The sequence below is a fragment of the Rhodococcus sp. PSBB066 genome (genome assembly GCF_017068255.1).
Classification (GTDB): domain Bacteria; phylum Actinomycetota; class Actinomycetes; order Mycobacteriales; family Mycobacteriaceae; genus Rhodococcus; species Rhodococcus aetherivorans.
In genome coordinates this window covers 3419783-3477453 of sequence record NZ_CP070859.1, presented here as the reverse complement: position 1 = coordinate 3477453, position 57671 = coordinate 3419783, and the positions used below count along the sequence as shown (strand labels likewise).

The following is a 57671-nucleotide window of genomic DNA, read 5'->3' as shown; positions in this document are numbered from 1 at the left end:
CGGCCCGCCTTCCGCGGCGTTGCACTTGTAGAGCCAGAACCCCATCTCTACCTCTCCCGGTGACCGCAACAGACCGAAGCTGGGCCTTCCCAGTCCGGGGTAACCTCGCGAACTCCGCCTACCCGTTTCTGTGCCTTTCAAAAGCGGCGGGTCCTCGATTGGGAGAATCGGCCGCCGGTGGCTGGTGCCGCCCGCACAATCGCAACCACGGAGCTGGACGGTAATGACCTCGGAAGGCTGCGCCGAGTCGCGGACCCACTCAGTGTCCCGACGTCAGAAGCAGGTGATTTCACGCCCTGGCTTGCCGAGAACATCGACCTCCCGGCTGAGTAGCTCGAGAGGCCGTTGACGGTCGTGTCCACACAGGTCGCTGTCGGCGAATTCTGCTTCGACATCCAGGCGGAGGACGACAACGGCCGCACCGTCGTCATCGAGAAACCAACTCGAGCGAACCGATCACGGGCACCTGGGCAGAGCCTGATGTACGCAGCCGGCTTCGACGCCGCGGCCATCGTTTGGGTATCGACACGGTCGGTGAAGATCACCGAAGCGCGCTCGACTGGCTCAACGAACGCACTGACAGCTCGGTCGGCTGTTCGACGACGACCTCGAGGCGGTCGCGAGCGCCCCCTCGGAGGCGCGAGCTCGGGCGAATGTGGGCAAAAGCCCTTCCGGCGGTGAGGTACCGGACCCTGAACAGGCTGCTGGGCAGCGTGGGTTGCAGCAGCTGCTCGACGGCACCTATGACATCCCCGGCGTCGTGCGTACGCGCTACGGGGATACCCGTCACCATCCTCCAGGTCGGCCTCACCCAGGTGAGTGCGCTCCTTCCACCCAGGGCAGCGGTTCATGAATGCCACAACCGGCGACCGCGAGACCGTGACGGGTGTACCACGCCGTCCCGTGTTCCCTCGTCGATCCGGCACACAGTGAGGGCAGAGACGGCGCATCCTGAGTGGGTGGCGCGAGCCGTCGGGTCGGCGGCGGAGAATCTCGGCAAGGGCTATCGACACAGGAGGACGCGATGACCTCACATGCGAACAGCACCCCGATTCCGCCCGGCATCGAGATGCCGGACGAGGTCCGCACCCGGTTGGGCACGCTGCGGTCCTTCGACGGAGTCCCGGACGACGAGACGACCCGGACACTGTTCGACAACCTGGACTTCCAGCGGGCGGTGCAGGCGTACCTGCTGGCGCAGCATCCGGTGTCGTGGGCGGCGTGGCGCCGGGGGCTGCTGCGCTGGGGCCCGGCGAACACCACGATGGCGCTCTGGGAGGACCTGTGCCACCCGTGCACCGTCGGACCGGCGATGCACACGACCGTTGTGTACTTCTACATGTGGATCGACCTCCACGACGGACCCCTCGTCCTGGACGCCCCGCCCGACGTGTACGGCCTGATCGACGACTCGTGGGGGCGCTGGGTCGTCGACATCGGCGCGACCGGACCCGACAAGGGCCAGGGTGGCAAGTACCTGTTCCTGCCGCCTGCATACGACGGCGAGGTCCCGGACGGCTACTTCGTGGTGCGGTCCCGTAGCTACGGGATGTGCCTCGTCTCGCGCGGTTTCCGCGACGAGCACGGCGACCCGCATCCGGCCGCCGACATGATCAAGGCGAAGACCCGGGCTTACCCGCTGGCTCAGGCCGACGACCCGCCGCCGATGCGATTCGTGAACGTCTCCTTCGAGCCGTGGGTCACCATCCCGGCCGCCGACTACCAGTACTGGGAGCTGCTCAACGAGGTGGTGCAGTCCGAGCTGCCGGAGTCATCCGACCCGGTCACGCTGGGGATGTTCGCCGCCGTCGGCATCCAGCACGGCAAACCGTTCGACCCCGACGAGCGGATGCGGGCAATCCTGACCGAGGCAGCCGCGGTCGGCGACGCGACCGCCCGCGCGCTCCTTTACCGGGTCCGCCAGCCCGAGGCACGCTACTACCCGGACGGCGCCTGGCGGGTCTTCCTCTTCGCCGGTTACCAGTTCCAGGACAATGGCGCCGCGATGCTCGACACCGCCGCCGCGCTCGGCTTCATAGGGAGCGGATCGAGTCCGGCGTACCTGACGGAGATGGTCGGCGCCGGATCGCAGTATGTCACGGCGTTCGTCGACGCCACCGACGCGCACTTCGACGGCGGCAGGACCTACCGGCTGCACGTCCCGCCGAACGTGCCGGTCAACACCTTCTGGTCGATCGTCGTCTACGACACCCAGACCCGGTCGATGCTGCAGACCGACCAGGAATGGCCCACCGTTGCCAGCGACCGCGACATGATCTCGAACGCGGACGGCTCCGTCGACGTCCACTTCGGTCCCGAACGGCCGGAGGGCAGCCGCAACTGGATCCAGACCCTGCCCGGCAAGAGCTGGTTCGCGATAGTCCGGCTCTACGGTCCGCTGGAACCGTGGTTCGACAAGACATGGAGACTGCCCGACATCGAACCGCTCGCGTAGCAACCGGGAATGGTCCGCCCTGACGGCCGGTGCCTCTCCACCGGCCGTCAGGGAGGTCACGCCGACTTCTGGTCGGTGTCCGGCGGGTGGTCGAGGTTGCGACGGGCCGCGGTGACGGCCGCGTCGACGGTCGGGTGTGCGTCTGTAACGACACTGGCGATGCCGGTCGCGCTGAGCAGGTCGCGCACCTGGCCGATCTCGCCGGCGAAGAGCAGCCGAATGTGGTGGTGTTCGAGGTCGGCATACAGCCGGTCCAGCATCTCGACGGCGGTGATGTCGATTCCCGGCACAGCTGCGGTGTCGAGGACGACGGCCCGCGTGTCGTCATGGACATGGCCGCGTACGGCCGCTGCCACGTTGTCGGCGTTGGCGTAGATCAAGCCGGACTCGGGCCGCAGCACCACGATTCCGGGCTCAGTGAGCGCGTCGGGATGGCGCTGCAGGTCGACCCAGCGGCTTTTGTCCGGTGTGCGGCCCAGCTCGGCGACGTGGGGCCGAGAGGCCCGGAACAGCAGGAGCAGGACCGACACCGCGACACCGAGGAAGAGCCCGGGAAGGATGTCGAAGACCAGCACACCCACCATGGCGCTCGCCGCGGCGAGGAAGTCCGCGTACGCCGCGACGCCGTAGATCCGCCGCAGGCTCGGGGTCGCCAGGCGCGCGTACTTGCGCAGCGTCCGGAAGTCGACGAGCTTCGTGACGGCCGCGATCACCACGGCGGCGAGGGTGGCCTCCGGCAGGTTCGCGAACAGACCGGTCAGGAACAGCAGCGTCATCACCGTCAGCGCCGCCACGACGATGCCAGAGATCTGCGACACCGCCCCGGCCGAGACGTTGACCGCGGTCTTCGACAGGGACCCGTTGACGATCATCCCGGAGGACAGTCCCGCGCCGATGTTCGCTGTGCCCACCCCGAGCAGCTCCTGGTTCGGATCGATCTCGTAGTGTTCCTTGGCGGCGTAGTTCTTGGCTGCTCCGACGCCCTCGGCGAACGCCACCAGCAGGATCCCTGCCGCCGACGCGAGCAGCGTGACGTAGTCGGATCCAGGGAGGCCGGGGAGCCCGAGCGGAGGTAGCCCGCCTTCGATCCGCCCGACGATCTCCACTCCCTTGGCGTCGAGGCCGAGGACCGAGACGGCGACGATTCCCAGGACGACCGCGACCAGCGGTGCGGGCAGCCGGGGCGACACCCTGTGCAGGACCAGTACGACCGCAAGGGAGCCGGCGCCAACGGCCAACGTCCAGCCGTTCGTCCCACCCAGCGACGTGACCAGGTGCCAGGCTTTTTCGAAGAAGTCCCCCTCTCCCCTCGGGACTCCGAAGAGCTTCGGGAGCTGGCCGACGATGATCGTCAGCGCCAAGCCGACGATGAACCCCTTCAGCACCGGCTCGGAGATGAAGGAAGCCAGAAACCCCAGACGCAACAGCCCCGCGAGAATCCCGAGCGCACCAACCAGCAGCGCCAGACCGGCCGTCAGCGCTGCCGAATCGGCGTCACCGGAAATGCCGGCAACAGCAGCACCCGAAAGCGCCGCGGTGGCCGCCATCGGCCCCACCACCAGGTGCCGGGAGCTGCCGAACAGCGCGTAGAGGAGCAGCGCCGCGGGCGCGGCATACAGGCCGATCACCGGGGACACCCCGGCGATCGTGGCGTACGCGAGGGCCTCGGGCACCAGAACCGCCCACACCGTCAGGCCGGCCAGCAGGTCACGTCCCATCTGGTTGGCCCGATAGCCCTCGAACGACGTGAGCAGCGGCACCTTCACAACACGAGCACAGCAAACCCGGCCCGGCCACGACAGAGCCCAAAGACCCCGGGTGACGCCGCACGATCCCCGGCACACCGCGGCCCCGGCCTGGCCGTGTCCGCGGGTGTCAACGTAAAGGCCCTGCAGTGGATGTCGGGTGGGCAGAAGCCCCCTCGAGCGGTGAGGGACCGGCCGCTGACCAGGTCTTTCACCGCCACTCCCCTGGTGGGCGCGGAGGGTTTCGAACCCCCGACCGCTGGTGTGTAAAACCAGAGCTCTACCACTGAGCTACACGCCCGCAAATCCGACGGCTCGCGCCGCCGGACTGTGCCTCAGGACTTTAGCGCGGCCAGCGCTCGCACCCAAGCGCCCTGGTCACGGGGTTCGCCGGGCTGATTCTCCTCGGCGAACCGGATGATGCCGTCCTTGTCCACGACGAACGTGCCGCGGTTGGCGAAACCGAACTTGTCGTTGAACACGCCGTAGGCCTGGGCGACGGCGCCGTGGGGCCAGAAATCGGACAGCAGCGGGAACGTGTAGCCCTGCTCGGCGGCCCAGATCTTGTGCGTGGGCGAGGCCCCCACCGAGACGGCGATGATCGCGGTGTCGTCGTTCTCGTACGTCGGCAGGTCGTCCCGCACGGCGCACAGCTCGCCCTGGCAGACCCCGGTGAACGCCAGCGGGTAGAACACGAGCAGCACGTTCTTGTGCCCGCGGAAGCTCGACAGGGTCACTTCCTGGTTGTTCTGGTCCTTGAGTGTGAAATCGGGCGCCTCGGCACCCACCTCGATCGCCATCGCGTCGGTCGTCCTTACTTCGGTGGAGGTGAACTGAGCGGTGCGCTCAGCGCTTGGTGCGGGCGGCCTTCGGCTGCACCAGCCGGCTGCCCACCCAGTCGCCGAGGTTGGCGGTCGAGGTCTGGGTCAGGCCGGCGGTCGTGGCCGATTCGGCGATCTCGCTGGGCTCGACGTGATCCGCGCGGCCGGTCTTCGGGGTCAGCACCCAGACGACGCCCTCGTCTGCGAGCGGGCCGATCGCATCCATGAGCGCGTCGACGAGGTCCCCGTCGCTGTCGCGCCACCAGAGGAGCACCACGTCGACGACCTCGTCGGAGTCCTCGTCGAGCAGGTCCGATCCGATGGTGTCCTCGACGGCGGCCCGCAGGTCGTCGTCCGTGTCCTCATCCCAACCGAGTTCCTGAACCACCTGGTCGTGGGTGATACCGAGCTTCTGAACGTAGTTCTGGGCGTCCGCCGCGGCGACCACGGTGGTGTCCTCCTTCGGTTGGGCCGCGGGCCTGCCGCGTACCGGATGTCACGAGCGATTTTTCAAAGCGAACATCCTCGGGGGGCTCAACGCAAGCCGAATCGCAAGGAAAGTCACAACATTCTTCCGGGGACGTTACCGCGAGGAGCTCCGCACCGCCGATTCTGCCGCGCGGAGTCGAACGGTCCGGATACCCGCCTCGCGGCCGCTTCACACCCGGGGGGATGCCTCCCACCGCGCGATGGGGGAAGATGAGCAGTGCATCTCGTTCAGATGTCGATGAGTCGGCTCCCACAAGAGCCGGCCTACGGAGCGGGCGCCACACCTGCGCGCCCCACCACGATGAGGAGCAGACGTTGACAGACCTGATCCACGAGCCCGATTCCTCGACGAGCGCCGCCACACAAGGCGCCTCGGAAGCGGGATCCTCGCCGAACACCAGCGGGGCCTCCGACGGCCGCGTGCGGGTCATCCGCGAGGGCGTGGCCTCCTACCTGCCGGACATAGACCCGGCCGAGACCACGGAGTGGCTCGAGTCCTTCGACGGGCTGCTCGAGTCCGCCGGTCCTGCGCGTGCCCGGTACCTGATGCTGCGCCTGCTCGAGCGTGCCGGCGAGCGGCACGTCTCGATCCCGGCACTGACCTCGACCGACTACGTGAACACCATCCCGACCGAGAACGAGCCGTGGTTCCCCGGCGACGAGGAGGTCGAGCGTCGCTACCGTGCCTTCATCCGGTGGAACGCCGCGATCATGGTGCACCGCGCGCAGCGCCCCGGCATCGGCGTCGGCGGCCACATCTCCACCTACGCCTCCTCCGCGGCGCTGTACGAGGTGGGCTTCAACCACTTCTTCCGCGGCAAGGACCACCCCGGCGGCGGCGACCAGATCTTCATCCAGGGTCACGCCTCCCCCGGCGTCTATGCCCGCGCCTACCTCGAGGGGCGCATCCCGGCCGAGCAGCTCGACGGGTTCCGCCAGGAGGCCAGCCACGCCGACCAGGGCGGCGGCCTGCCGTCCTACCCGCATCCGCGGTTGCTGCCCGACTTCTGGGAGTTCCCGACGGTGTCGATGGGCCTGGGCCCGATGAACGCGATCTACCAGGCGCGGTTCAACCACTACCTGAACGACCGCGGCCTGAAGGACACCTCCGACCAGCATGTGTGGGCGTTCCTCGGCGACGGCGAGATGGACGAGCCGGAGTCGCGGGGTCTCGCGCACGTCGCGGCGACCGAGGGTCTGGACAACCTCACGTTCGTGGTGAACTGCAACCTGCAGCGCCTCGACGGTCCGGTCCGCGGCAACGGCAAGATCATCCAGGAACTGGAATCGTTCTTCCGCGGCGCCGGCTGGAACGTCATCAAGGTGGTGTGGGGTCGCGAGTGGGACGCCCTGCTGCACGCCGACAAGGACGGCGCGCTGGTCAACCTGATGAACGCGACGCCGGACGGCGACTACCAGACCTACAAGGCCAACGACGGCGCCTTCGTCCGCGAGCACTTCTTCGGCCGCGACCCGCGCACCAAGGAACTGGTCAAGAACCTCAGCGACCAGGAGATCTGGAACCTCAAGCGTGGCGGCCACGACTACCGCAAGATCTACGCGGCGTACGCGGCGGCGATGGCGCACAAGGGCCAGCCGACGGTGATCCTCGCGCACACGATCAAGGGGTACACCCTCGGCAAGCACTTCGAGGGCCGCAACGCCACGCACCAGATGAAGAAGCTCACGCTCGAGGACCTCAAGTACTTCCGCGACCTGCAGCGCATCCCGATCTCGGACGCCGAGCTCGAGGCGAACCCGAAGATGCCGCCGTACTACCACCCGGGCAACGACTCCCCGGAGATCCAGTACATGCTCGAGCGGCGGCGCGCGCTCGGCGGGTTCCTGCCCGAGCGCCGTACCGCCAAGGCCCCGCTGACGCTGCCCGACGACAAGGCCTACGAGGTGATCCGCAAGGGCTCCGGCAAGCAGCAGGTGGCCACCACCATGGCGCTGGTGCGCATCATGAAGGAGCTGCTGCGCGACAAGGAGATCGGTCCGCGCATCGTGCCGATCATCCCGGACGAGGCCCGCACCTTCGGTATGGACTCGTGGTTCCCGTCGCTGAAGATCTACAACCGCAACGGCCAGCTGTACACATCGGTCGACGCGGAACTGATGCTCGCCTACAAGGAGAGCGTCGTCGGGCAGATCCTGCACGAGGGCATCAACGAGGCCGGTTCCACCGCATCGTTCACCGCCGTCGGCACCTCGTACGCCACGCACGGGTTGCCGATGATCCCGCTGTACATCTTCTACTCGATGTTCGGCTTCCAGCGCACCGGCGACGGGCTGTGGGCGGCGGCCGACCAGATGGCCCGCGGTTTCGTGCTCGGCGCGACGGCCGGCCGCACCACCCTCACCGGTGAGGGCCTGCAGCACGCCGACGGGCACTCGTTGCTGCTGGCGTCCACCAACCCGGCGGTGGTGTCGTACGATCCTGCGTTCTCCTACGAGCTCGCGCACATCGTCAAGGACGGTCTGCGCCGCATGTACGGCGGCACGGAGGGTGTCGACGGGTTCGGCGGCGAGAACATCTTCTACTACATCACCCTCTACAACGAGCCGTACGTGCAGCCGGCCGAGCCGGAGAACCTCGACGTCGAGGGCCTGCTCAAGGGCATCTACCTGTACCGCCGCGGCGAGGGCTCCGGGCCGAAGGCGCAGATCCTCGCCTCCGGTGTGCTCATGCCCGAGGCGCTGCGGGCGCAGGAGATGCTCGCCGACGAATGGGGCGTGGCCGCGGACGTGTGGTCGGTGACCTCGTGGGGCGAGCTGCGCCGTGACGGCGTCGAGTGCGAGCGGCAGGCGCTGCTCGACCCGGGTGCCGACGCTCCGACGCCGTACGTGGCCAAGGTCCTCGCCGACGCCGCCGGTCCGTTCGTGGCGGTCTCGGACTGGATGCGCGCGGTACCGGACCAGATCCGGCAGTGGGTGCCGGGCGACTACACGACGCTCGGCGCCGACGGGTTCGGGTTCTCCGACACCCGCCCGGCCGCGCGCCGGTTCTTCAACATCGACGCGGAGTCGACGGTGGTCGCGGTGCTCGCCGCCCTCGGCCGGGACGGCGCGATCGATCGCTCGCAGGCGGTCGAGGCGGCCCGGCGGTACCGCATCGACGACGTGGCGGCGGCTCCGGAGCAGACCTCGGATCCCGGCGTGGCCTGATCCGACCCGCTCCGCCGCGGGCGACGGGCGTAGTTTCGTCCCATGGTCGCAGAACCCGCAGAGCCGCGTCCGAGGCGGGCACCGGGCGTCCCTACCGGGCGTCCGGTGCCGCCGGCGCGGCCGGAGCGTGATCCCCTGCCCGACGCGCTCCTGCGCCGGGTCAAGCAGTTCTCCGGGCGGCTGTCCACCGAGGCCGTCCACGCCATGCAGGAGCAGTTGCCGTTCTTCGCGGATCTCGACGCGTCGCAGCGGTCCAACGTGCAGCTGATCATCCAGACGGCGGTCGTCGACTTCCTCGAATGGGTGCGCAACCCCGACAGTGATCTGCGGTTCAGCCTGGACGCGTTCCAGGTGATCCCGCAGGATCTGGCACGCCGGCTGACGCTGCGCCAGACCGTGGACATGGTCCGCGCCGCCATGGAGTTCTTCGAGCAGTGGCTGCCCGCGCTGGCGCGCAACGAGCAACAGCTCGTCGCACTGACCGAGGCGACGCTGCGCTACGGCCGGGAACTGGGCTTCGCCGCAGCCTCGGTCTACGCCAGCGCGGCCGAGTCCCGCGGCGCCTGGGACACCCGCCTCGAGGCGCTGGTCGTCGACGCGGTGGTCCGCGGCGACACCGGTTCGGACATGCTCTCGCGCGCCGCGACGCTGAACTGGGATGCGACGGCGCCGGCCACCGTGATCATCGGCACTCCCCCGCCGAACGAGGGTGTGTCGGTCGTGACGACCGTGCACTCGATCGCGCAGCAGCACGGCCGCGCCGCGCTGGCAGTGGTGCAGGGCGAGCGGCTCGTGATGGTGGTCAGCGGGGAGCTGCACGGCAGCATCGAGGCGATGACGTTCCGCTCCGAGCTGATGCGCAGCTTTTCCGACGACCCGGTGGTGATCGGTCCCACCACGCCCACCCTCGCGTCGGCGCACGCGTCCGCGGTCGAGGCGATGGCCGGCATGGAGGCGGTGGCCGGGTGGCGAGGAGCGCCGCGGCCGGTGCATGCGGCGGAACTGCTGCCGGAGCGGGCGCTGCTCGGCGACGCGGGGGCGATCGCCGCGCTCGAGGACGACGTGGTGGCTCCGCTCACCGAGGCGGGTCCGGCGCTGGCCGACACCCTCGACGCATACCTCGACTGTGGGGGTGCTGTCGAGACCTGTGCCCGACAGCTGTTTGTTCATCCAAATACCGTCCGGTACCGGCTCAAGCGGATCACAGAAGTCACCGGCCGCGACCCCACGAATCCCCGTGATGCTTACGTGTTGCGGATAGCCGCCACCGTGGGAAGGCTGGCTCGAAGTCATAACGAATTACGAACTCCAGTCCCACCAGTCTCCCGTTTCACACTGCGCGAACCGGGCACGTAACGGGAGGCGGCGTTCCGTCGATGGTGGACGCCGACGTGCTGTTTTGTGGGAACCCTACAAAACAGCAAGCGAGAGTTCATCCCTACCGACATCTCGCAAGGCCCTGTCCAGGGTGTTCTCTGATCATCGTGATTTCGCTGCTCGCCCCCGGTCAGGGCTCCCAGACACCCGGCATGCTCGCCTCCTGGTTGGAGCAGCCCGGCGCCCGCGATCGCATCCAGCTGTGGTCGAAGGCCTCGGGCCTCGACCTCGAACGCCTCGGCACCACCGCGACGGCCGAGGAGATCACCGACACGGCGGTGACCCAGCCGCTGGTCGTCGCGACGGCACTGCTGGCCTACGAGGAACTCGAGGCCCGCAACCTCGTCCCGGACGACACGATCGTCGCCGGCCATTCGGTCGGCGAGCTCGCGGCCGCGGCAATCGCCGGGGTCATCAGCGCGGACGAGGCGGTCATGCTCGCCGCCGTCCGCGGTGCCGAGATGGCCCGGGCGTGCGCGATCGAGCCGACCGGGATGTCGGCCGTGCTCGGCGGCAACGAAGAGGACGTGCTCGCCCGGCTGGCCGAACTCGACCTGACGCCGGCCAACATCAACGCGGCCGGCCAGATCGTCGCCGCCGGTCGCCTCACGGCACTCGAGGAGCTCGCGGCGAACGCTCCGGAGAAGGCCCGGATCCGGCCCCTGCCGGTCGCCGGCGCCTTCCACACCGTATTCATGGCCCCGGCCCAGGAAGCCGTCGCCGAGGCCGCGGCGAAGATCGTGCCCAGCGATCCGACCCGCACGCTGCTGTCCAACTCCGACGGGGCACCTGTCACATCCGGAGCGGACGCGCTGACCAAGCTTGCCGCGCAGGTCACCCGACCGGTGCGCTGGGACCTGTGCACCGCGACCCTGCGCGCGGCCGAGGTCTCGGCGGTCGTGGAGCTTCCCCCGGCCGGCACCCTGGTCGGCATCGCCAAGCGGGAGATGCGCGGCACGCCGACCACGGCACTCAAGACCCCTGAGGAGATCTCAGCGCTGGCCGAATCGCTCCGCGTCGGCTAGTTTGCTGCGCGCGCGTCGCGCAGTACGGGACCTGCCCTCGACGGGCACCCGGAATCCGGGCGGAATCCGCCACCCGGTCCGATCAGCAAGACGAAACGAAGAAGGGAGCCACAACGTGGCCGCCACCCAGGAAGAAATCATCGCCGGTCTCGCGGAGATCATCGAAGAGGTCACCGGCATCGAGCCCTCCGAGGTGACCGTCGAGAAGTCCTTCGTCGACGACCTCGACATCGACTCCCTGTCCATGGTCGAGATCGCCGTGCAGACCGAGGACAAGTACGGCGTGAAGATCCCCGACGAGGACCTCGCCGGCCTCCGCACCGTCGGTGACGCCGTCGCCTACATCCAGAAGCTCGAGGCCGAGGGCGTCCAGGCCACGAACGACAACGAGTGAGCTCAACCGTGACTTCCGCCTCTCCCCGCACCGGGACATTCCCCAACGTCGTCGTCACCAGCCTCGCGGCCACGACATCGATCGCTGGTGACGTGGATGCCACGTGGAAGGGCCTGCTCGCCGGTGAGAGCGGCATCGACACGCTGACCGGCTTCGTCGACGAGTTCGACCTGCCGGTTCGCATCGGCGGCAAGCTCAAGACCAGCCCCGACGAAACCCTCTCGCGCGTCGAGATCCGCCGGATGAGCTTCGTCGAGCGGCTCGCGCTGGGCCTCGGCCGCACCGTGTGGGAGAACGCGGGCAGCCCGGAGGTCGACCGCGAGCGCCTCGGTGTCGTCATCGGCACCGGTCTCGGTGGCGGCGAAGCGCTCATCGACGCCGTCGACAAGCTGCGCAACGACGGCTACCGCAAGGTGTCCCCGTTCGCCGTGCAGATGGTCATGCCGAACGGCCCGTCGGCGACGGTGGGCCTCGAGCTCGGCGCGAAGGCCGGCGTGCTGACGCCGGTGTCCGCCTGCTCGTCCGGCAACGAGGCCATCGCCCACGCCTACCGGATGATCGCGATGGGCGATGCCGACATCGTCGTCGCCGGTGGCGTCGAGGGCCAGCTCGACGCGGTCGCCACCGCCAGCTTCGCCATGATGCGGGCGCTGAGCACCCGCAACGACGACCCGAGCAGGGCGTCGCGTCCGTTCGACAAGGACCGCGACGGCTTCGTCTTCGGCGAGGCCGGCGCGCTGATGGTGCTCGAGACCGAGGAGCACGCCAAGGCGCGCGGCGCCACCATCCACGCCCGCCTGCTCGGTGCGGGCATCACCTCGGACGGATTCCACATCGTGGCACCCGATCCCGAGGGGACGGGCGCGGCGCGTGCCATGACGAAGGCCATCAGTGGCGCCGGCCTGTCGCCGTCCGACATCGGCTTCGTCAACGCGCATGCCACGGCCACACCCATCGGCGACATCGCCGAGGCGAAGGCGATCAATTCCGCGGTCGGCAACCATGCCGCGGTGTATGCACCGAAGGGAGCCCTGGGGCATTCGATCGGTGCGGTCGGCGCGCTCGAAGCGGTCCTGACGGTCCTGAGCCTGCGGGACGGGGTCATCCCGCCCACGCTCAACGTGGACAACCAGGATCCAGAGATCGATCTCGACGTCGTGAAGGGCGAAGCCCGTTACGGCCGGATCGATTTCGCGCTGAACAACTCGTTCGGTTTCGGTGGGCACAACGTTGCGCTCGCGTTCGGCCGGGCCTGACCCGACCGGACTTCGCTCGCCGTCGGGGTGGGGGTCTCGTCACGGGACCCCCACCCCCGGCGCCCATCCCCCGCTCTTGCCTTGCCCGAGGAGAACGCGATGACCGTCCTGGAACCTGCTCAGACGCGCGACGCCGCCGTCGACCCCCGCGATCCGCTCCGGCGGCTCGAGCGGCTGTTCGACGCGGGCACCCTGAGCCTGCTGCACCCCCGGGACAAGTCCGGCATGCTCGCCGCGATCGGTTCCATCGACGGCGTCCGGACCGTCGCGTACTGCTCGGACGCCACCGTGATGGGTGGCGCCATGGGCGTGGACGGCTGCAAGCACATCGTCGACGCCATCGACACGGCCCTCGAACAGGACGTCCCGATCGTCGGGCTGTGGCACTCGGGCGGCGCTCGGCTCGCGGAGGGCGTCGACTCCCTCCATGCCGTCGGCCTGATCTTCGAGGCCATGGTCCGCGCTTCCGGCCGGATCCCCCAGATCTCCGTGGTTCTCGGCTTCGCGGCGGGCGGCGCCGCCTACGGCCCCGCACTCACCGACATCGTCATCATGGCGCCCGAGGCCCGCATCTTCGTCACCGGCCCCGACGTGGTGCGCAGCGTCACCGGCGAGCAGGTCGACATGGAATCCCTCGGTGGGCCGGACACCCACACCAAGAAGTCCGGCGTCGCCCACATCGCCGCCCACGACGAGGACGACGCCCTGCACCGGGCCCGTCGCCTCGTGTCGATGCTCGCCGAGCAGGGCGAGTTCGACCTCGACGCCGCCCGTCGCGGCGACACCGACCTGCGGGCGCTGCTGCCCGAATCCCCCCGCCGCGCCTACGATGTCCGCCCGATCGTGCACGAGCTGCTCGACAACGTCGAGGGCGAGTCCACCTTCGAGGAACTGCAGGCCGGATGGGCCCGGAGCGTCGTCACCGGCTTCGGCCGGCTCGGCGGACGCACGGTCGGCGTCATCGCGAACAATCCGCTGCGTCTCGGCGGCTGCCTGGACTCCGTCAGCGCGGAGAAGTCCGCGCGTTTCGTGCGCCTGTGCAACGCCTTCGGCGTTCCCCTCGTCGTCATCGTCGACGTGCCCGGCTACCTGCCCGGCGTGAGCCAGGAGTGGGAGGGCGTGGTCCGTCGCGGAGCCAAGCTGCTGCACGCATTCGCCGAGTGCGAGGTGCCCCGCGTGACGCTGGTGACCCGGAAGATCTACGGCGGCGCCTACATCGCGATGAACTCGCGGGCACTGGGCGCGACCGCCGTGTTCGCCTGGCCGGACGCCGAGGTCGCCGTGATGGGCGCCAAGGCGGCGGTGGGCATCCTGCACAAGCGTGCCCTGGCCGCGGCGCCGGAGGAGGAGCGGGAGGCACTGCACGACCGTCTCGCCGCCGAGCACGAGGCCATCGCCGGCGGCGTGGGCCGGGCGATGTCGATCGGCGTCGTCGACGAACTGATCGACCCGGCGACGACCCGCAGCACCCTCGCCCAGGCGCTGGCCGCGGCTCCCGCGCGCCGCGGCCGCCACAAGAACATCCCGCTGTAGGCGGCTGCGCCGCCGGTGCGTCTTTCGGGTTGCCCCAGCAGCCCGAAGGACGCACCGGCCGCGCAGCGGCCTACCCCACGTTCCGGCGCAACCAGGTCACCTCGGCACCCTCGCCGCCGCTGCGGTAGGGCTCGAGCGCCTCGTCCCAGGCCGTTCCCAGCACCCGGGTCAGTTCCTCCTCGATGTTGCCGCCGGCGAGCAGCGCCCGCAGCCGCATCTCTCCGACCACGACGTCCCCGTTCGCGCTCGTGTTGCCGCGCCACAGCCCCAGTCCCGGCACGTGGCTGTAGCGCTCGCCGTCGACGCCGTCGCTGGGGTCCTCGGTGATCTCGAAGCGGATCATCGGCCACACCCGGAGGGCGTCGACGAGGCGTGCGGCGGTCCCCACGGGACCCGCCCAGTTCACAGTCGTGCGCAGTTGTCCGACGTCGACCGGTTGACCGATCCAGGTGAGATCCGGACGGCAATCGAGGGTGGCGGCCAGTGCCCATTCGATATGCGGGCAGACCGCAGCAGGCGACGAGTGGATGTAGACCACCCCGGTCGTCGCATCCGCGAACTGGTTCGACGCGCGCACTACACACCTCCACTTCGACGAGGGACGTCTTCCCCAACGGCCTGACATCGAAGCGGTCGCGCATGGCGACAGGGGACAGTCTGCCTGTGTTACTCCTGTTTCGCTAGGGAACGGATGAGGAATTTGAGAATTCGGTGAGTACGTCGTCCGCGAGGGCCGGCCACCGCGGCTTGGCCCAGTCGCCGAAAGCCCTGTCGGTCAGCGCGACACACGCGATCTCCGCGCGGGGATCGACCCACAGGAATGTACCGGATTGGCCGAAGTGCCCGTACGTTTCGGGCGAATTGGCCGAACCGGTCCAGTGCGGGTTCTTCAGGCCGCGGATCTCGAACCCGAGCCCCCAGTCGTTGGGCTTGTGCATGCCGTATCCGGGCACGATCCCGTCGAGCCCCGGGAACTGCACCCGGGTGGCCTCCGCGAGAGTCTGCGCGGACACCAGGCGGGGCGCGAGCAGCTCCGCGGCGAAGTGCGTCAGGTCGGCGAGCGACGACTGTCCCCCGTGCCCGGCGGGTCCCGGCAGCGACGATTCCCGCATGCCGAGCGGATCGAAGACGGCCTGGGTGAGGTATTCGGGGAACGGGATGCCGGTCTCACCCGCGACGAGCTCCGCGAGGATCTCGAAGCCCGCGCTCGAGTAGATCCGTTTGCGCCCGGGCTCGGCCTGCGCCCGGCGTTCGTCGAAGGCGAGTCCCGACGCGTGTGCCAGCAGATGGCGGACGGTGGATCCCTCCGGACCGGCGGGCTGATCGAGCTCGACCGCACCCTCCTCCACGGCGACGAGGACCGCGTAGGCGACGAGCGGCTTGGTGACCGACGCGAGACGGTAGAGCCGCAACTGGTCGCCGTGCCCGGCGACGACACCGCCGCCGCGGGTGAGAACCGCGGCGGCGGCGTGGTCGACGGGCCAGTCGGAGATCGCGTCGAGGCTGTTCACGTACCCAGCCTAGAAGACGGCGCAGGCTACCGCGCGATCACCGATCGGCGTCGGTGTACTTGATGACGCCGCGGATGTTCTTCCCGTCGAGCATGTCCTGGTAGCCGTCGTTGATCTGTTCGAGGGTGTAGGTGCGGGTGACCATGTCCGCGAGGTTGAGCTGTCCGGACTTGTACATCGCCAGCAGGTTGGGGATGTCGACCCGCGCGTTGCAGCCGCCGAAGATGTTGCCCTGCAGATCCTTCTGCAGCATCGCGAACAGGAACGCGTTCAGCTTCACGTCCATGTCCGTCATGTGCCCCATCGCGGTGACCACGCAGCGGCCGTTCTTCGCCGTCAGCTGCAGGGCCTCCTCGACGTATTCGCCGCGCATCTCGCCCACGGTGATGATCGTCTTGTCCGCCATGCGGCCCCAGGTGGTCTCCATGATCGGCATGAGCGCCTCGGCCATCGACGCGTAGGCGTGCGTCGCGCCGAACTTCAGGGCCTGCTCCCGCTTCCACGGCACGGGGTCGATCGCGAAGATCTGCCGCGCCCCGGATGCGACGGCGCCCTGCAGCGCGCTCATCCCCACACCCCCGATGCCGATGACGGCGACAGCCTCACCGGGCTTGACGTCTGCGACGTGGGTGGCCGACCCCCAGCCGGTGGGCACGCCGCAGCCGACGAGGGCGGCCAGCTCGAACGGGATGTCCTTGTCGATCTTGACGACCTGGGTCTGGTTGACCGTCATGTAGGGCGCGAAGGTACCCAGCAGGCACATCGGGATCACGTTCTGGCCGCGTGCCTGGATCCGGTAGGTGCCGTCGGAGATGGCCATGCCGCTGAGCAGGCCGGCGCCGAGGTCGCACAGGTTCGAGTGGCCGGTGGCGCACGACGGGCAGCGGCCACAGGCCGGAATGAAGGACAGGACGACGTGATCGCCCACTTCGAGGCCCACGACTCCCTCGCCGACCTTGGTGATGACACCGGACCCCTCGTGGCCACCCATCGCCGGGAAGGACGGCATGGGCGTCGCTCCCGTGACGATGTGGTGGTCCGAGTGGCACATGCCCGCCGCCTCCATGCGGATCTGCACCTCACCCGCGACCGGGTCGCCGATCTCGATTTCCTCCACCGACCACGGCTCGTTGAGACCCCACAGGATCGCGCCCTTGGTCTTCATCTGCATCGCCCTCCGTCACAGTGCGTGTGTACGCATGTGACCATAGCCACAAGACGGCGAAATTGGAACAGGTTCTATGTGTGGCGCGCTGCCGGGTCCCCGCCCGGTCCCGGGTGGGGACTCCGCATGGACACGGCAGCCGAAAGCCGGACCGCCCCCCAGGGCTCCGCCCACCGTCACCGAACCCTCCCCGCCGGCCGGGGCAAACCGGACCGACCGCGCGAACAGGACTCGGACCAGGGTGAATCGCAGGGTGAAGCTCGGGAACCGCGTAACCCTCGGCCGTCCGGCAGCGGTGTAGACGGCATGAACGTGATCGCGTCGCTGCTCGTCGCGTGGGTGGCCGTTGCTGCGGTGGTTGCCACGATTGTCGGGGCAGCGATCGCCCTCAGAGCCGAGCACCGGTCGCCGCGGTCCGCCCCGCGGCGGACGAACGGGCCACGGCGGTCACCGCCCCGTGCGGCACGCGGCGAGCGACTCCGCACCGGCGTGTGCGCGAACTCGCGGGACTGACGCGACGAACACCCCCGCCCCGTCTGCTCGAGGCGGGGGCGTCCGGTATGCGGTGACGCCGAGCGTCGGGGTGCCCGGCGCCACCACGATGTCCATCGACCGGCCGCCGGCGGACGTAACGGCCGACGAGGGTGATAGCCGGGGTGATATTCACGGCCCGGGGTGACGCCGTGGGTGAAGACCTCCGGGCCCGACCGGCGCCGCCGAGTCCGCGAGATTTCCAAGCAGGGCTGCCCGACCCGGATGTTCGGATAGCTTGGCTGTCGTACCTGCAATTTCGGCGGGCGATTCCGTAGGAGCTGCGCGTGAGGCAACATCCGACTCTCGTCTTCCACGGTGCCGCGAAGACGGTGACCGGCTCGTGCATGGAGGTCGCCCTCGGCGACACGCGGATCCTGGTGGACTGTGGCCTGTTCCAGGGCTCACGCAGCCTCGAGGAGCTGAACCACGGCGACTTCGCGTTCGCGCCGCACGAGATCGACGCCGTGGTCCTCACCCATGCCCACATCGATCATTGCGGCCTGTTGCCCAAGCTGGTGGCGCAGGGTTTCGACGGACCGATCTTCTGCACCGGCCAGAGCGCCGACCTGCTGGAATTCATGCTCGCCGATGCCGGGCGCATCCAGGAATTCGAGGCCGAGCGGCGAAACCGGCGGCGCGATCGCACGCGCGAGAAGCGGTTCGTCCCGCTCTACACCGAGGAGGATGCGCTCGCCGCGTGGGGGCAGACCCGTGCGGTCGCACTCGACGAGTGGTTCGAGCCCGCCGCGGGCTTTCGTGCGCGACTGTGGAACGCGGGGCACATCCTGGGTGCCGCATCGGCGGAGATCGAGGCGGGGGGCGTGCGCCTGCTCTTTTCCGGCGACCTCGGCCCCGCGCAGAAGGCGTTCCACCCCGATCCCGAGGGCCCATCCGGATCGGACCATGTCGTCTGCGAATCCACCTACGGCAATCGGACTCGGGTGCGGATGACGATCGACCAGCGACGCGACCTGCTCGAAGAGGAGATCCACCGGGCCGTCGGGCACGGCGGCAATCTCGTCATCCCCGCCTTTGCGCTGGAACGGACGCAGGAGCTCCTGCTCGACATCGCACACCTCGCCGACGAGAACCGCATCCCCGCGGTGCCGGTGTTCGTCGACTCACCGCTCGCCAACCGCGCCACCTCGGTGTTCGCCGAGCATGCGGGCGAGCTCGAGGACCTCGAGGGGAAGGACATCTTCCGCCATCCCGCGATCCACTACGTCGACGACGCTGCCGTCTCCAAGCGGATCAACAACATGTCGGGCGCGATCATCATCGCCGCCTCGGGCATGTGCGAGGCGGGACGCATCCGTCATCACCTGAAGCACAATCTCCACCGCCGGGATTCGACGATCCTGTTCGTCGGTTTCCAGGCGCAGGGCTCGCTGGGCCGCGTGATCCTCGACGGCGCGAAGCGCGTCCGCATCTCGGGTCAGGACATCGACGTGCGAGCGCAGATCCGCCGGATCGACAGCTACTCCGCCCATGCCGATCAGACCGAACTGCTGGACTGGATCAAGGCGCGCAGCCCCGTGTCGGGCAGCCTGTTCCTCGCGCACGGCGAACCGGAGGCAGTCGCTGCGCTGGCCGAACTGGTGCGGGAGGTCGACCCTTCGCTGTCGATCATCACCCCGGCGATGGGGGAAGGCTACCTGTTGGCGCCCGGCACCCCGGCCACGCGAATACACCCCGCCCGCGCGGATATGCCACGCCTGACCGGCCGCGATTGGCAGAACGACTACGCCGAACTTGCGGTGAGCCTCAAACAGCAGCTCGCGCGCATCGCGGATGCCGGCTCGCGCCGGAAGGCCATCGCCGAGATCCACGAGATCCTGGACAGCTACACGGACGTCCGCGACGCGGGGCGGCGGACGAAACGGGGTTGAACCGAGCCCGAAGCGAGAGCCACATCGCCGACGGTCGCCCGAATTGCACCGATCGGGACCTTATGCCCTACCCGAATGGGCCGTTCTACTTCACATCGCCCCGCAGGCCGAATACGCTCGGATCCGGCCGCTATCCCCCCTGCACAGTGGCCCTGCCCCGCCGGCGACGACGCGCGAAGCCGGCGGGGCTTCGCTTTCTCCCTTCGGCACCCCTGCTGCTTCTCCCTTCGGCACTACTGCCGCGGCCGCACGAGGTCGGCGTGGCGCTGCGGTGAACGCCCGCACCGACCGGGCCGGCTACCTCTTGCGAGCGGTGAGCAGCAGGTACTCGGCGTCGTACGCGGTCCGGCCGGGCTGCCCGGCCCGGTTCCAGTCGGTGAGGAACTGCAGGAACTTCCGGTCGAGATCTGCGGTCCGGTCGGGGTCCACGGCGTTGAACCGGTACACCGCGATCGTCGGACCGTAGTTGTGCTTCCAGTACTCGCGGAACTCGGTCGGATCCGCGCTGTGGTCCATCACCACGATTCGGCGATCCATGCTCAGGTCGGTGATCCGATCGCCGAACAACTCCCGGACGTGCTGCTCGTCGCCCCACAGCGGGGGCGGCGAAGCGCCGGGCGGCGGGGGCGGCGCATACGGGGCCATGAGCCGGAACAGCTGACCGATGAAGCCCTCCGGCGTCCAGTTGATCATCGCGATCGTCCCGCCCGGCCGGCACACGCGGAGCAGCTCGTCGGCGACGGCCTGGTGGTGGGGTGCGAACATCGCCCCCACGCTCGAGAGCACGACGTCGAAGCTGCCGTCGGGGAACGGCAGGGCCTCGGCGTCCGCTTCCACCCACTCGAGGTCCACGCCCCGCTCGGCCGCGGCTGTGCGGCCCGCGACGAACAACTCCGGCGTCAGGTCGGCGGCGGTGACGATCGCGCCCCGTTCGGCGGCCGGGATGGCAGCGTTGCCGGATCCGGCGCCCACATCGAGCACCCGCCGGCCCGCCGTCACCCCGGCCGCGGCGACGAGCGTCGGGCCGAACGTCGGGATCAGGTCGGCCGCGACCGCCGGATAGTTCCCGGCCGCCCACAGCGCCCGGTGCTTGGCCTTCAGCGCCCGGTCGGCGTCACGTTCCACGGTGCCGGTCATGGTTACTCCTTCGTCCGGTGTTGCGGGACCGTGCCCCGCACTGGCATCCACACAGACGTCACCGCCACCGCGGGGACGCACACCCGACCCGGACGGGGCGTGCCGGCACCGACGACTTCGGCAGGGGACCTGCGTCCTTTCGCCGGTACCGTCGTCTGTGAGGGACACCGCCCGTACAGCGCCCCTTCCCCGGAGGACCAGACCATGACCAGGGCATCGACCAGTTCCGCGGCCGGCGCGGACGCCGTGACCACCGAAGCCATGACCACCGAAGCCGTGACCACCGATGCCGTCTGGCGCGAGTTCGGTGCGCAGCTCCGCGCCTTCGTGCACCGGCGGATCGCGGATCCGGACCGCGCCGACGACGTGCTCGGCGAGATCCTGCTGCGCGTCCACAAGAACCTCGGCCGTGTCGAGGACCGCGAGCACCTGATCCGGTGGGTGTATCGGATCGCCCGCAGCGCGATCATCGACGACTACCGCCGGGCCGCCCGGGATCGGGACCGGCTCGCGCCGCTCACCGGCGATGCACCCGACCAGGCCGGGCAGGAATGGGACGACGACGCGGCGACCACGCTGCGGGAGCTGGCCACCTGCCTGCGCCCGCTGCTCGAGGGGCTCTCCCCCGAGCAGCGCCGAGCCGTCGAGCTGACCGACCTCGAAGGACTGACCCAGGCCGACGCCGCCGCCCTCGAAGGCGTATCCCTGTCCGGAATGAAGTCCCGCGTCCAACGCGGCCGGCGGAAGCTGGCCGAGCTGCTCGGACGGTGCTGCGCGCTGACCCTCGATGCCCACGGGATGCCGATGGACTACACCGCCCCCACCGACTGCCACTGCGCCGGCAGCCCTCGCTGATTCGGCGCGCCCCGGTGTGCCGTCGCAGGACGGCCCACCGGGGCGAGTGCTGTCAGCCGCAGCAGGCACCCGCGACCGGGCTGTCCTCACTCGCGCACGCAACCGCACACGCCGAGCCCGTCAGCCCGTCCGGGTTGGCGGGGTTGTCGTCGGTGACGGCGTAGTACTCCCACCACCCGTTGGGCACGTCCGGCGCATCGACGAACACCTTGTCCTGCACGGCATGGCAGCACAGATCCTGCTCGGCCACCGTGGCGGTCAGACCGGCGGCGCGGAACCGGGCCAGCGCTCCGGACACCTCCTCGGAGCCGGCCGCCTCGATCCCCAGGTGGTTCAGGCGTTCGCGCGCACCGGGATTCTCGATCAGCACCAGCTTCAGCGGGGGATCCTCGATCGCGAAGTTGGCATACCCGGGGCGCTGTTTGTGCGGGGACACCCCGAACAGCGCGGTGTAGAACTCGGTCGCCGCGGTGATGTCCTCGACGTTGAGAGCGAGCTGGACTCGGGTAGCAGACATGGTGGTCACTCCTCGAAATCGGGACACCGGCCCGGGAATCCACCGCGGATTCTCGTCACCGTGTGTCCTCCCTACTGACGACTGCCGCCCCCGACGGACGCACCCACCGGCACCCGCGCCCCGAGGATGCGTCCCTCGCGCCGCTGCAACGTCGGAAAGAAGACCCAGCCACTGTCACGAAAGGTGCCGTCATGAACACCACTTTGGCCCCGCTGCCCGAGAACTGGAACCGCGCAATGGCCGTCGTCGCCCATCCCGACGACCTCGAGTACGGCGCCGCCGGCGCCATCGCCCGCTGGACCCGGTCGGGCAAGTCGGTGGCCTACGTCATCGCCACCGACGGCGAGGCCGGCATCGACGGCCGCACTCCCGCCGAGGCGGCACCGCTGCGACGCCGCGAGCAACTCGACGCCGCCGCCGTGGTCGGCGTCGAGGACGTGACGTTCCTCGGATACCGCGACGGTGTCGTCGAATACGGACTCGACCTGCGCCGCGCCATAGCCCGCGAGATCCGGCGGTTCCGTCCGGAGGTGTTGATCACCGCCACATACGAGCCGACCTACGGCCTGAACGGTGGTCGGATCATCAACCAGGCCGACCACCGCGCCGTGGGCGTCGCGGTGCTCGACGCCGCGCGCGACGCCGGCAACCGCTGGATCTTCCCCGAGCTGCTCGACGAGAACCTGCCACCGTGGGACGAGGTCGGCCTCGTGTACCTCATGGGCGCGAACCAGCCTTCGCACGCCGTCGACGTCACCGAGAGCCTCGACGCCGGTATCGAGTCACTGCGCGCCCACCGGTCCTATCTGGACGGACTGGGCCGGGACTTCGATCCCGCGGCATTCCTGCACGAGTTCACCGCGGCGGCCGGAGCGCGCATCGGCGTGCAGCATGCCGTCGCCTTCCAGCAGATCCGGCTCCAGGGAGTGTGACGGTCGAAATCCCGGAGGGTCCGCCGGCACCTGCGCCGCCACCGTCCACGTTTCGTCCGGCCCGAGCGCCCGGTATCGGCTGCCCGAACTGGGGATATGGTGGGGCGGGCGGGGCTCGAACCCGCGACCAATGGATTATGAGTCCACGGCTCTAACCGACTGAGCTACCGCCCCGTCCGCGCGCATCCGGAGGTACGCGACGTGTGGCGAATGCTACCGGCTGCGGCGGCCGGCCCGCGTCGCGGGTCACCCCCGTGTCGCCCGGCGCGGGCTGTCGCCGACCCGTCGCGGCGGCACCACACGGCTTCTGTAATTTCCGTCACACCCAGCGTCTTTCGTGGCGGCGCAGACGAGAAAACCCCTCCCACCCGAGATCGGGTGGGAGGGGCTTTCTTGGAGCTCCCCCGGCTGGACTCGAACCAGCAACCGTTCGATTAACAGTCGAATGCTCTGCCAATTGAGCTACAGGGGATTGTCCTGCGGTGCTCCGCCGTTTCCCGCGGTGCGTGAAGAACTGTAGCGCCCCACCCGACGCGGCACCAAATCGCCTGCCTGTGAGCCCGAGGGCGAGGATCGGGCAGGATGGGTGGGACGTTGACACGGCTGAATGGAGACGACGTTGATCGGACTGTTGGTGGGGGTTGCCGCGGGCTACGTCCTGGGGACACGGGCGGGCCGCGCCCGGTACGAACAGCTCTGCAGGACGGCGAAGGCGGTCGCGGGTAGTCCGGTGACGAAGAAGGCGATCGAGGTGAGCCGGCAGAAGCTGGCCGACTCGCTCAGCCCGGAGCCGAAGCTCGAGCCGATGAAGCCGCTCGACGAGCAGACCACGATCCTCGTCCCCCGCGACCAGTTGCGGCGGTGACGCGGGTGGCGTGAGTTCAGCCGGCCAGGCCGTCGCCGCTGGTGTCGCCGATGGCCTGGTCGAGCAGGCTGCGCCGGTACTGCTCGAGCGCGACGAGGTCCCCGAGCAACGAGTGGAACTCGTCGGATTCGGTGGCCGGGGAGATGCGCTGCAGTTTGGACTTGAGTTCGGCGACCTGCTCCCCCACCCAGACCTCCTGCAGCCGGGCGAGGACCCCGCCGATGTAGCGGGGCATCCGGTCCTCCTCCGCGGGCAGCGGGTCCACCGCGAGTTCCATGACCAGCGAGTGCACCATCGGGTCGGTGGCGGCGCGCCCGACGGCGTCCACCCATTCCGCGCCGCCGAGTCCCGCGCTCGTCCCGCCGACCGCGGCCACAGCCTCGCGCACCGCCGCGTAGGCCGGGTCGGTGAACGTCTCGGCGGGCAGCGAATCGAACACGGTGCCGGCGATGCCGGGGTACTGCAGCGCCGCCTTGAGGGCGTCGCGCTGCGGCCACAGCGCCGGATCGTTGGGGCGGGGCCGGCGCAGGACCGTGCCCGCCGCGGCCGTCTCCGCCCGCTGTTGCGGCGCGGCGGTGCGCGGCTTCTCGTCGCCGCCGCGGGCGACGCGCCGGGACTCGTCCTGCACGCGCCGGCGCACGGCCGGAATGTCGTCCCAGCCCACCCAGTGCGACAGCTGCACCGCGTAGCTGTCGCGCAGCGTGCGTTCCTTGATCCGGGCCACCACGGGAACCGTGCGGCGCAGCGCCTCCACCCGCCCCTCGGCGGTGTCGAGGTTGTGTTCGGTGAGGATCGACTTGACGACGAACTCGAACATCGGGGTGCGCCGGGCGACGAGGTCGCGCACCGCCCCATCGCCGGACTTCTGCCGCAGCTCGCACGGATCCATGCCCTGGGGCGCGATCGCGACGAACGTCTTGGCCGTGGTCTTCTGGTCGCCCTCGAACGCCTTCATCGCCGCGGCCCGGCCCGCTGCGTCGCCGTCGAAGGTGTAGATGATCTCACCGCGGAAGTAGCTGTCGTCCATGAGCAGGCGCCGCAGCATCGCCAGGTGCTCGTCGCCGAATGCGGTACCGCACGCGGCCACAGCGGTTTTCACGCCCGACAGGTGCATCGCCATGACGTCGGTGTAGCCCTCGACGATCACGGCCTGGTGCGCCTTGGCGATCTCCCGCTTGGCCAGGTCCAGGCCGAACAGCACCTGAGACTTCTTGTAGAGCAACGTTTCCGGGGTGTTGACGTACTTCGCCGTGAGCGTGTCGTCGTCGAACAGCCGACGGGCACCGAAACCGATGACGTCGCCGGCGAGATTGCGGATCGGCCACAGCAGCCGCCGGTGGAACCGGTCGATGGGTCCGCGGCGCCCCTGTTTGGACAGCCCGGCGGCCTCGAGCTCGGCGAACTCGAAGCCACGGGTGAGCAGGTGCTTGGTGAGGGCATCCCAGCCGTCGGGGGCGTAACCGCACCCGAACACCTCGGCCGCGGACTCGTCGAAGCTGCGCTCGGTCAGGTAGTCCCGCGCCGCCTGCGCGCCGGGCGTACGCAGCTGCTCGGCGTAGAACTCCTGCGCGGCCGCGTTGGCGGCGACGAGCCGGGCGCGGGTGCCCCGGTCGCGCTGCACCGACGGACCGCCGCCCTCGTAGTTGAGGGTGTAGCCGACCCGGTCGGCGAGCTGCTCGACGGCCTCGACGAAGCTGATGTGCTCGATCTTCTGCAGGAACGAGTACACGTCGCCGCCCTCGCCGCAGCCGAAGCAGTGGAAGTGACCGTGGTTGGGGCGGACGTGGAAGGACGGGGACTTCTCGTCGTGGAAGGGACACAGCCCCTTCATCGAATCGGCGCCGCCGCGCCTGAGGGCGACGTACTCGCCGACGATGTCCTCGATCCGGACGCGGTCGCGGACGGCCGCGATGTCTCTGTCTGAAATACGCCCGGCCACGACGACGAGTCTAGGCGCTACCCCCAACTCGCCTGAGCGGCGAGGCTGTCGCGGTCGATCCGTTCGAGCCGGGCCTCGGTGCACGAGGCGATCTGGTCGACGATCACCCGCATGCGGGCGGCGTCGTCGACGGCGGCGTCCCACAGCGGCACGAAGAACGGGTCGAGGCCGACCGGCGCCGTGCGCATCAGCCATTCGGCGACGCGGTGGATCCGTTCACGTTGCCGTTCCTGACGCTGCCGGTGGGCGGCGTCGGACATCACGAACTGCAGGGCCATGGTCTTGAGCAGCGCCACCTCGGACGCGACGACGGGCGGAACGACGAGGTCGGCGTCGTAGCGGGTGACGGGCCGGTCGCCGGTGACGGCACGGGTGCCGATGATCGCTGCCGTCGCGAATCGGCCGACGAGCTCGCTCGTGAGGCGCTTGAGTGCCACCGAGCACGCGAGGCTGCCGTCGTAGGTGTCCACGGCCTGGACCACCGGCATCTGCGACAGTCGCTTCGCCGCCTCCACCAGCTCGTTCGGGTCCAGGCCGGAGAACTCGCGCATGCCGAGATCGACGAGCGTGTTCACCGACGCCGGGTCGGTGAGCACACGCAGGTCGATCCGTCCGTCGATGACGCCGTCCTCGACGTCGTGGACGGAGTAGGCGACGTCGTCGGACCAGTCCATGATCTGGGCCTCGAGGCACTTGCGCCGGTCGGGCGCGCCGTCGCGCACCCAGGCGAGGACCTCGGCGTCGTCGTCGTAGGCACCGAACTTCGCGCCGGGCGCCGGGCGGGTCCACGGGTACTTCAGCGTCGCGTCGAGTGTCGCGCGCGTGAGGTTCAGACCGGCGCTCGTGCCGTCGGGGTGGAGGATCTTCGGCTCGAGGCACGTGAGGATCCGCAGATTCTGCGCGTTGCCCTCGAACCCGCCGCAGCTCGCGGCCACCTCGTCGAGGGCGCGTTCCCCGTTGTGGCCGTACGGCGGGTGTCCGATGTCGTGCGCGAGGCCGGCGAGGTCCACCAGGTCGGGGTCGCAGCCGAGGCCCTCGGCGATGCTGCGGCCGATCTGGGCGACCTCGATCGAGTGGGTGAGCCGGGTGCGCGGAGTGTCACCGTCGCGGGGGCCGACCACCTGGGTCTTGTCGGCGAGCCGTCGCAGCGCAGCGCTGTGCTGGACGCGGGCACGGTCCCGCGCGAACGGCGTACGGCTCGCGGTCGCCGGCTCGGCACCGGCGAGCGCCGACACCTTCGGGACCTCGGCGACGCGCCGCTCGAGTTCGTGTTCGCTGTAGCCCGGCATCACGTCCTCCTTCACTGCGCGGCCGTGTAGGGGAAGTCCGCCGAGTCGTGGGTGAGCTGGTACCAGATCAGCGCGCCCGTCTCGCGGGCGATCCCGTGCAGCTGCGACTCCCGGGTGTACACGGCGGGGCCGGTGCGGGTCGGCGCGGTCCACGCGTCGAGACCGGCGTCGCGGGCCATGGTGCGAGTGCGCAGCGAATGCCACGGATCGCTCACCAGCACCGCGGAGTGCAGTCCCTGCCCGGCCATCTCCCGGCTGACCGCCTCGACGCTGAGCAACGTGTCCGACCCCTCTTCGACGGCGGTGATCGCCGACTCCGGCACTCCCTGCGCGATCAGGTAGTTCTTGCCGGACGCCGCCTCGGTGAACAGGTCGCCCTCCTGCTTGCCGCCGACGGTGACGATCCGCTCGGCCACCCCGTTCTCGTACAGGGTGAGGGCCTGGTCGAGCCGGGCCTGGAACACCGACGACGGGGTGCCGGAGTACTGGGCGGCGCCGAGGACCACGATGGCGTCGGCCCGGCTCCAGTCGTCGATGCGCGCCACCTGCCACACGCGGACCGCGGTTCCGGCGAGGACGGCGATCGCCGCGAGCAGCACCCCGAGCACCAGCCGGCGCGTCCAGCGCGCGACGCCCGCACCGAACCCGCGCGGGGGTTCGGGCAGGGACGGGGCCGGGCGTGGGCGGGCTGCGGTACTCACTCCCCGATTCTGCCAGTGTTCCGAGCGCGCCCACCCGGCGACGCGCCACGGGCGACAGCGCATGCGAGCCGATAGATTCGACGCATGTCACCGTATTCGGTCGCCGTCCGGCCGCTTCCGGCCCGCCCGCTCCGCCGCTCGCTGTCGATGTCGGTGCCGATCCTGCTCGCGGCCCTGGCCTGGCTGGTGCTGCCCGGTTCGGCGACGGCCGAGCCGCCCTTCCGGCTTCCCCAGCCGATCACCGACACCGCCGGAGTACTGGATCCGGCGGCGACGGCGCAGATCCAGCAGGCAGCAGACGCGCTCTACGCCGAGCACGGGGTGCAGTTGTGGGTGGCGTACGTGCCGACGTTCTCCGGACTGTCGTCCGACGACTGGACCGAGCGGACTGCGCAGGCCAGCAACTTCGGGACGGACACGGCCCTGCTCGCCGTGGCCACGCAGGACCGCGAGTACGCGCTGTGGACGCCGAACGCCCTGTCCGGGGTCACCGCGTCCGAACGGGACGCCATCAGCGCGGACCGGATCGTGCCGCAGTTGCGCAGCCAGGACTGGGCCGGGGCCGCGGTGGCGGCGGCCGAGGGTCTCGACGCGGCGTTGTCGGCGTCGGGTTCCGGCTCCGGCACCACGCTGCTCGTCGGCGGCGGAGTGATCGCGGCCGGGGCCGGGGGGGTGTACCTGTACTCCCGGCGCGCGAAGCGCAAGCGGGCCGAGGCGGGCGCCCAGGCGGCGGCGGCCACCGACCCGACCGACACCGACGCGCTGCGCGAGCTGCCGCTCGAGGGCCTCGAGCTGTACGCCCAGAAGATCCTGGTCGAGACGGATAACGCCGTTCGCTCGAGCGCCGAGGCGCTCGAGCTGGCGCGCGGAGAGTTCGGCGATGCCGCGGTCCAGCCGTTCGACCGCGCCTATCGACAGGCGCAGTCGGCTCTGGCGTCCGCGTTCGAGATCCGGCAGCGGCTCGACGACGCCATCCCCGAGACGCCCCAGCAGCAGCGCGACATGCTCGTGCAGTTGATCTCGTCGTGCGGCCAGGCCGACCGGGAACTCGACGCGCAGGTCGAGGCGTTCGACCGGATGCGCGACCTCCTGCTCGACGCACCCGCCCGCCTCGACGCGCTCACACAGCGCGCGATCGCGTTGCGCGCGCGGTTGCCCCAGGCCGAGGCGACGCTGACCGAACTGCGAACGGAGTTCCCGGCCGGCGCGCTCGCCCCGATCACGGACAACGTGACGCTGGCGCAGGACGAGATCGAGTTCGCCGAGAAGTCCGTCGATCAGGGCCGCACCGCGGTGGCACGTCCCGTCGGCGAGCAGGGCGACGCCGTGCGAGCCATCCGCGAAGCGGAGGGTGCTCTCGGGCACGCTGCCACGATGCTCGACGCAGTCGACCACGCCGCCGACGACATCCGGCGGGCGATCGCGACGTTGCCGGCCGCGATGGCCGACGCCGCACAGGGCATCGCCGACGCCGAACAGCTCGCCGCCGCGGGTGGTGCGGAACTCGCCGAGGCCCGCAAGGCCGCGCAGGCGGCCCTCGACCACGCCCGGGCGGACATGAACACCGACCCGCTGGGCAGTTTCACCCGGGTCGTGGAAGCGGACGCACGACTCGACGCGCTGCGCGATCGGACCCGTCAGGCGCAGGAGGAGGCGCAGCGCACCCGCCGGCGCCTCGAACAGGATCTGGGGGCGGCTCGATCGCAGGTCACCGCCGCGGCGGACTTCATCGGGACGCGGCGCGGTGTGATCGGCGCCGAGGCCCGCACCCGGCTGTCCGAGGCGCAGCGCCACCTGGACGCCGCGCAGCGGCTCGCCGCGCAGGAACCGGGGCAGGCGCTGCAGCACGCTCAGGCGGCCGCGACCCTCGCGGCGAACGCGCTGCGCGCAGCGCAGAACGACGTGCAGCGCTGGGAGCGTCAGCAGCGTCCGCCCCGCGGCGGCGCCTCCGGCGGCAATATCGCGGGTGCGGTGCTCGGCGGAATCCTCATCAACAGCATCCTGACCGGTGGCCGTGGGGGCGGCTTCGGGGGCGGCGGCTTCGGGGGCGGGGGCTTCGGCGGAGGCGGCGGCTTCGGGGGGTCGAGCGGGGGCCGGTTCTAGTCCCGGCCGCGCAGCGTGAGAGGGCCGGTCGCGCGAGGCGGCCGACCCTCTCACGGAGGCTCTGTGGTCAGGCGCCGATCAGCCGCTGGGCGAGGTAGCCCTCGACCTGGTCGAGGCCGACGCGCTCCTGCGCCATGGTGTCGCGCTCGCGGACGGTGACGGCCTGGTCCTCGAGGGTGTCGAAGTCGACCGTGATGCAGAACGGGGTGCCGATCTCGTCCTGGCGACGGTAGCGGCGGCCGATGGCGCCGGCGTCGTCGAACTCGATGTTCCAGTGCTGGCGCAGCTGCGCGGCGAGGTCCTTCGCCTTGGGGCTCAGGTCCGCGTTGCGCGAGAGCGGCAGCACCGCCGCCTTGACCGGGGCGAGCCGGCGGTCGAGGCGCAGCACGGTGCGCTTGTCGACACCACCCTTGGCGTTGGGCGCCTCGTCCTCGCTGTAGGCGTCGACGAGGAACGCCATGAGCGACCGCGTCAGGCCCGCTGCCGGCTCGATGACGTACGGGGTGTACCGCTCGTTGGTGGTCTGGTCGAAGAAGCTCAGGTCGGCGCCCGAGTGCTGCGCGTGCGTCGACAGGTCGAAGTCGGTGCGGTTGGCGACACCCTCGAGCTCACCCCACTCGCTGCCCTGGAAGTGGAAGCGGTACTCGATGTCGACGGTGCGCTTCGAGTAGTGCGACAGCTTGTCCTGCGGGTGCTCGTACAGGCGCAGGTTGTCCTTGTTGATGCCGAGCCCGGTGTACCAGTCCATCCGGTAGTCGATCCAGTACTGGTGCCACTGCTCGTCCTCGCCCGGCTTGACGAAGAACTCCATCTCCATCTGCTCGAACTCGCGGGTCCGGAAGATGAAGTTGCCCGGGGTGATCTCGTTGCGGAAGCTCTTGCCGATCTGGCCGATTCCGAACGGCGGCTTCTTGCGCGACGTGGTGAGCACGTTCGCGAAGTTCACGAAGATGCCCTGTGCGGTCTCGGGGCGCAGGTAGTGCAGCCCCTCCTCGCTCTCGATCGGGCCGAGGTAGGTCTTGAGCATCATGTTGAAGTCACGGGGCTCGGTCCACTGGCCCTTGGTGCCGCAGTCCGGGCAGGAGATCTCCGACATGGGAACCGAGTCGGGATCGTCGAGCTTGTTCTTCTCGGCGTACGCCTCCTGCAGGTGATCCTGGCGGTGGCGCTTGTGACAGCTCAGGCACTCGACGAGCGGATCGTTGAACACCCCGACATGGCCCGACGCCACCCACACCTGACGCGGCAGGATGACCGACGAGTCCAGACCGACGACGTCCTCGCGGCTGGTGACCATGTTGCGCCACCACTGCTTCTTGATGTTCTCCTTGAGCTCCACGCCGAGCGGCCCGTAGTCCCAGGCCGACCTCGTACCGCCGTAGATCTCACCGCAGGGGTAGACCAGGCCCCGGCGCTTGGCCAGGTTGGCGACGGTATCGATCTTGGATTTCGGTGCCACTCGGATTCACTCCATCTTCGATGCGGGGTTTCGCAGCGTGCGTCGACCCGTAAGCCTATCGCTCCGCGCGGGGCGGTCGAACTGCACGCCGGTTGACATGCACATTCATGCATATCAAAATGGAATCGGTTTGCAATAACGCGGCCGCCAGTCCACGAAGGAGATCCGTTGAGCGTTGCCGACACCGGCCACGGCGGCGACGCCGCGGCCCCGGACCGTCCGCACGACGACTGCCGCCCGGGATCGGTGACGCCGTCCCCCGTACCCGCCCCGTCGCGGGAAACCCTCGCCGCCGCCGGCGAGCTCCTGCGCGCGCTGGCCGCACCGGTGCGCATCGCCATCGTGCTGCAACTGCGCGAATCCGAACGCTGTGTACACGAACTGGTCGGCGCGCTCGGCGTCACCCAGCCGCTGATCAGCCAGCACCTGCGCATCCTCAAGGCCGCGGGCGTGGTCCGCGGCGAACGCGCCGGCCGCGAGGTGCTCTACCGTCTGGTCGACGACCATCTCGCCCACATCGTCGTCGACGCCGTCGCCCACGTCGAGGAAGGTTGACCGTAGTCGTGTCGCCCGCCCACAAACCCGTAGTCGGAGTCCGCTCCACCAAGCAGCGCAGCGCCATCTCCGCGCTGCTCGACGAGATCGAGGAGTTCCGCTCCGCCCAGGACCTGCACGACGAACTGCGCAAGCGCGGCGAGGGCATCGGCCTGACCACCGTCTACCGCACGCTGCAGTCCCTCGCCGAAGCCGGCACCGTCGACGTGCTGCGCACCGACAGCGGCGAGTCCGTCTACCGGCGCTGCTCGTCCGGTCACCATCACCACCTCGTGTGCCGGGCGTGCGGTTACACGGTGGAGGTGGACGGGCCGGCGGTCGAGCGCTGGTCGCACGAGGTGGCCGAGGACAACGGTTTCGTCGACGTGAGCCACACCGTCGAGATCTTCGGCACCTGCCGCGACTGCGCGGACGCCGCGCCGGCGACGTCGCGCTGACCGACGACGGTCAGCGGCACCCGCAGCCGTCGCAGCCGCACCCGCCCAGCAGGTCGACCACCTCGCCGGCAGTCTCGTCGCCCGGCTCGTCGAACACGCACGCCCGCCCGCCGAGCCGCGCCGCCAGTTCGGGCACATGCGGCACCAGCGCCGCGACCACCGCGACCGCGCGCGCCAGGTGCACCGGCACCAGCGGGCGCGCCGGGACGCGCTGCACCGCCGTCACCCGGTCCTGGTGCAACTCGAGCCGCGCGTCCGGCCATCGCGCCTGCAGGTCGACGAGGACCTCGGCCGCGCGGGTACGACCGGCGATCCGCTCCACCAGGTACGTCGTCAGCTCCACCACCCCGGCCCGCGAATCGACGACGGCGTAGGTGAGCACATCGTCGACCCAGATCGGCACGTCGCCGTCCGTGTCGGGTTCGATCTCCTCGGCGAGGACCGCCGAGAAGACACGCAGCACGGCGGCACGCAGTGCGTCGTCGTTCCCGGTGGCGATCGGGGAGTCCCAGTCGAGTTCGCTCACTCGGATCCGCCCGTGCCCGTGACGGCCGAGCGCGCATCGCCGGCGCCGCCGAGCACGAGCAGCAGCATCGTGGTCAGGGGCGAGTCCCGAAGGCCGGTGCCGGGGAATGAGTACCGCAGCACCACGTCCGCCTCGGCGTCCCGCTCGACGAGGTGTATCGACCCGAACTGCAGCGCGTCGGCCGCCCCGGCGACCCGCGTGCGCAACGCGTCGTCGAGCGGCAGGTCCCACGCGAGGACGCCGGTCAGCGACACCACGTCGAGACCCTCGGTGAGGGTCACCACCCGCACGGCGCACGGCACGCCCGCATAGTCGAATCCCAGCGCATCGTCGCCGTTCGTCCTGGGCTCGTGCATGGCGACGAACTCCGCCAGCGCGGCCGCGACCCGGTCGCGCAGGCCGAGGCCGCTCGGGTCCACCCCGCCGGGGGCCGGCCTCCGCTCCTCCGGTCCCGTTCCGGGGCCCGTCACTTCACGCCCCCGAAGCGGCGGTCGCGCGAGGCGTACTCCACGCAGGCGGCCCACAGGTCCCGACGGTCGAAGTCGGGAAACATCTTGTCCTGGAACACCATCTCGGCGTAGGCCGACTGCCAGAGCAGGAAGTTCGAGGTGCGTTGTTCCCCGGACGGCCGCAGGAACAGGTCCACGTCCGGCATGTCGGGCTCGTCGAGGTACCGCGCAACCGTGGCCTCGGTGACGCGTTCCGGGTCGAGCTCACCCGTGGCCACGCGACGCGCGATCTCCCTTGCGGCATCGGCGATCTCGGCGCGGCCTCCGTAGTTCACGCACATGGTGAGGGTCATCACGTCGTTGTCGCGGGTCAGTTCCTCGGCGATCTCGAGTTCCTTGATGACGCTGCGCCACAGCTTCGGCCGGCGTCCGGCCCAGCGCACGCGTACCCCCATCTCGTGCATCTCGTCGCGGCGGCGGCGGATCACGTCCCGGTTGAAGCCCATGAGAAAGCGCACCTCGTCCGGGCTGCGCTTCCAGTTCTCGGTGGAGAACGCGTACGCCGAGAGCCACTTGACGCCCATCTCGATGCACCCGCACACGGTGTCCATCAGCACCGCCTCGCCGCGTTCGTGGCCGGCGGTGCGAGGCAGACCGCGTTCCTGGGCCCAGCGGCCGTTGCCGTCCATGACCAGGGCGACGTGCCGCGGGATCAGTTCGGGCTGCAGACCCGGCGGGCGGGCGCCGGACGGGTGCGGGTCGGGTGGCCGGATCTCGCGGTCACGCGATGCTTGCGGGGTGCGGCGTCGAATCACGCTCCCCATCCTGCCCGACCGTCTCCCCGCCCACAGCCACCGCATGGGGACGGCCGCGTTCGATCAGCGGCAGGGTCCGCAACTGCCGCTCCAGATGCCACTGCAGGTGGGCGGCGATCAGGCCGCTGGCCTGCCCGCGGGTCGCCTCGGACACCGTGTCGGTGCCCTGCCAGCGACCGTGGAAGAGCGCGTCCATCAGATCCAGCACACCCGCGCCGGGGGTCGCGGCGCCCGGCGGCCGGCACCGCACGCATACCGCTCCCCCGGCCGCGACGTGGAACGCGCGATGCGGGCCGGGCTCGTCGCAGCGAGCGCAGCGGCTGATCGCCGGCGCCCAGCCGGCGTAGGCCATGGCCCGCAGCAGGTAGGCGTCGAGGATCAGTTCCGGCGGCCGGACCTGGTCGGACAGGGCACGGAGCGCACCGACGGTGAGGCGGTGCAGCTGCGGGGCGGGGGCGCGCTCCTCACCGGCGAGCCGTTCGGCGGTCTCGAGCACGGCGCACGCGGTGGTGTAGCGGCCGTAGTCGTCGACGAGGTCGGCGCCGAACGCATCGACGGTCTGGACCTGGGTGATGATGTCGAGGCTGCGGCCCGGATGCAACTGCACGTCGATGTGCGCGAACGGCTCGAGCCGCGCCCCGAACTTCGAGCGGGTGCGCCGCACCCCTTTCGCGACGGCCCGCACGAGGCCGTGGCGACGGGTGAGCAGCGTGACGATGCGGTCGGCCTCGCCCAGCTTGTGCTGGCGCAGCACCACCGCGTGATCCCGGTACAACCTCACCCTGCGAGTCTGTCACGCCGGGCCGACACCGAGGCGGCGGCGCGGATTTTTCGCGTTGTTCACAGACCCGGCCGACCCGAAACGCGGTCGTCACCCTCCCTGCAACCTGCACAGCAGAACCCCCTGCGGTTCGGTCATTTTCGCCCTTGCCGAACCGGGCCGGACCCAGCACCATCGGACGACATCCGGTGCGGCGACGCCCGTAGCGCGGGGCCCAGGCGGGCCTGCACCCCGCGGCGGCGCCGATCCCCCGGCCCGATGCCTCAGCCCGCTGGAGGAGCCACCCGTGACCACCGCCCATATCGTCTTCCTGCTCGGCCTCGTGTCCCTCCTCGTGGCCATGGCCCTGCGCAAGAACGTGATGATCCCGGCAGTGGTGGCGACGTTCGCCACCGCCCTCGCCTACGACGGCAACGTCGCGAACGCCGTGATGGCGGTGTTCCGGGCGACGCTCACCTCGGGCTCGGCGCTGTTCGAGATCTTCGTCGTCATCGCGGCGGTCACCTCGATGCTGGCCGCGATGCGGAGCATCGGCGCCGACGAGATGATGGTGCGGCCGATGAGCCGGTGGATGATCAACGGCCGCGTCGCCTACGTGGTGCTGTTCGTGTTCACCTATCTCCTGTCGCTGTTCTTCTGGCCGACGCCCGCCCTCGCGTTGATCGGGGCCGTGCTGCTGCCCGCCGCGATCAAGGCCGGGCTGCCACCCCTGGGTGCGGCGCTCGCCCTGGCGATCTCGGGTCAGGGGATGTCCATTGCCTCGGACTACGTGATCGGGCTGGCCCCGTCGATCTCCGCGAGCGGCGCCGGGGTGCCCGCCGACGACATCGCCGGTCGCGCGCTGGTGATCTCGCTGATCGTCGGCGTCGTCGCCGCGGCGCTGGCCTGGTTCCTCACCGTGCGCCGCCGGATGACGGGCGGCGCCGGCACGCCGGGGACGGGCGGCGGGGGCGGGCACCCCGGATCCGCGGCCGGCGGCGGCGCACGCAACCCCGTGCCGGCGAGCGCCGCGCCAGCGGAGCCCACGCCCGAGCGTGCGGTCGACGTTCTCGAGGACGAACTTCCCGGATACGACGAGGGCACCCGCATCACCGGCCGCCCGCGCCTGGCCCGCCGGTGGGCAGTCGGTGTACCGGCCGCGTTCGCCGCGGTGCTCGTCTACATGCTGCTCGGCCGGTTCACCGACCTCGTGCCGTGGTCGGACGGCGCCGGCGCGTCCCTGGTGGGCGGGACGGCGATGATCCTGATGGCACTGGTGACGGTCACCGCCCGCAGGCAGGAGGCGCTCGAGTTCTGCGCGACGCACTTCGTCGACGGCCTGTCCTACGCCTTCAAGGCGATGGGCATCATCCTTCCCGTCGCGGGATTCGTGTACATGGGCATCCCCGACTACTCCGGTGCGATCCTGGGTCTCGAGGACGGTACCGGCCCGGCCTTCCTGTTCGACGCCGTCGAGGGCGTGCAGGGCTTCATCCCGGACAACGGACTCTTCGTCGCCCTGAGCATGCTCGTGATCGGAATGGCGATGGGCCTGGACGGGTCCGGCTGGGCGGGCCTGCCGCTCACCGGCGGCCTGGCCGCCGCCCTCGCCCCGCAGTCGGGCATCGACACCGCGACGCTCGCCGCCATCGCCCAGAACGGCGCCACCTGGACCGGCGGGGGCACCCTGGTCATCTGGTCGTCCCTCGTCGTGGTGGCCGGCTTCTGCAAGGTCTCCGTCACCGACATGGTCCGCCACCTCGCCGTTCCCGTCGTGACCGGCCTCGTCGTCGCGACCCTGGCCGCCGTGGTCATCTGGTGACCTCGGCCGACGTGAGCACACCCGTCCCCGACTTTCCTTCTATCCCCTACCCCGAGGACCCGACGATGGATTCGATTCCCTTCCGTTACGACCCACAGCGCTGCGCGCTTGTCGTGATCGACATGCAGAACGACTTCTGCTCCCCGGACGGCGCCTTGGCGCGCTGCGGTTTCGACGTGACGGCCGCGGTCGCCATGGCACCGCGCCTCGCCGGCCTCATCGCATCGGCGCGGGCCGCCGGCGTGCAGATCGTGTTCGTCCGCACCCTTCACGACGAGACCACGGACACGCCACAGTGGCTCGGACGGGTCGGCGACGGACCCGACGCGGCCCGCACCGGGCTCACCTGCCGGCCGGACACCGCGGGCGCCGAATTCTACGGCGTCGCACCGCAAGACGCGGATGCGGTGGTCGTCAAGCACCGGTTCAGCGCGTTCGTCGGCACCGACCTCGACGACGTCCTGCGCTCACGGAACATCGAATCGCTGCTGTTCACCGGGGTGGCCACCGAGGTGTGCGTCGAGTCGAGCCTGCGCAGCGCCCTGTTCCACGAGTACTGGGTGTCCCTGGTGGAGGACTGCGCCGCGACCTACAGCCCGGCCGCTCACGATGCGTCGGTGGCCGTAGTGGCCCAGAACTTCGGCACCGTGGTGACCGCCGAGAAACTCCGGGCACTGTGGAGCGCGGCCCCCGTCTAGCGGCGGCGGGCGCCGGGATCGCTCAGGTGGCGCTGCGCTCGTCGGCGCCCATCGCGCCGAGCACGGCCCGGCGGGTGGCCGGACCGCCGGTGATCCGGCTCTCGCTCACGCCGTTGATCAGCAGCCGGCCCCAGCGCTGCTCGTCGAACTCGGCGGGCGCGGTCGAGTCGAGGAACTCCTCGACCACCCGCACGAACCGGATGGGATCGTCCCGGAACGGGAAATGGCCGGCGCCGCGGAAGACGTCGAGCCGGGAATGGGGCATCGCCGAATGCGCCAGGTGCGCGTGATCCACCGGGATCACGCTGTCGTGCTCACCCCAGATCAGCTGCACGGGCAGGTCCTCGGTCAGGTAGCAGCGGTCGAGCATCGTCACCACCTGACCACGCCAGTCCACGACGGCCCGCAGCGTGCGCAGGAACGCCTCGCACGCGGTGGGATCGGGCAATCCGCTCAGGACCCGGATCAGATCCGAGGTGTCGTGCAGCAGGACCCCGGGACGCAAGGGGGTGTCGTGCCACCGGCCCAGCAGGCCACCGGCAATGCGCATCGCGGGCATGGCGCCCGGTAGGCGCAGCAGCTTGAGCGCCTCGCTCAGCCCCGGCAGGGACAGCAGGCGCAACGCCGGGTGAACGTCCTTGGTGACGCCACCCGCGGCCACCAGGACGAGCCGGTCGACCATCTGCGGGAACTGGTACGCGAACTGCATCGCGACGCCGCCGCCGAGGGAGTGCCCGACCACGGTGACGCGCTCGATGCCCAGGACCGACAGCAGGTCACGCACACCGTTGGCGTACCCGGCGACCGAGTAGTCGCTGCGGGGCTTGTCGGAGCGGCCGTGGCCGAGCAGGTCCGGTGCGATGACCGTGTACCTGCGGGCCAGGTGCGGGATGACCTCCCGCCAGGTCGAGGAGTTGTCGCCGATCCCGTGGATCAGCAGCAGCGCAGGCCCCTCGCCGGCAATCCGGAACGCGCGACGGTACCCGTGGATGGTGCGGAAGACCATCCGCGTCTCCGTGTCCGGTACGCGCCGGAGGTTGCGTGTGCGCGATGAACCCATGTGTATCTCCTGACAGCCGGTCCCTACGACACCCCGGGGAGGCTCCCGCGATATCCCCGGGGGCATACCCAACCGCTCGTCGCGCCCCCCGCCAATGTGACGAGCGCCACATTTCTGCGCATCCCGCCCTCGACGAGACGAACTGGAACGCGTTATTGTTCGTTCGAACGAACACCACGAAGGGGGACGCAGCCGTATGACCGCACCACGGGCAGACACCCGAGCGCCCGGCCTCGCCGCCGAGGCCGCCGCCCTCGCCGCCGGCGCCACCACGTCCGTCGCCGCGACGCGCGCGGCCCTGGAACGCATCGAGGCCGGCAATCGCGCACTCAATGCCTTCCGTGGCGTCCGCCGGGAGCAGGCGCTCGCCGAGGCCGAGGAGGCCGACCGGCGTCTCGCCGCCGGCGTCCGTCTCCCCCTGCTCGGTGTGCCGGTCGCGGTGAAGGACGACACCGACATCGCGCACGAGATCACCGCGTTCGGATGCGCCGGCGAGTTCGCCGTCCGCGAGGAGGACGCGGAGGTGGTGCGGCGGCTGCGGGCCGCCGGCGCCGTGATCGTCGGCAAGACGAACACCCCCGAACTGGGGCAGTGGCCGTTCACCGGCGGCAGCGCCTTCGGCCACACCCGCAACCCCTGGCACCGGGACCACACCCCCGGCGGTTCGTCGGGGGGCAGCGCCGCCGCGGTCTCGGCGGGCCTGGTGTCCGCGGCGCTCGGCTCCGACGGCGCCGGATCGGTCCGCATCCCGGCCGCCTGGACCAACCTTGTGGGAATCAAGCCGCAACGCGGCCGCATCTCGATGTGGCCCGACCCCGAGGCCTTCCACGGCCTCACCACCCACGGCACCCTGGCACGCACGGTCGCCGACGCCGCACTGCTGCTCGACGCCGTCGCGGGCAACCACGTCGGCGACCTGCACGAAGCCGAAGCCGTCACGGTGTCCGACGCCGTGGGTCGCGATCCGGGCCGGCTGCGGATCGCGCTCTCGCTCGCGCGCCCCTACACCGCCACCCGCACCCGACTGCACGCCGAGATCCGCGCGCGCGTCGAAGCCCTCGCCGGCACGCTGCGTGCCCTCGGCCACGACGTGACCGTCGCCGACCCGGCCTACGGAAAGCTGCTGGGCCTGAACTTCCTGCCCCGGTCGATGGCCGGCATCGACGACTGGGTGCGGCGGCTGCCCGACCCGGCCCTCGCCGACCCGCGCACCCGCGCGAACGCCCGCACCGGCCGGCTGCTGCGCGGCCGTCCGCTGCGCGCCGCTCGCGCCGCCGAACCACGCATCCGCCGGCGCATCGGCACGATCTTCGACCGCTTCGACGTCATCCTCGCCCCCACCACCGCCACCCCACCCCCGGTGGTGGAGGCGATGGACGGCCTCGGGGGCTGGGCCACCGACAAGGTGATCACGGCCGCCTGCCCCTACACCTGGCCGTGGAACGTCCTGGGCTGGCCGAGCGTGAACATCCCGGCGGGCTTCACCGGATCGGGCCTGCCGGTCGGCGCCCAGCTCATGGGACACGAGAACGCGGAGCCCCTGCTGATCTCCCTCGCCGCCCAGCTCGAGTCGGAACTGCGCTGGGATCGTCACACGCCGCAGCGGTGGTGGTGACCTCGATGGGCACGGACGTCCGCGGCGCGATCGTGGCCGCGACCCTGCATCTGATCGGCACGGACGGCATCGCCGCGATCACCAACCGCCGCATCGCCGCCCGGGCGGGAGTCTCCCTCGGCTCGATCACCTACCACTTCCCCACCCAGTCCGACCTGCTGCGGTCGGCGCTGACGACGTTCGTCGCAGACGAGACCACGCGGTTGCGGGATCTGGCGGAGGACTACCGTGGTCGCGGACTGAGCCTGGCCGACGCCGCGGCACTCACCGGACAGGTCGCCGAGGACCTGTCGTTCTCGGCGGAGCGGATCGCGCCGTTCGAGCTCTACGTCCAGGCCGGCCGGGATCCGCAGTTGCGGGAGGCGGCGGCCCGATGCTGGGCCGCCTACGACGCGCTGACCGTGACCATCCTCACCGAACTCGGTGTCCCCCGACCGGAGTCGGTCGCCCCGACCCTGGTCGCGACCATCACCGGACTCCAGCTGCGCCGCCTGGCCACCGGCGCCGCGCCCGACCTCTCGGCGGCGGTGCTGCAGCTGGTGCGCAGCACGGTGCCCGCCGCGGCGGACTGACCGCGGGCCGCACACGGGTCAGGCCAGGGTCGCCACCACGAAGACCGCATACGCGACGAGCGCACTCCACGCGACGGCGTCGACGGCCCGGCGCGGGGCGCGCGTCGCGAACAGGGCCGACGCCGCGGCCAGCAGCATCCAGCACGCCGGATGGGCGTAGCGGATCGCGGCCGACTGCACGCCGGTCGTCTCGTCGGCTCGCGCGGGCACGACGAAGAGCCACAGCACGGCGAACGCCGACGAGGCGAGCGCAAGGAGGAGACCGAACGCGACGCGGTGACGCACGATCATGCCTCGCAGACCGCCTCCGGGGTCACCGGCCACGACCACCTCCCGGGCGGACCCGACCGGTCGGCGCGAGCGATGCGGGAGAGGGCACTGCGCATCCCTTCCTGTCGGGGCCCCTCCGACGACACCGCACGCGACGGTCAGAAGCCGAGGCGGCCGAGTTGCTTCGGATCGCGCTGCCAGTCCTTGGCGACCTTCACGTGCAGATCGAGGTAGATCTTCACCCCGAGCAGCTTCTCGATCTGGGAGCGGGCAGCGGTGCCCACCTCACGCAGGCGGGCGCCGCCCTTGCCGATCACGATGCCCTTCTGGCTCGGCCGCTCCACGTACAGCAGCGCATGCACGTCGAGCAGCTCGCCCTGCTTCTCGGTGCGACCCTCCCGCTCGGTGATCTCCTCGATCACCACCGCGAGCGAGTGGGGCAGCTCGTCGCCGAGTCCCTCGAGTGCGGCCTCCCGGATCAGCTCGGCCATGAGCGTCTCCTCGGGCTCGTCGGTCAGTTCGCCGTCGGGGTAGAACGCCGGCCCGGGTTCCATGTGCGAGGCGAGGACGTCGATGAGGACCTCGAGCTGCTCGCCCGAGGTGGCGGACACGGGCACGACGTCCACGTCCGGTCCGAGCAGCTCGGAGACGGCGAGCAGCTGCGGCGCGATCCGCTCCTTGCTCACCTTGTCGATCTTCGTGACGATGCCGATCAGCTTCGTGCGCGGGGCGACCTGCCGCACCTGTTCGACGATCCAGCGGTCGCCGGGGCCGATCTTCTCGTCGGCCGGGATGCACACGCAGACCGCGTCGACCTCCGAATAGGTGTCGCGCACCAAGTCGTTGAGCCGCTGCCCGAGCAGCGTCCGCGGCCGATGCAGGCCGGGGGTGTCCACGAGGATGATCTGTGCGTGTTCACGGTGCACGATGCCCCGGATGGTGTGCCGGGTGGTCTGCGGACGCGACGAGGTGATCGCAATCTTGCTGCCCACGAGCGCATTCGTCAGCGTCGACTTCCCGGTGTTGGGCCGTCCGACGAAACACACGAAGCCGGAACGGAAGTCGGGGTCGGTCATACGAGCTCCTCGTCTGCGGTGCCGGCGGTGCGGATCGGCACGGTGGGTGTCGTGGCGTCGACGGCCGCGGTCACCCGTCGACCGATTCCTCGGCGGCGGTCTCGGCCGTCTCCGTCGCGGGGACCCGTTGCACGTACACGGTGTTGATGCGGACCCGGCCCCGGGCGTCGCGGCCGCCCTCGCCGCGCAGCCGCAGACCGTGGGTCTCCACTTCGGAACCCGGCAACGGTACCCGGCCGAGCACGAACCCGAGCAAACCGCCGACTGTGTCGACCTCGATGTCGTCGAGCGCAACGTCGAACAGGTCACCGAGGTCCTCGACGGGCAACCGCGCGGAGACCCGGAAGGTGTCGTCGCCGAGATCCTCGACGGGCGCGATCTCTCCGGTGTCGTACTCGTCGGCGATCTCGCCGACGATCTCCTCGATGATGTCCTCGATGGTGACCAGCCCGGCGATGCCGCCGTACTCGTCGACGAGCAGCGCCATGTGGTTGCGGTCGCGCTGCATGTCGGCCAGCAGATCGTCGAGGCGCTTGGAATCCGGCACGAACACCGCCGGGCGCATCACCTCGGCGACGGTCACGCTCCGGCCGCCGTCGCGCGAATAGTAGGTCTGCTGCACCAGGTCCTTGAGATACACGACGCCGCGGATGTCGTCGACGTTCTCGCCGATCACCGGGATGCGGGAGTGTCCGCTGCGCACCGCGAGCGACGTCGCCTGGCCGGCGGTCTTGTCCACCTCGATCCACACCATCTCGGGGCGCGGCACCATCACCTCGCGTGCGGTGGTGTCACCGAAGTCGAACACCGACTGGATCATTCGCCGTTCCTCGGCGGCGACGACGCCGCGCTCCTGCGCCATGTCCACCAGCTCGCGCAGTTCGATCTCGTTGGCGAACGGCCCGTTCCGGAATCCCCGGCCGGGGGTGATCGCGTTGCCGATCAGGATCAGCAGCCGGCTCAGCGGGCCGAGCAGGACACCGATCACGCGCAACGGCACGGTCCCGGCCAGGGCGATGGGGTACGCGTGCTGGCGACCGAGGGTTCGGGGGCCCACGCCGATCACCATGTAGTCCACGAGCACCATGATCACGGCGCTGGCCACCAGCGCCCCGGTGTGGCCCATCCAGTCGAGCAGCGCCGCCACCAGCACCACCGTCGCGGTGATCTCGCACAGGATGCGCAGCAGCACCATGAGATTGACGTACCGCGGCCGGTCCTCGAGGATCACCAGCAGCTTCTGCGCGCTGGGCCGCTCGCCCTTGGCGAGTTCCTCCACGCGGGCCGGGGAGACGGTGTTCAGCGCCGAGTCGACCGCCGCGAACAGCCCGCCGAGCGCCACCAGCACGACGGCGACGACGACGAGCGCGGGGGCGCTCACGCCAGTGCTCCGATCACGAGGCCGCTACCGCTCGGTCGGGTCGAAGAAGCCGGCCTTGCCGAGGAGCTGCTGATCGCGGGCCGCGAGCCTGGCCTCGTGCTCGGCGCGCCGCAGTTCCTCGTACCACTCCTCGAGGAGCTGGTTCTGCAGACCGAACATCTCCTTCTCCTCGTCGGGCTCGGCGTGGTCGTACCCGAGCAGGTGCAGCATCCCGTGGACCGTGAGCACGGCGAGTTCGTGCGCGAGCGAATGGCCGGCCTTCTCGGCCTGTTCCGCGGCGAAGGACGGGCACAGCACGATGTCGCCGAGCATCGAGGGGCCGGGCTCGGGGGCGTCGGGGCGGCCGCCGGGCTCGAGTTCGTCCATGGGGAAGGACATCACGTCGGTGGGGCCGGGCAGGTCCATCCAGCGCATGTGCAGATCGGCCATGGTGTCGGAGTCGACGAGCACCATCGACAGTTCCGCGGCCGGATGCACGTCCATCCGGGCGATGACGAACCGCGCGATGTCGATCAGGTCCTCCTCGGCGACGTCCATCCCCGATTCGTTCGAGATCTCGATGCTCATCTGTGGCGTTCCTTCTGGGCAAATGCGGACACGGCGGGTACGAGACGGGCGGGGCCCTCGGTCACGGTCACCGGCGCGGCACCCGGCTCTGGGCTGCTGCCCGCCGCTGGGCCCGGTTGCCCATGGCGACGCCGGCCGGCCGATCGGCCTCGAAACGCTCGTAGGCGTCGACGATGTCGGAGACGAGCCGGTGCCGCACCACGTCGCTGCTGTCGAGGACGGCGAAATGGATGCCGTCGATGCCCTCGAGGATCTCGGCGGCGGCCGCCAGGCCGGAGCGGGCACCGCCGGGCAGGTCCACCTGCGTGGTGTCGCCGGTGACGACGATCTTGGAACCGAAGCCGAGACGCGTCAGGAACATCTTCATCTGCTCGGCGGTGGTGTTCTGCGCCTCGTCGAGGATGATGAACGCGTCGTTGAGGGTGCGTCCGCGCATGTACGCCAGCGGCGCGACCTCGATGACCCCGGCCTGCATCAGCTTCGGGATGGCTTCCGGGTCCATCATGTCGTGCAGCGCGTCGTGCAGCGGGCGCAGGTACGGGTCGATCTTCTCGTGCAGCGTGCCCGGCAGGAAGCCGAGCCGCTCCCCGGCCTCGACGGCGGGCCGGGTGAGGATGATGCGGGTGACCTGCTTCGACTGCAGCGCCTGCACGGCCTTGGCCATGGCGAGGTACGTCTTGCCGGTGCCCGCGGGCCCGATGCCGAACACGATCGTGTTGGTGTCGATGGCGTCGACGTAGCGCTTCTGGTTGAGGGTCTTGGGCCGGATGGTCTTGCCGCGCCGGGACAGGATGTCGAGGCTGAGGACGTCGGCCGGCGAGTCGGACAGACCCTGCGTGAGCATGCCCACGGTGCGGCGCACCGCGTCCGGGGTCACCGCCTGCCCGCGTCCGACGAGGGTGACGAGCTGCCCGAGCACCCGTTCCGCGAGCGCGACGTCCGCCGGCGCGCCGGTGAGGGTGACGGAGTTGCCGCGTACGTGGATGTCCGCACCGAGAGCCCGTTCGAGGGCGATGAGATTCTCGTCGGCCGAGCCGAGCAGCGGCGCCGCAGCTTCGGGCGGCAGGTCCAGGTGGGAACGGACGGTGGTCCGTTCGGCGTTCCCGGTGTCTCGGGTGTCGTCTGGTTCACTCACGTGGACGGTACGGCCTGCTTTCGGTTCGTCTCGCGCACGACGGGCGTCGTGACGATGCCAGTCTAGCGCCGGGCGTCCCCGCGCCCCACCGCATTGCCGCCCGGGCCGTGCGCCGCGCGCCGATCCCGCTGCGCTCGCTGGGCCCGCTGGACGACGTCGACGGCCCGCTCCGGCGGGACCCCCATGAGGACGAGGGCGGCCAGGGCGACGGTCTCCCCGGCGTCGTGCACCACCCCGAGATTGGCCTGCTCGAGGGTCGCCATGGTGAGCCCCTCGAGCATCCCGACGAGGACGACGGCCGGAAGGTAGGCGGAGAACACCCCCGACCGGCAGCCCCGCTCCACGATCGCGAGGGTGCGGGCGCGCAGCGGGGCGATGAGTTCGCCGATGCGCTCGTCGCCGACCTCCTTGCGCGCGAAGGACAGCAGCACGCGGAAGCGGTCACCGACGGGCCAGGTCATCAGGGCCGCGGCGGCGAGCGCCAGGTCGGGCTCCTCGGGGTCCGGCCGGTCGACCGCGGCGGCGAGCGCGGCAGCCGCCTCCTCGGCGATGCCGTCGACGAGCGCCTCGCGGTTCGGGAAGTGGGCATAGACGGTGCGGCGCACCACGCCGGCGGCCTGCGCGACGTCGTCCATGCTGGCGTCCGGGTCGGCGGCGAAACACCCCATCGCCGCCTCGAGGATCCGGGCTCGGTTCCCGCTCGTCCGCCGCCGCGGTCCCCGGACCGGTTCCGCCACGCTGACACCTTCTTCCGCCGCCGGGTGTGACGTCCGTCAACTTTACTTGCACACGAGTGTGCAAATTTCTAACTTGCACAGTGTTGTGCAAATTGCTGCCGATGCCCGCATCCCGTGAGGAGCGCCGATGACCTCGATCCTGACCCGCTCGACCGCAGATCCCACCCGCCCGTATCCGCGACGGTGGGCCGGCCTCGCCGTGCTCTGCCTGAGCCTGCTGATCGTCGTGATGGCGAACACCGCGCTGATCGTCGCGGCGCCGAGCATGCTGCGCGAACTGCGGCTCACCAGCACCGACATGCAGTGGGTGATCGACGGCTACACCGTCCCCTACGCCGCGCTGATGCTGCTCGCCGGCGTCCTCGGCGACCGCTACGGCCGGCGGCGCGCCCTCCTCGCCGGCCTGGCCGTCTTCGCCGCGGGGGCCGTGTTCGGCAGCCTCGCCGGCACCGCGACCGAGGTGATCGTCGCCCGCATCACCATGGGGGTCGGCGCCGCGGTGATCATGCCCGCAACCCTGTCCCTGCTCGTCGCCATGTTCCCGGCCTCGGAACGGCCCCGCGCCATCGCCGCCTGGGCCGCGACCTCCGGACTGGCGATCGCGCTCGGCCCGTTGCTCGCGGGCTGGCTGCTCGAACAGCACGCGTGGGGTTCGACCTTCCTCATCAACGTGCCGATCGCGGCGTTCGCCGCGGTCGCGGCGCTCGCGCTGGTGCCGCCGTCCCGGGCCGAGCACCTCACCCGCATCGACTGGGCCGGCGGCGCCCTGTCCGTGGCGGCCGTCGGCGCCCTGGTCTTCGGCATCATCGAGGGCTTCCACTTCGGTTGGAACGCAACGTCGTTCGGATCCGTGGCGGTCGCGGCCCTCGCCGGTGCCGCGTTCGTCGCCTGGGAACTGCGCCACCCGCAGCCGCTGCTGGACCTCGGGCGGGTCACCGACCGTTCCGTCGGCGGCGCGTGCCTGTCCGTGCTGCTGCTCTTCCTCGCGTCGTTCGGGGCGATCTACTTCGTGGCGCAGCACTTCCAGTTCGTGTTCGGCTACAGCCCCCTCGACACCGGTCTGCGCCTGCTCCCCCTGGCCGGGGCCGTGTCGATCGGATCGGCCGTGAGCGGGCGGCTGGCCCCACGCCTCGGTGCCCGCGTCGCGATCGGTGCCGGAACGGCCGTCGCCGCGGCCGGCGTCCTCGCTCTCGCCCTCGTCGACGACGGTTCCGGATACGGGCTGTTCCTCGTCTCGCTCGTGCTCCTCGGCCTCGGCATCGGGCTGGCCGCACCCCCGGCCACGGACCTCGTGATGAGCGGATTCCCCGAGTCCGACCTCGGCGCCGCAGGGGGCCTGAACGACACCGCGGTCGAGCTCGGCGGATCCCTCGGCATCGCCGTGCTGGGCTCGGTGCTGGCCACCACCTACCAGCGCGAGATCTCCGGATTCCTCACGGGACTGCCGCTCGCGACTCTCGACGGGCCGATGGCCGCCCAGGCCGACGCGGCCGTCGCTGCGGCGGGCGATTCGGTCGGCGGTGCGGCGATCGTCGCCGAGGAGCTGGCGAAGAACCCGTTCGTCTCCTCCTACGCCCAGCCGCTTCTCGACGCATCGGCCTCCGCCTTCTCGCAGGCGATCACGTCGGCGAGTCTCGTCGGCGGCCTTGCCCTGGCCGTCGGCGCCGTCGTCGTCGTCGCGGTCCTGCCCCGCCGCGGCTGAGCGCTCAGCCCGCCGAGCGCGCCCCCGAGCCCAGCGGTTCGGGGGCGAGCAGCAGGTCGCGCGACAGTGCCCAGCTGCGGGTCCGCTTGTCGAGGAACGCGAAGTGGTCCTCCCCGTCGACGACGTGCAGTTCCACCGGATCGCCCGCGGCGACCGCCGCCGCGGCATAGCGCTCGGCGACCTTCACCGGCACCTGGGCGTCCTCGGTGCCGTGCACGAGAGCGACCGGCACACCGATCGGCACCCGGTGCCGGGGCGACGCCGACCGGTACAACTCCGGATCCGCGTCGTAGGGCTGACCGAACAGGTCCTCGATGTACCCGATCCGCCGGCCGCGTTCACCCGCGGACGCGAGGTCGAGCGCACCCGCCTGGGAGACGACGAGTTCGGGGCGCACCTGCGAGCGCTGACCCGCGAGCCACACGGCGAGCTGACCGCCGGCCGAGTGCCCGACGACCCGCACCCGGGCCGGATCGAGTTCGACACCCGCGGCCAGGGCCCGCTCGGCCACCGCGGTGGCGACGGCGTCGAGGGCCGCGACGACGTCGGCGGACATCTCCGGCCACCGCCCGCCCGCGCCGAGCCGCCGGTACTCGACGTTCCACGCCGCCACACCGTGCGCGGCGAGTTCGAGCGACAGCGGCGTGCCGAGGTTGAGGTGGTACTTCCCGCTCCAGAAGCCGCCGTGGACCACCATCACGACGGGCACGGGCCCGGCCGGATCCGCGGCGTCCGGCAGGTACAGGTGGCCGAACTGCTGCGGCTGCGGACCGTAGGCGATACGGGTTCGGGACATGCGTGACACGCTAGTGCAGCGGCAGCCGCGCACCGTGCGGGAGCCGCAGGGGCTCATGTGGACGACCAGCTTCCCGCGCGGGAGGCGATCGTCGGCTCCGGCAGCTACCCGACGTTCGCCCGGACACTCGTCGCACTCTCCGCGGAGGGCTACGACTTCGACCTCGACCACCTGTTCGAGCTAGGCCTGGGTGCGCCGCTCGACGGCCTGGCCGTACGGCTCGACCGCCGGGCCCCGTGAAGCGCGGTCCGCGCGGCGAGATCCCCAGGAAAACCCGGAACCGGAAGCCTCCGAACGCGTTCCGGAGCCGGTTCCCGGGTCATTCGACGGGCCGGGCGCTCCACCGTGCGGTGAGCACTCCCACCGCTCCGAGCGCGACGGCCGCGGCGGTGGACGTTCGCAGCACCGTCGGCCCGAGCAGCACCGGCCGGGCCCCCGCGGCCGTCAGCGCCGCGATCTCGGCGTCGTCGACGCCGCCCTCCGGCCCGACCACAAGCATCAGCTCGGGGACGTCGGCCAGCGGCAGCACGGCGAACGGTTCGGTTGCCGACTCGTGCAGGACCGCCGCGACACCCCCGCGGGCGACGGTCGCGCGCACGGCCTCGGCGACGCCCGCGGTCCGCTGGACCGGCGCCACCTCGGGAACGTGGGCGCGCCGGGACTGTTTCGCGGCCGCCACCGCGACGGCCTGCCATCGCGCGACGCCCTTGGCCGCCTTCGGCCCGTCCCAGCGGGCGACGCACCGCGCGGCCTGCCACGGCACGAACGCGTCGGCACCCGCCTCCGTCGCCAGCTCCACGGCCAGTTCGGAACGATCGGACTTCGGCAACGCCTGCACCACGGTGACCCACGGGCGCGGTGCGGGGACCTCGCGCCGAGCCAGGACGCGGGCCTCGAGCCGGTCCTTTGCGGTGGCCGTCACCTCCACGTCGGCGACGTGGCCGTGGCCGTCCGACAGGACGAGGCGCTCACCCACCGCGATGCGCCGCACCGTCGCCGCATGGCGGCCCTCCTTGCCGTCGAGGACCGCGACAGCCCCGGCCTCGGGCAGCGGATCGAGATAGAACAGGGTTGCGGCCACCGCCCGGGCCTCAGCGCGCGCTGAACGCGTCGCGCAGCCGGGAGAAGAAGCCCCCGGCGTGCTGCGAGCCGGTGGTGACGACCTCGGGCACCTCGTGCTCGCGCTTGCGACGGAACTCCTCGAGGAGCTTGGACTGCTTGCCGTCGAGCTTCGACGGGACCACCACCTCGAGGTGGGCGTGCACGTCCCCGCGCACCCCGGAGCGCAGTTTGGGCATGCCGTGGCCCCGCAGCACCGCCACCGACCCGGGCTGCGTGCCGGGTTCGACGGTGATCTCGGCGGGTCCGTCGATGAGGGTGTCGAGCACGACGGTGGTGCCCAGCGCCGCGTCGACCATCGGGATCCGGATCGTGCAGTGCAGGTCGTCGCCGTCGCGCACGAACACGTCGTGCGCCTGCTCGATGATCTCGACGTACAGGTCGCCGGCGGGGCCGCCGCCGGGGCCGACCTCGCCCTGCGCGGCCAGCCGGATGCGCATGCCGTTGCTGACACCGGCCGGCACCTTGACCGTGATCTCGCGGCGGGCCCGCACCCGGCCGTCGCCGCCGCACTTGCGGCACGGGTCCGGGATCGTCTCGCCGGCGCCGCGACAGGTCGGGCACGGCCGCGAGGTCATCACCTGGCCGAGGAACGAGCGCTGCACCGACTGCACCTCACCGGCGCCGCCGCACGTCTCGCAGCGCACGGGCTTGGAGTCGCCGTTGGTACCGGACCCGGCGCAGCCGTCGCACAGGATCGCGGTCTCCACGGCGATCTGCTTGCTGACACCGGTGGCGCACTCCTCGAGCGTCAGCCGGGTGCGCAGCAGCGAGTCCGCGCCGGGCTGGACGCGGCCCCTGGGCCCGCGGGACGTGGTGGCCCCGCCACCGAAGAACGCCTCGAACACGTCGCCGAGGCCGCCGAAGCCGGCACCGGAGAAGCCACCGCCCGCCCCCGGCCCGGACCCGAGCGGATCCCCGCCGAGGTCGACGATGCGCCGCTTCTCCGGGTCGGAGAGCACCTCGTACGCTGTGGAGATCTCCTGGAACCTCTTCTGCGCCGCCTCGTCCGGGTTCACATCCGGGTGGTGCTCGCGCGCGAGCTTGCGATACGCCCGCTTGATCTCCTGATCGGTCGCGTTCTTCGACACGCCGAGCGTCCCGTAGTAGTCCCGTGCCACGTGAGTTCTTCGTCCTTCTCTATTCGCACAGCTGTTGTGTCGTCGGATGGTCCGTCCGCGCCGCCCGGCGCTCAGCGTTCGCCGAGTACCTCACCGATATAGCGGGCGACCGCAGCCACCGACGCAATGGTCCCCGGGTAGTCCATCCGGGTGGGGCCGAGCACACCGAGGCCGCCGAAGACGGTGCCCGCGGCACCGTACCCGGTGGACACCACGGACGTGCCGCGCATCTGCTCGACCTGGGTTTCCTCGCCGATCCGCACCGTCACGCGGCCGGCGTCCTGCGTCGCCGCCAGCAGCTTGAGGACCACTACCTGCTCCTCGAGCGCCTCGAGCACGGTACGCAGCGAGCCGGGGAAGCCGGCGTGCGGGTCGAAGTCGGCGGCGTTACGCGTCAGGTTCGCCGTGCCGCCGAGCACGAGCCGCTCCTCGGGATGCTCGACGAGGGTTTCCACCAGCACGGTTGCGCAGCGGATGACCGCATCGCGCAGCTCGTCGGGCGCATCCTCGGCCAGCTCGCTCACCGCGATCGACGCCGCGGCGAGCCGCTTACCGGTCAGCGCGGCACCGAGCAGGTCCCGCAGCCGCGACAGGTCCTCCTCGCCGAGGACGTCACCGAGCTCGACGATGCGCTGGTCCACCCGGCCGGAGTCGGTGATGAGCACCAGCAGCAACCGGGCGGGGGTCAACGCGACCACCTCGAGGTGGCGGACCGACGAAGCCGACAGCGTGGGGTACTGCACCACCGCCACCTGCCGGGTCAGCTGCGCCAGCAGCCGGACGCCGCGCCGCAGCACGTCGTCGAGGTCCACACCCGACTCGAGGAACTGCAGGATCGCCCGGCGCTCGGCCCCCGAGAGGGGCTTGACGTCGGCGATCCGGTCGACGAACTGGCGGTAGCCCTTGTCCGTGGGAACCCGGCCGGAGCTGGTGTGCGGCTGGGTGATGTACCCCTCGGCCTCGAGCACGGCCATGTCGTTGCGGACCGTCGCGCTGGATACGCCCAGGTTGTGGCGCTCGACGAGCGTCTTCGAACCGATGGGTTCCTTGGTGGACACGTAATCGGCCACGATCGCTCGCAACACCTGGAAGCGCCGTTCCTCGGTGCTCGACATCCCGCCCACCTCCGTCTCTGCTGTCGCACCCGGAACGGCACGCACCACCGCAGGACGGTGCACTGCGTGCCGTTTCGCTCCAGTTTAGTCGCCGGTCCCGGACGGCGAGCGGGACGGCGCCCGCCGGCGAGGCGTCGTAAGTTGGTGCCATGATTTTCAAGGGCGTCCGGGACGGCAAGCCGTATCCCGACCACGGGCTCTCGCTGCGCGACTGGGCGCAGATCCCGCCCCGGCAGGTGCGGCTCGACCAGATCGTCACCACCACGAAGGTGCTCGAGCTCGACCGGCTGCTGTCGGAGGACTCCACCTTCTACGGCGACCTCTTCCCGCACGCGGTCCAGTGGAAGGGTGTGCTGTACCTCGAGGACGGCCTGCACCGGGCCGTGCGCTCGGCGCTGCGCAACCGCACCGTCCTGCATGCGCGAGTGTTCGACTACGACGCCCTGTTCCCTCACGCCCCGGACGCCGACACCACCGAGGCGTAGATATCGCACCGCTGCGCGGCCGGAACATCGCACCGCTGCGCGGTCGGGACATCGCACCGCTGCGCGGTCAGGACATCGCACCGCTGCGCGGTGAGGGCGCCGGGCGGCTGCGCGGTCAGGTCAGGATCGCGCGCACCACCGCGTCGGCGAGGAGCCGGCCGCGATCGGTGAGCACCAGCCGGCCGGCGCGCAGGTCGGCGAGGCCGTCCGCGACGACGGTCTCGGCGGCGCGTCGTTCCTCGGGGGCGAGCACGTCCAGCGGCAGGCCGGTGCGCAGCCGCACCTCGAGCATCACCCGTTCGGTGTGGACGTCGCCGGCGGTGAGCAGTTCGCTGCCCCCGACCGGGAGCCCGCCGGCGGCGAGCGCGTCCGCGTAGCGCGCCGGGTGCTTGACGTTCCACCAGCGGACGCCGCCGACGTGGCTGTGCGCGCCCGGCCCGGCCCCCCACCAGTCGCCGCCGTCCCAGTAGCCGAGGTTGTGGGCGCACCGCGCCGACGGATCGCCGGCGCGCGCCCAGTTCGACACCTCGTACCAGGTCAGGCCGGCGGCCTCGAGCCGCGCGTCGATGCGCTCGTAGCGGGCCGCGAGCACGTCGTCGTCGGGGGCCGGCAGTTCGCCCCTGCGCACCCGGCGGGCGAGCGCGGTGCCGTCCTCGACGATCAGCGCGTAGGCCGAGACATGATCGACGTCCGCAGCGAGCACGGCGTCGAGGGACGCGTCGAGGTCCTCGTCCCGCTCGCCGGGGGTGCCGTAGATCAGGTCCAGGTTGACGTGGTCGAATCCGGCGGCCCGCGCCTCGCCCGCGGCCGCGACGGCCCGGCCCGGGGTGTGCGTGCGGTCGAGCACCGCGAGCACGTGCGGAGCGGCGGACTGCATGCCCAGCGACACGCGGGTGTAACCGGCCCCGCGGATGCCGTCGAAGAACTCCGGCGACGTCGATTCCGGGTTGGACTCCGTCGTCACCTCCGCGCCCGGGGCGAGGCCGAAGCTCGACCGGACCGCCGCGAGCACCTGCGACAGGCCGTCGGCACCGAGCAGCGACGGGGTGCCACCGCCGACGAAGACGGTCTGCGCCGCCGGGGCGCCGAGCAGTCGCGCCGCGATGTCGAGCTCGCTGCGCAACCCCTCGAGCCACGACTGCGGAGACGCGGACGTGCCGAGCTCTCCGGCGGTGTAGGTGTTGAAGTCGCAATAGCCGCAGCGGCTCGCGCAGAACGGGACGTGCACGTACACGCCGAACGGGCGGGAACCGACACCGGCGAGGGCCGAGGCCGGCAATTCGAACCCTGCTCCGACTCCGACATTGGTTCCACTCACTCCCCCAGTGTTCCAGAAGGCCGACCGGAGCCCGCCGCCCGGACACGGCCCGGACACGCCACCCCGGCCCGGCGCTGTCACCTCGGCATTTCCCCGAAATTCGGCGTAAATACCGCCACGTTTCGAGAACAGGCCCGTGACATGGCACAATGGTCCGCATGACCGGACCCGGAGTGCGACTCGTGGCGCGACGCCACGTCGACCTCAAGCGTGTCTGTGCATCGCGGTGTCTGTCCTGCACCGCCGGTTTCTGCGCCGACTGTCGATAGTCGGCCCCACCCCCGGCAGCCCCCGCTTCCCGCCGGGTCGAGGCATGTCCGCGCCGGGCTCAGCCCGCCCTGCCGATCCCGATCCGGTCCCTCGCGAACTCCAGGAGTACCCGTATGTCGTCGACCACCGACGTCTCCCCCGCCGGCGATACGACCGAAACCGCCGCGGCCCGCCGCCGCCCGGCCCGGCCCGCCAAGCAGCGCGCGGAGGGCCAGTGGGCCCTCGGCTACCGTGAGCCGCTCAACCCCAACGAGCAGGTCAAGAAGGACGACAACCCGCTCAACGTGCGCCGGCGCATCGAAGACATCTACGCGCACACGGGATTCGACGGAATCGACCGGAGCGACCTGCGCAACCGCTTCCGCTGGTGGGGCCTGTACACGCAGCGCGAACAGGGCTACGACGGCACCTACACCGGCGACGAGAACATCGATCTGCTCGAGGCGAAGTACTTCATGATGCGGGTGCGCTGCGACGGCGGCGCCCTGAACCTCGCGCAGTTGCGCACGATCGCGGGGATCTCGACCGAGTTCGCTCGCGACACCGCCGACCTGTCGGACCGCGAGAACGTCCAGTACCACTGGATCGAGGTCGAGAACGTCCCGGAGATCTGGCGCCGTCTCGAATCCGTCGGCCTGAAGACCACCGAGGCGTGCGGCGACTGCCCCCGCGTGGTGCTCGGTTCCCCCCTCGCCGGCGAGTCCCTCGACGAGATCATCGACGGCACACCGGCGGTCGAGGAGATCGTCCGCCGCTACATCGGCGACCCGAAGTACTCGAACCTGCCGCGCAAGTTCAAGACCGCGATCTCCGGTCAGCAGGACGTGGTGCACGAGATCAACGACGTCGCGTTCGTCGGCGTGAACCACCCCGAGCACGGCCCCGGCTTCGACCTGTGGGTCGGCGGCGGCCTGTCGACGAATCCGATGCTGGCGCAACGGGTCGGCGCGTGGATCCCGCTCGCCGAGGTGCCCGACGTGTGGGAGGCCGTCGTGTCGGTCTTCCGCGACTACGGCTACCGCCGCCTGCGCTCGAAGGCGCGGCTGAAGTTCCTGATCAAGGACTGGGGCGTCGAGAAGTTCCGGGACGTTCTCGAAACGGAATACCTGAAGCGGCCGCTGCTGGACGGACCCGCGCCGGAGAAGCCGGCGCGCCCGATCGACCACGTGGGCGTGCAGAAGCTGCGCAACGGGCTCAACGCGGTCGGCGTCGCCCCCATCGCGGGCCGGGTCTCCGGCACGATCCTCGCCGCCGTCGCCGACGCGGCCGAGAAGGCCGGATCCGATCGCATCCGCTTCACGCCGTACCAGAAGCTCATCGTGCTCGACGTCGCCGACGAGAAGGTCGATCAGCTGATCGCCGACCTCGGCGAACTGGGCCTGCCCGCGAACCCGACGCCGTGGCGCAAGAACCTGATGGCCTGCACGGGCATCGAGTTCTGCAAGCTCTCGTTCGTCGAGACCCGCAAGCGCTCGCAGGCGCTGGTGCCCGAGCTCGAGCAGCGCCTCGCCGACATCAACGCCCAGCTGGACGTTCCGGTGACGATCAACATCAACGGCTGCCCCAACTCGTGCGCGCGTTCGCAGGTCGCCGACATCGGCTTCAAGGGCCAGCTCGTCGACGACGGGGACGGCAACCAGGTGGAGGGTTTCCAGGTGCACCTCGGCGGGACGCTCGGCATGGATGCCGCGTTCGGCCGCAAGCTGCGCCAGCACAAGGTGACCAGCGCCGAGATGGGCGACTACATCGAGCGCGTGGTGCGCAACTTCGTCAAGCACCGCACTGCGGGAGAACGCTTCTCGCAGTGGGTGCTGCGCGCGGACGAGGCCGATTTGCGATGACCGGGGAGCAGACGATCGAAGGACGGAACGTGACCACGACACGGACAACGGAGGAACTGAGGGAGCTGGCCGCGCAGGGGGCGGCCACTCTCGACGGCGCCTCGGCGCGGGAACTGCTGCAGTGGACCGAGGAGAACTTCGGCGACTCGTACATCGTGGCGTCGAACATGCAGGACGGGGTGCTCGTGCACCTCGCGGCGCAGGTGCATCCCGGCGTGGACGTGCTGTTCCTCGACACCGGTTACCACTTCGCGGAGACCCTCGGCACCCGTGACGCCGTGGCGCAGGTGTACGGCGTCAACCTGGTCGAGGCCAAGGCGCAGCAGACGGTGGCCGAGCAGGACGCACTGCTCGGCAAGGATCTGTTCGCGCGGGACCCCAACGAGTGCTGCCGCCTGCGGAAGGTGGTGCCGCTGAAGGAGACCCTGAAGGGCTATCAGGCGTGGGTCACCGGCATCCGCCGGGTGGAGGCCCCCACCCGGGCCAACGCCCCGCTGATCTCCTTCGACGATGCCTTCGGGCTGGTGAAGATCAACCCGATCGCCGCGTGGTCCGACGAGGACATGCAGAACTACATCGACGAGCACGGGATCCTCGTCAATCCCCTGGTCGACGAGGGCTATCCGTCCATCGGGTGCGCCCCCTGCACCGCCAAACCACTACCCGGAGCCGATCCGCGCAGCGGACGGTGGGCCGGCCGAGCCAAGATCGAATGCGGGTTGCACGCCTCATGACACTCATCGACACGAATTTCTCCGAATCCCGGCGCAAGTCGGACGGCGACAGGTTCGACACCCTCGACGCGCTCGAGTCCGAAGCGATCCACGTCTTCCGCGAGGTCGCCGGCGAATTCGAGCGCCCGGTGATCCTGTTCTCGGGCGGCAAGGACTCGACGGTCCTGCTGCATCTGGCGCTCAAGGCCTTCTGGCCCGCGCCGCTGCCGTTCGCGCTGCTGCACGTCGACACCGGGCACAACCTTCCCGAGGTCCTCGAGTTCCGCGACCACGTCGTCGAGAAGTACGGGCTGCGGCTGCACGTGGCGAAGGTCGAGGACTACCTCGCCGACGGCCGCCTCACCGAGCGGCCCGACGGGATCCGCAATCCGCTGCAGACGGTGCCGCTGCTCGACGCCATCGCCGAGAACCGCTTCGACGCGGTGTTCGGCGGCGGCCGCCGCGACGAGGAGCGCTCCCGCGCCAAGGAGCGGATCTTCTCGCTGCGCAACGCCTTCGGCCAGTGGGATCCCAAGCGGCAGCGGCCCGAGCTGTGGAACCTGTACAACGGCCGGCACGCCCCCGGCGAGCACGTGCGGGTCTTCCCGCTGAGCAACTTCACCGAGCTCGACATCTGGCGGTACATCGCCCGGGACAACGTCGAACTCGCCGGCATCTACTACGCCCACCAGCGCCCGGTGTACCGGCGCGACGGCATGTGGATGACGCCCGGCGTCTGGGGCGGCCCGGCCGAGGGTGAGGAACTCGAGGTCCGGTCGGTGCGCTACCGCACGGTCGGCGACGGCTCCACCACCGGCGCGATCCTGTCCGAGGCCGCCGACAACGAGGCGATCCTCGCCGAGGTCGCCGCGTCGCGGCTCACCGAGCGCGGGGCGACCCGCGGCGACGACCGCGTTTCCGAAGCGGCCATGGAGGACCGCAAGCGAGAGGGATATTTCTGATCATGAGCGACCTCCTTCGACTCGCCACCGCCGGCAGCGTCGACGACGGCAAGTCCACCCTCGTGGGCCGGCTGCTGTACGACACCAAGTCCGTGCTGGCCGACCAGATCGACGCGGTCACCCGCGCCTCGGTCGACAAGGGTCTCGACACCCCCGACCTGTCCCTGCTCGTCGACGGCCTGCGCGCCGAGCGCGAACAGGGCATCACCATCGACGTCGCGTACCGCTACTTCGCCACACCCCGGCGTAGCTTCGTGCTCGCGGACACCCCGGGACACGTGCAGTACACCCGCAACACCGTCTCGGGTGCGTCCACCGCCCAGCTCGTGGTGCTGCTCGTCGACGCCCGCAAGGGCGTGATCGCGCAGACCCGCAAGCACGCCGCCGTCCTCGCGCTGCTCGGCGTGCCCAAGCTCGTCCTGGCGGTCAACAAGATCGACCTGGTCGACGACCCGGCGCGCGTGTTCGCCGACATCTGCGACCAGTTCAACGCCCTGACCCGGTCGCTCGGCTGGTCCCCGGAGGACGTGCAGGAGATCCCGGTCTCCGCCCTGCACGGGGACAACGTCGCGGTCCGTTCGGAGAACACGCCGTA

Annotated in this window: 54 protein-coding genes and 3 tRNA genes (2 of these 57 running past the window's edge); 25 read left to right on the top strand and 32 right to left on the bottom strand. The window is 70.6% G+C overall.

Features of this window, described 5'->3' with window-relative positions:
• Positions 1-45: the 5' end (the start) of a hypothetical protein gene (locus JYA75_RS15940; RefSeq protein ID WP_006947676.1), read on the bottom strand. Its footprint begins 765 nt before the window's first position; only the first 45 of its 810 coding nucleotides appear in the window; the start codon lies at positions 43-45; the stop codon falls past the left edge of the window.
• A gap of 979 nt (positions 46-1024) precedes the next feature.
• On the opposite strand from JYA75_RS15940, the gene JYA75_RS15935 reads away from it, so the two are divergent.
• Positions 1025-2455, top strand: a complete 1431-nt coding sequence (locus JYA75_RS15935) for a DUF1254 domain-containing protein (protein ID WP_050035387.1) — start codon at positions 1025-1027, stop codon at positions 2453-2455.
• Positions 2456-2511: 56 nt separating this feature from the next.
• On the opposite strand, the gene JYA75_RS15930 is transcribed toward JYA75_RS15935, so the two are convergent.
• The 4 genes from JYA75_RS15930 to JYA75_RS15915 all read right to left on the bottom strand — a co-directional run bounded on the left by JYA75_RS15930 (position 2512) and on the right by JYA75_RS15915 (position 5469).
• Positions 2512-4221, bottom strand: coding sequence for a SulP family inorganic anion transporter (locus JYA75_RS15930; protein ID WP_082120253.1), 1710 nt, complete (start codon positions 4219-4221; stop codon positions 2512-2514).
• Positions 4222-4426: 205 nt separating this feature from the next.
• Positions 4427-4501, bottom strand: a tRNA-Val gene (locus tag JYA75_RS15925).
• Positions 4502-4535: 34 nt separating this feature from the next.
• Positions 4536-5000: a peroxiredoxin gene (locus JYA75_RS15920; RefSeq protein WP_006947670.1), complete on the bottom strand. Its 465-nt coding sequence runs from the start codon at positions 4998-5000 to the stop codon at positions 4536-4538.
• A gap of 46 nt (positions 5001-5046) precedes the next feature.
• Entirely contained in the window at positions 5047-5469 is a 423-nt protein-coding gene (locus JYA75_RS15915) for a DUF3052 domain-containing protein (protein ID WP_006947669.1), read from the bottom strand.
• 356 nt (positions 5470-5825) lie between these two features.
• On the opposite strand from JYA75_RS15915, the gene aceE reads away from it, so the two are divergent.
• The 6 genes from aceE (at position 5826) to JYA75_RS15885 (ending at position 14263) form a co-directional block, all read left to right on the top strand.
• Positions 5826-8678, top strand: coding sequence for a pyruvate dehydrogenase (acetyl-transferring), homodimeric type (aceE, locus tag JYA75_RS15910; protein WP_043800888.1), 2853 nt, complete (start codon positions 5826-5828; stop codon positions 8676-8678).
• Positions 8679-8783: 105 nt separating this feature from the next.
• A complete protein-coding gene (locus tag JYA75_RS15905) occupies positions 8784-10034 on the top strand; it encodes a helix-turn-helix domain-containing protein (protein ID WP_029544296.1) in 1251 nt (416 codons plus the stop codon).
• 128 nt (positions 10035-10162) lie between these two features.
• Positions 10163-11080, top strand: coding sequence for an ACP S-malonyltransferase (locus JYA75_RS15900; RefSeq protein WP_029544298.1), 918 nt, complete (start codon positions 10163-10165; stop codon positions 11078-11080).
• Between the two features lie 115 nt (positions 11081-11195).
• The gene (gene acpM / locus JYA75_RS15895) at positions 11196-11474 is read left to right on the top strand and encodes a meromycolate extension acyl carrier protein AcpM (RefSeq protein ID WP_006947659.1); all 279 of its coding nucleotides are present in this window, start codon (positions 11196-11198) and stop codon (positions 11472-11474) included.
• Between the two features lie 8 nt (positions 11475-11482).
• The gene (locus JYA75_RS15890; protein ID WP_050035391.1) at positions 11483-12730 is read left to right on the top strand and encodes a KasA/KasB family beta-ketoacyl-ACP synthase; all 1248 of its coding nucleotides are present in this window, start codon (positions 11483-11485) and stop codon (positions 12728-12730) included.
• A gap of 99 nt (positions 12731-12829) precedes the next feature.
• Positions 12830-14263: a carboxyl transferase domain-containing protein gene (locus tag JYA75_RS15885; RefSeq protein ID WP_006947656.1), complete on the top strand. Its 1434-nt coding sequence runs from the start codon at positions 12830-12832 to the stop codon at positions 14261-14263.
• Positions 14264-14333: 70 nt separating this feature from the next.
• Here JYA75_RS15885 and JYA75_RS15880 read toward each other — a convergent pair whose 3' ends face one another.
• The 3 genes from JYA75_RS15880 to JYA75_RS15870 form a co-directional block, all read right to left on the bottom strand.
• Positions 14334-14840, bottom strand: coding sequence for a DUF3145 domain-containing protein (locus tag JYA75_RS15880; RefSeq protein ID WP_006947655.1), 507 nt, complete (start codon positions 14838-14840; stop codon positions 14334-14336).
• Between the two features lie 103 nt (positions 14841-14943).
• Complete coding sequence (locus JYA75_RS15875) at positions 14944-15774, bottom strand: serine hydrolase domain-containing protein (protein ID WP_168579762.1); 831 nt, start codon at positions 15772-15774, stop codon at positions 14944-14946.
• A 37-nt stretch (positions 15775-15811) separates the two neighbouring features.
• Entirely contained in the window at positions 15812-16939 is a 1128-nt protein-coding gene (locus tag JYA75_RS15870) for an NDMA-dependent alcohol dehydrogenase (RefSeq protein WP_029544303.1), read from the bottom strand.
• A gap of 818 nt (positions 16940-17757) precedes the next feature.
• Here JYA75_RS15870 and JYA75_RS15865 point away from each other — a divergent pair.
• Positions 17758-19362 (top strand): MBL fold metallo-hydrolase, encoded by a 1605-nt coding sequence (locus JYA75_RS15865; protein ID WP_185712804.1) that lies wholly within the window; start codon positions 17758-17760, stop codon positions 19360-19362.
• A gap of 297 nt (positions 19363-19659) precedes the next feature.
• Here JYA75_RS15865 and JYA75_RS15860 read toward each other — a convergent pair whose 3' ends face one another.
• The gene (locus JYA75_RS15860) at positions 19660-20499 is read right to left on the bottom strand and encodes a class I SAM-dependent methyltransferase (protein ID WP_006947644.1); all 840 of its coding nucleotides are present in this window, start codon (positions 20497-20499) and stop codon (positions 19660-19662) included.
• Between the two features lie 204 nt (positions 20500-20703).
• Here JYA75_RS15860 and JYA75_RS15855 point away from each other — a divergent pair, with 204 nt between their 5' ends.
• Positions 20704-21354, top strand: a complete 651-nt coding sequence (locus tag JYA75_RS15855; RefSeq protein ID WP_185712806.1) for a sigma-70 family RNA polymerase sigma factor — start codon at positions 20704-20706, stop codon at positions 21352-21354.
• 52 nt (positions 21355-21406) lie between these two features.
• On the opposite strand, the gene JYA75_RS15850 is transcribed toward JYA75_RS15855, so the two are convergent.
• Positions 21407-21871: an ArsI/CadI family heavy metal resistance metalloenzyme gene (locus JYA75_RS15850; RefSeq protein ID WP_006947642.1), complete on the bottom strand. Its 465-nt coding sequence runs from the start codon at positions 21869-21871 to the stop codon at positions 21407-21409.
• A gap of 191 nt (positions 21872-22062) precedes the next feature.
• On the opposite strand from JYA75_RS15850, the gene JYA75_RS15845 reads away from it, so the two are divergent.
• Positions 22063-22803, top strand: coding sequence for a PIG-L deacetylase family protein (locus tag JYA75_RS15845; RefSeq protein ID WP_006947641.1), 741 nt, complete (start codon positions 22063-22065; stop codon positions 22801-22803).
• 97 nt (positions 22804-22900) lie between these two features.
• Here the strand turns inward: JYA75_RS15845 and JYA75_RS15840 are convergent.
• Positions 22901-22977: transfer RNA gene (locus tag JYA75_RS15840), tRNA-Ile, on the bottom strand.
• A 225-nt stretch (positions 22978-23202) separates the two neighbouring features.
• Positions 23203-23275, bottom strand: a tRNA-Asn gene (locus JYA75_RS15835).
• 147 nt (positions 23276-23422) lie between these two features.
• On the opposite strand from JYA75_RS15835, the gene JYA75_RS15830 reads away from it, so the two are divergent.
• Positions 23423-23668: a hypothetical protein gene (locus JYA75_RS15830; RefSeq protein WP_185712807.1), complete on the top strand. Its 246-nt coding sequence runs from the start codon at positions 23423-23425 to the stop codon at positions 23666-23668.
• Positions 23669-23684: 16 nt separating this feature from the next.
• Here JYA75_RS15830 and dnaG read toward each other — a convergent pair whose 3' ends face one another.
• The 3 genes from dnaG to JYA75_RS15815 are packed head-to-tail and all read right to left on the bottom strand — an operon-like array spanning position 23685 to position 27561.
• Entirely contained in the window at positions 23685-25607 is a 1923-nt protein-coding gene (gene dnaG / locus JYA75_RS15825) for a DNA primase (protein WP_006947623.1), read from the bottom strand.
• Between the two features lie 17 nt (positions 25608-25624).
• Entirely contained in the window at positions 25625-26896 is a 1272-nt protein-coding gene (locus tag JYA75_RS15820) for a deoxyguanosinetriphosphate triphosphohydrolase (protein ID WP_006947621.1), read from the bottom strand.
• Between the two features lie 11 nt (positions 26897-26907).
• Positions 26908-27561 carry a YdcF family protein gene (locus JYA75_RS15815; RefSeq protein WP_044476619.1) on the bottom strand — a complete coding sequence of 218 codons (654 nt, stop codon included), beginning with the start codon at positions 27559-27561 and terminating at the stop codon, positions 26908-26910.
• Positions 27562-27681: 120 nt separating this feature from the next.
• On the opposite strand from JYA75_RS15815, the gene JYA75_RS15810 reads away from it, so the two are divergent.
• Positions 27682-29700, top strand: coding sequence for a TPM domain-containing protein (locus tag JYA75_RS15810; protein ID WP_168579764.1), 2019 nt, complete (start codon positions 27682-27684; stop codon positions 29698-29700).
• Between the two features lie 67 nt (positions 29701-29767).
• Here JYA75_RS15810 and JYA75_RS15805 read toward each other — a convergent pair whose 3' ends face one another.
• Entirely contained in the window at positions 29768-31159 is a 1392-nt protein-coding gene (locus JYA75_RS15805) for a glycine--tRNA ligase (RefSeq protein ID WP_006943913.1), read from the bottom strand.
• A gap of 246 nt (positions 31160-31405) precedes the next feature.
• Here JYA75_RS15805 and JYA75_RS15800 point away from each other — a divergent pair, with 246 nt between their 5' ends.
• Together JYA75_RS15800 and JYA75_RS15795 are read left to right on the top strand one after the other, a co-directional pair.
• Positions 31406-31714: a metalloregulator ArsR/SmtB family transcription factor gene (locus JYA75_RS15800; protein WP_239010599.1), complete on the top strand. Its 309-nt coding sequence runs from the start codon at positions 31406-31408 to the stop codon at positions 31712-31714.
• Between the two features lie 8 nt (positions 31715-31722).
• Positions 31723-32151 carry a Fur family transcriptional regulator gene (locus JYA75_RS15795; RefSeq protein WP_006943911.1) on the top strand — a complete coding sequence of 143 codons (429 nt, stop codon included), beginning with the start codon at positions 31723-31725 and terminating at the stop codon, positions 32149-32151.
• 10 nt (positions 32152-32161) lie between these two features.
• Here the strand turns inward: JYA75_RS15795 and JYA75_RS15790 are convergent, their stop codons facing one another.
• Genes JYA75_RS15790 through recO form a run of 4 tightly spaced genes read right to left on the bottom strand, consistent with a single transcriptional unit; the run spans position 32162 to position 34722 of the window.
• The gene (locus JYA75_RS15790; RefSeq protein WP_185712808.1) at positions 32162-32677 is read right to left on the bottom strand and encodes a hypothetical protein; all 516 of its coding nucleotides are present in this window, start codon (positions 32675-32677) and stop codon (positions 32162-32164) included.
• Positions 32674-33147, bottom strand: a complete 474-nt coding sequence (locus JYA75_RS15785; RefSeq protein WP_185712809.1) for a hypothetical protein — start codon at positions 33145-33147, stop codon at positions 32674-32676. The genes JYA75_RS15790 and JYA75_RS15785 overlap by 4 nt, the downstream gene beginning before the upstream one ends.
• Complete coding sequence (locus tag JYA75_RS15780; protein ID WP_037200968.1) at positions 33144-33950, bottom strand: isoprenyl transferase; 807 nt, start codon at positions 33948-33950, stop codon at positions 33144-33146. The genes JYA75_RS15785 and JYA75_RS15780 overlap by 4 nt, the downstream gene beginning before the upstream one ends.
• Positions 33907-34722, bottom strand: coding sequence for a DNA repair protein RecO (gene recO / locus JYA75_RS15775; protein WP_080688608.1), 816 nt, complete (start codon positions 34720-34722; stop codon positions 33907-33909). Before recO ends, JYA75_RS15780 begins: the two co-directional genes overlap by 44 nt.
• A 286-nt stretch (positions 34723-35008) precedes the next feature.
• On the opposite strand from recO, the gene JYA75_RS15770 reads away from it, so the two are divergent.
• Together JYA75_RS15770 and JYA75_RS15765 are read left to right on the top strand one after the other, a co-directional pair.
• On the top strand, positions 35009-36523 hold the full coding sequence (locus tag JYA75_RS15770) for a permease (RefSeq protein ID WP_185712810.1): 1515 nt from the start codon (positions 35009-35011) through the stop codon (positions 36521-36523).
• A 65-nt stretch (positions 36524-36588) separates the two neighbouring features.
• Complete coding sequence (locus tag JYA75_RS15765; RefSeq protein WP_072635490.1) at positions 36589-37221, top strand: isochorismatase family cysteine hydrolase; 633 nt, start codon at positions 36589-36591, stop codon at positions 37219-37221.
• Between the two features lie 22 nt (positions 37222-37243).
• Here the strand turns inward: JYA75_RS15765 and JYA75_RS15760 are convergent, their stop codons facing one another.
• Positions 37244-38281 (bottom strand): alpha/beta hydrolase, encoded by a 1038-nt coding sequence (locus JYA75_RS15760; RefSeq protein WP_029544333.1) that lies wholly within the window; start codon positions 38279-38281, stop codon positions 37244-37246.
• 196 nt (positions 38282-38477) lie between these two features.
• Between JYA75_RS15760 and JYA75_RS15755 the strand changes: the two genes are divergently transcribed.
• Both JYA75_RS15755 and JYA75_RS15750 read left to right on the top strand, forming a co-directional pair.
• Positions 38478-39896, top strand: a complete 1419-nt coding sequence (locus JYA75_RS15755; RefSeq protein ID WP_029544335.1) for an amidase — start codon at positions 38478-38480, stop codon at positions 39894-39896.
• A gap of 5 nt (positions 39897-39901) precedes the next feature.
• A complete protein-coding gene (locus tag JYA75_RS15750) occupies positions 39902-40468 on the top strand; it encodes a TetR/AcrR family transcriptional regulator (protein ID WP_037201765.1) in 567 nt (188 codons plus the stop codon).
• 18 nt (positions 40469-40486) lie between these two features.
• Here the strand turns inward: JYA75_RS15750 and JYA75_RS15745 are convergent, their stop codons facing one another.
• The 6 genes from JYA75_RS15745 to JYA75_RS15720 all read right to left on the bottom strand — a co-directional run bounded on the left by JYA75_RS15745 (position 40487) and on the right by JYA75_RS15720 (position 45634).
• Positions 40487-40759: a hypothetical protein gene (locus JYA75_RS15745; protein WP_139311030.1), complete on the bottom strand. Its 273-nt coding sequence runs from the start codon at positions 40757-40759 to the stop codon at positions 40487-40489.
• A gap of 137 nt (positions 40760-40896) precedes the next feature.
• Positions 40897-41814 carry a GTPase Era gene (gene era / locus JYA75_RS15740; protein ID WP_006943889.1) on the bottom strand — a complete coding sequence of 306 codons (918 nt, stop codon included), beginning with the start codon at positions 41812-41814 and terminating at the stop codon, positions 40897-40899.
• Between the two features lie 70 nt (positions 41815-41884).
• Positions 41885-43195, bottom strand: a complete 1311-nt coding sequence (locus tag JYA75_RS15735; RefSeq protein ID WP_029544339.1) for a hemolysin family protein — start codon at positions 43193-43195, stop codon at positions 41885-41887.
• 24 nt (positions 43196-43219) lie between these two features.
• Positions 43220-43762: an rRNA maturation RNase YbeY gene (gene ybeY / locus JYA75_RS15730; protein WP_006943887.1), complete on the bottom strand. Its 543-nt coding sequence runs from the start codon at positions 43760-43762 to the stop codon at positions 43220-43222.
• Positions 43763-43829: 67 nt separating this feature from the next.
• A complete protein-coding gene (locus JYA75_RS15725) occupies positions 43830-44897 on the bottom strand; it encodes a PhoH family protein (protein ID WP_006943882.1) in 1068 nt (355 codons plus the stop codon).
• A 62-nt stretch (positions 44898-44959) separates the two neighbouring features.
• Positions 44960-45634, bottom strand: coding sequence for a TetR/AcrR family transcriptional regulator (locus tag JYA75_RS15720; protein ID WP_006943880.1), 675 nt, complete (start codon positions 45632-45634; stop codon positions 44960-44962).
• 127 nt (positions 45635-45761) lie between these two features.
• Here JYA75_RS15720 and JYA75_RS15715 point away from each other — a divergent pair, with 127 nt between their 5' ends.
• Complete coding sequence (locus tag JYA75_RS15715; protein WP_029544342.1) at positions 45762-47336, top strand: MFS transporter; 1575 nt, start codon at positions 45762-45764, stop codon at positions 47334-47336.
• 4 nt (positions 47337-47340) lie between these two features.
• On the opposite strand, the gene JYA75_RS15710 is transcribed toward JYA75_RS15715, so the two are convergent.
• Positions 47341-48132, bottom strand: coding sequence for an alpha/beta fold hydrolase (locus tag JYA75_RS15710; RefSeq protein WP_203329196.1), 792 nt, complete (start codon positions 48130-48132; stop codon positions 47341-47343).
• Between the two features lie 57 nt (positions 48133-48189).
• On the opposite strand from JYA75_RS15710, the gene JYA75_RS15705 reads away from it, so the two are divergent.
• Entirely contained in the window at positions 48190-48372 is a 183-nt protein-coding gene (locus JYA75_RS15705; RefSeq protein WP_203329195.1) for a hypothetical protein, read from the top strand.
• A 79-nt stretch (positions 48373-48451) separates the two neighbouring features.
• Here JYA75_RS15705 and JYA75_RS15700 read toward each other — a convergent pair whose 3' ends face one another.
• The 3 genes from JYA75_RS15700 to hrcA all read right to left on the bottom strand — a co-directional run bounded on the left by JYA75_RS15700 (position 48452) and on the right by hrcA (position 51487).
• Positions 48452-49213, bottom strand: coding sequence for a 16S rRNA (uracil(1498)-N(3))-methyltransferase (locus JYA75_RS15700; protein WP_185712813.1), 762 nt, complete (start codon positions 49211-49213; stop codon positions 48452-48454).
• A gap of 10 nt (positions 49214-49223) precedes the next feature.
• Complete coding sequence (dnaJ, locus tag JYA75_RS15695) at positions 49224-50372, bottom strand: molecular chaperone DnaJ (RefSeq protein WP_006933832.1); 1149 nt, start codon at positions 50370-50372, stop codon at positions 49224-49226.
• Between the two features lie 71 nt (positions 50373-50443).
• The gene (gene hrcA, locus JYA75_RS15690; protein ID WP_050035407.1) at positions 50444-51487 is read right to left on the bottom strand and encodes a heat-inducible transcriptional repressor HrcA; all 1044 of its coding nucleotides are present in this window, start codon (positions 51485-51487) and stop codon (positions 50444-50446) included.
• A 149-nt stretch (positions 51488-51636) separates the two neighbouring features.
• Between hrcA and JYA75_RS15685 the strand changes: the two genes are divergently transcribed.
• On the top strand, positions 51637-51972 hold the full coding sequence (locus JYA75_RS15685; protein WP_006933828.1) for a type II toxin-antitoxin system VapB family antitoxin: 336 nt from the start codon (positions 51637-51639) through the stop codon (positions 51970-51972).
• 115 nt (positions 51973-52087) lie between these two features.
• Here JYA75_RS15685 and hemW read toward each other — a convergent pair whose 3' ends face one another.
• Positions 52088-53290 carry a radical SAM family heme chaperone HemW gene (gene hemW, locus JYA75_RS15680; RefSeq protein WP_029544353.1) on the bottom strand — a complete coding sequence of 401 codons (1203 nt, stop codon included), beginning with the start codon at positions 53288-53290 and terminating at the stop codon, positions 52088-52090.
• 383 nt (positions 53291-53673) lie between these two features.
• On the opposite strand from hemW, the gene JYA75_RS15675 reads away from it, so the two are divergent.
• The 4 genes in view from JYA75_RS15675 to JYA75_RS15660 are tightly spaced (at most 2 nt apart) and all read left to right on the top strand, a layout consistent with a single transcriptional unit that may run on beyond the window.
• Complete coding sequence (locus JYA75_RS15675; RefSeq protein WP_006933822.1) at positions 53674-55401, top strand: nitrite/sulfite reductase; 1728 nt, start codon at positions 53674-53676, stop codon at positions 55399-55401.
• The gene (locus tag JYA75_RS15670; RefSeq protein ID WP_006933811.1) at positions 55398-56135 is read left to right on the top strand and encodes a phosphoadenylyl-sulfate reductase; all 738 of its coding nucleotides are present in this window, start codon (positions 55398-55400) and stop codon (positions 56133-56135) included. The genes JYA75_RS15675 and JYA75_RS15670 overlap by 4 nt, the downstream gene beginning before the upstream one ends.
• Positions 56132-57076, top strand: a complete 945-nt coding sequence (cysD, locus tag JYA75_RS15665) for a sulfate adenylyltransferase subunit CysD (RefSeq protein ID WP_006933809.1) — start codon at positions 56132-56134, stop codon at positions 57074-57076. The genes JYA75_RS15670 and cysD overlap by 4 nt, the downstream gene beginning before the upstream one ends.
• Positions 57077-57078: 2 nt before the next feature.
• Positions 57079-57671, top strand: partial view of a GTP-binding protein gene (locus JYA75_RS15660; protein ID WP_006933807.1) — the 5' end (the start) only. The gene runs 709 nt beyond the window's last position; 593 of the gene's 1302 nt are visible here — the first part of the coding sequence; the start codon lies at positions 57079-57081; its stop codon lies off the right edge, out of view.

What these genes read in the sequence shown, in the direction of transcription:
- era (WP_006943889.1), bottom strand. Translation starts at nt 41,814, where the DNA reads ATGACCGACCCCGACTTCCGTTCCGGCTTCGTGTGTTTCGTCGGACGG.
- JYA75_RS15750 (WP_037201765.1), top strand. Translation starts at nt 39,902, where the DNA reads ATGGGCACGGACGTCCGCGGCGCGATCGTGGCCGCGACCCTGCATCTG.
- JYA75_RS15670 (WP_006933811.1), top strand. Translation starts at nt 55,398, where the DNA reads ATGACCGGGGAGCAGACGATCGAAGGACGGAACGTGACCACGACACGG.
- JYA75_RS15810 (WP_168579764.1), top strand. Translation starts at nt 27,682, where the DNA reads ATGTCACCGTATTCGGTCGCCGTCCGGCCGCTTCCGGCCCGCCCGCTC.
- JYA75_RS15760 (WP_029544333.1), bottom strand. Translation starts at nt 38,281, where the DNA reads ATGGGTTCATCGCGCACACGCAACCTCCGGCGCGTACCGGACACGGAG.
- JYA75_RS15710 (WP_203329196.1), bottom strand. Translation starts at nt 48,132, where the DNA reads ATGTCCCGAACCCGTATCGCCTACGGTCCGCAGCCGCAGCAGTTCGGC.
- ybeY (WP_006943887.1), bottom strand. Translation starts at nt 43,762, where the DNA reads ATGAGCATCGAGATCTCGAACGAATCGGGGATGGACGTCGCCGAGGAG.
- JYA75_RS15765 (WP_072635490.1), top strand. Translation starts at nt 36,589, where the DNA reads ATGGATTCGATTCCCTTCCGTTACGACCCACAGCGCTGCGCGCTTGTC.
- cysD (WP_006933809.1), top strand. Translation starts at nt 56,132, where the DNA reads ATGACACTCATCGACACGAATTTCTCCGAATCCCGGCGCAAGTCGGAC.
- JYA75_RS15850 (WP_006947642.1), bottom strand. Translation starts at nt 21,871, where the DNA reads ATGTCTGCTACCCGAGTCCAGCTCGCTCTCAACGTCGAGGACATCACC.
- JYA75_RS15860 (WP_006947644.1), bottom strand. Translation starts at nt 20,499, where the DNA reads ATGACCGGCACCGTGGAACGTGACGCCGACCGGGCGCTGAAGGCCAAG.
- JYA75_RS15935 (WP_050035387.1), top strand. Translation starts at nt 1,025, where the DNA reads ATGACCTCACATGCGAACAGCACCCCGATTCCGCCCGGCATCGAGATG.
- JYA75_RS15820 (WP_006947621.1), bottom strand. Translation starts at nt 26,896, where the DNA reads ATGCCGGGCTACAGCGAACACGAACTCGAGCGGCGCGTCGCCGAGGTC.
- JYA75_RS15920 (WP_006947670.1), bottom strand. Translation starts at nt 5,000, where the DNA reads ATGGCGATCGAGGTGGGTGCCGAGGCGCCCGATTTCACACTCAAGGAC.
- JYA75_RS15715 (WP_029544342.1), top strand. Translation starts at nt 45,762, where the DNA reads ATGACCTCGATCCTGACCCGCTCGACCGCAGATCCCACCCGCCCGTAT.
- JYA75_RS15685 (WP_006933828.1), top strand. Translation starts at nt 51,637, where the DNA reads ATGATTTTCAAGGGCGTCCGGGACGGCAAGCCGTATCCCGACCACGGG.
- hrcA (WP_050035407.1), bottom strand. Translation starts at nt 51,487, where the DNA reads ATGTCGAGCACCGAGGAACGGCGCTTCCAGGTGTTGCGAGCGATCGTG.
- JYA75_RS15745 (WP_139311030.1), bottom strand. Translation starts at nt 40,759, where the DNA reads ATGATCGTGCGTCACCGCGTCGCGTTCGGTCTCCTCCTTGCGCTCGCC.
- JYA75_RS15870 (WP_029544303.1), bottom strand. Translation starts at nt 16,939, where the DNA reads ATGAAGACCAAGGGCGCGATCCTGTGGGGTCTCAACGAGCCGTGGTCG.
- JYA75_RS15855 (WP_185712806.1), top strand. Translation starts at nt 20,704, where the DNA reads ATGACCAGGGCATCGACCAGTTCCGCGGCCGGCGCGGACGCCGTGACC.
- JYA75_RS15755 (WP_029544335.1), top strand. Translation starts at nt 38,478, where the DNA reads ATGACCGCACCACGGGCAGACACCCGAGCGCCCGGCCTCGCCGCCGAG.
- JYA75_RS15885 (WP_006947656.1), top strand. Translation starts at nt 12,830, where the DNA reads ATGACCGTCCTGGAACCTGCTCAGACGCGCGACGCCGCCGTCGACCCC.
- JYA75_RS15780 (WP_037200968.1), bottom strand. Translation starts at nt 33,950, where the DNA reads ATGGGGAGCGTGATTCGACGCCGCACCCCGCAAGCATCGCGTGACCGC.
- JYA75_RS15675 (WP_006933822.1), top strand. Translation starts at nt 53,674, where the DNA reads ATGTCGTCGACCACCGACGTCTCCCCCGCCGGCGATACGACCGAAACC.
- JYA75_RS15845 (WP_006947641.1), top strand. Translation starts at nt 22,063, where the DNA reads ATGAACACCACTTTGGCCCCGCTGCCCGAGAACTGGAACCGCGCAATG.